General features: G+C 72.5%; 50 protein-coding genes, 1 pseudogene and 1 riboswitch (2 of these 52 running past the window's edge). Of the genes and pseudogenes, 32 read left to right on the top strand and 19 right to left on the bottom strand.

Annotation, left to right across the window (positions count from 1 at the left end; genetic code table 11):
- On the top strand, positions 1 to 60 hold the 3' end of the coding sequence (locus ACF08F_RS04600; RefSeq protein ID WP_392297012.1) for a 2-hydroxyacid dehydrogenase. Its footprint begins 936 nt before the window's first position; 60 of the gene's 996 nt are visible here — the last part of the coding sequence; its start codon lies beyond the left edge, outside the window; the stop codon is at positions 58 to 60.
- Positions 61 to 76: 16 nt separating this feature from the next.
- Here ACF08F_RS04600 and ACF08F_RS04595 read toward each other — a convergent pair whose 3' ends face one another.
- From ACF08F_RS04595 to ACF08F_RS04585, 3 genes are all read right to left on the bottom strand, one after another.
- Positions 77 to 1951 (bottom strand): anthranilate synthase family protein, encoded by a 1875-nt coding sequence (locus tag ACF08F_RS04595; RefSeq protein ID WP_392297011.1) that lies wholly within the window; start codon positions 1949 to 1951, stop codon positions 77 to 79.
- Between the two features lie 108 nt (positions 1952 to 2059).
- Positions 2060 to 2116 carry a trp operon leader peptide gene (locus tag ACF08F_RS04590; RefSeq protein WP_071892416.1) on the bottom strand — a complete coding sequence of 19 codons (57 nt, stop codon included), beginning with the start codon at positions 2114 to 2116 and terminating at the stop codon, positions 2060 to 2062.
- Between the two features lie 110 nt (positions 2117 to 2226).
- Complete coding sequence (locus ACF08F_RS04585) at positions 2227 to 5025, bottom strand: N-acetylmuramoyl-L-alanine amidase (RefSeq protein ID WP_392297010.1); 2799 nt, start codon at positions 5023 to 5025, stop codon at positions 2227 to 2229.
- 160 nt (positions 5026 to 5185) lie between these two features.
- On the opposite strand from ACF08F_RS04585, the gene ACF08F_RS04580 reads away from it, so the two are divergent.
- Together ACF08F_RS04580 and ACF08F_RS04575 are read left to right on the top strand one after the other, a co-directional pair.
- Complete coding sequence (locus ACF08F_RS04580) at positions 5186 to 6532, top strand: class II 3-deoxy-7-phosphoheptulonate synthase (protein WP_392297321.1); 1347 nt, start codon at positions 5186 to 5188, stop codon at positions 6530 to 6532.
- A gap of 134 nt (positions 6533 to 6666) precedes the next feature.
- Positions 6667 to 6933, top strand: coding sequence for a bacterioferritin-associated ferredoxin (locus ACF08F_RS04575; RefSeq protein WP_392297009.1), 267 nt, complete (start codon positions 6667 to 6669; stop codon positions 6931 to 6933).
- A 24-nt stretch (positions 6934 to 6957) separates the two neighbouring features.
- Here ACF08F_RS04575 and bfr read toward each other — a convergent pair whose 3' ends face one another.
- Entirely contained in the window at positions 6958 to 7434 is a 477-nt protein-coding gene (bfr, locus tag ACF08F_RS04570) for a bacterioferritin (RefSeq protein WP_024755581.1), read from the bottom strand.
- Between the two features lie 184 nt (positions 7435 to 7618).
- On the opposite strand from bfr, the gene ACF08F_RS04565 reads away from it, so the two are divergent.
- Positions 7619 to 8269: a sulfite oxidase-like oxidoreductase gene (locus tag ACF08F_RS04565; protein ID WP_392297008.1), complete on the top strand. Its 651-nt coding sequence runs from the start codon at positions 7619 to 7621 to the stop codon at positions 8267 to 8269.
- Between the two features lie 33 nt (positions 8270 to 8302).
- Here the strand turns inward: ACF08F_RS04565 and ACF08F_RS04560 are convergent, their stop codons facing one another.
- The 5 genes from ACF08F_RS04560 to thiO form a co-directional block, all read right to left on the bottom strand.
- On the bottom strand, positions 8303 to 9154 hold the full coding sequence (locus ACF08F_RS04560) for a deoxyribonuclease IV (protein ID WP_392297007.1): 852 nt from the start codon (positions 9152 to 9154) through the stop codon (positions 8303 to 8305).
- A 5-nt stretch (positions 9155 to 9159) separates the two neighbouring features.
- Positions 9160 to 11082: a Stk1 family PASTA domain-containing Ser/Thr kinase gene (gene pknB, locus ACF08F_RS04555; RefSeq protein WP_392297006.1), complete on the bottom strand. Its 1923-nt coding sequence runs from the start codon at positions 11080 to 11082 to the stop codon at positions 9160 to 9162.
- A gap of 90 nt (positions 11083 to 11172) precedes the next feature.
- Entirely contained in the window at positions 11173 to 11967 is a 795-nt protein-coding gene (locus ACF08F_RS04550) for a thiazole synthase (protein ID WP_392297005.1), read from the bottom strand.
- 5 nt (positions 11968 to 11972) lie between these two features.
- Positions 11973 to 12173 carry a sulfur carrier protein ThiS gene (thiS, locus tag ACF08F_RS04545; protein ID WP_392297004.1) on the bottom strand — a complete coding sequence of 67 codons (201 nt, stop codon included), beginning with the start codon at positions 12171 to 12173 and terminating at the stop codon, positions 11973 to 11975.
- Positions 12170 to 13324, bottom strand: a complete 1155-nt coding sequence (gene thiO, locus ACF08F_RS04540) for a glycine oxidase ThiO (RefSeq protein WP_392297003.1) — start codon at positions 13322 to 13324, stop codon at positions 12170 to 12172. The genes thiS and thiO overlap by 4 nt, the downstream gene beginning before the upstream one ends.
- Positions 13322 to 13434: riboswitch (TPP riboswitch) on the bottom strand. It overlaps the preceding gene by 3 nt.
- Positions 13435 to 13538: 104 nt before the next feature.
- Here thiO and ACF08F_RS04535 point away from each other — a divergent pair.
- The 5 genes from ACF08F_RS04535 to ACF08F_RS04515 all read left to right on the top strand — a co-directional run bounded on the left by ACF08F_RS04535 (position 13539) and on the right by ACF08F_RS04515 (position 17901).
- Positions 13539 to 14753: an NAD(P)/FAD-dependent oxidoreductase gene (locus tag ACF08F_RS04535; RefSeq protein WP_392297002.1), complete on the top strand. Its 1215-nt coding sequence runs from the start codon at positions 13539 to 13541 to the stop codon at positions 14751 to 14753.
- A gap of 43 nt (positions 14754 to 14796) precedes the next feature.
- Positions 14797 to 15162, top strand: a complete 366-nt coding sequence (locus ACF08F_RS04530) for an Rv2175c family DNA-binding protein (RefSeq protein ID WP_392297001.1) — start codon at positions 14797 to 14799, stop codon at positions 15160 to 15162.
- A 102-nt stretch (positions 15163 to 15264) separates the two neighbouring features.
- Positions 15265 to 15918 carry a thiamine phosphate synthase gene (thiE, locus tag ACF08F_RS04525; RefSeq protein WP_392297000.1) on the top strand — a complete coding sequence of 218 codons (654 nt, stop codon included), beginning with the start codon at positions 15265 to 15267 and terminating at the stop codon, positions 15916 to 15918.
- 123 nt (positions 15919 to 16041) lie between these two features.
- The gene (metF, locus tag ACF08F_RS04520) at positions 16042 to 16959 is read left to right on the top strand and encodes a methylenetetrahydrofolate reductase [NAD(P)H] (RefSeq protein WP_150271133.1); all 918 of its coding nucleotides are present in this window, start codon (positions 16042 to 16044) and stop codon (positions 16957 to 16959) included.
- A gap of 54 nt (positions 16960 to 17013) precedes the next feature.
- Positions 17014 to 17901 carry a hypothetical protein gene (locus ACF08F_RS04515; protein WP_392296999.1) on the top strand — a complete coding sequence of 296 codons (888 nt, stop codon included), beginning with the start codon at positions 17014 to 17016 and terminating at the stop codon, positions 17899 to 17901.
- Positions 17902 to 17913: 12 nt separating this feature from the next.
- Here the strand turns inward: ACF08F_RS04515 and ACF08F_RS04510 are convergent, their stop codons facing one another.
- From ACF08F_RS04510 to ACF08F_RS04490, 5 genes and pseudogenes are all read right to left on the bottom strand, one after another.
- Positions 17914 to 19347 (bottom strand): phytoene desaturase family protein, encoded by a 1434-nt coding sequence (locus tag ACF08F_RS04510; RefSeq protein WP_392296998.1) that lies wholly within the window; start codon positions 19345 to 19347, stop codon positions 17914 to 17916.
- A 33-nt stretch (positions 19348 to 19380) separates the two neighbouring features.
- Positions 19381 to 20028, bottom strand: a complete 648-nt coding sequence (locus tag ACF08F_RS04505) for a DUF4126 domain-containing protein (protein WP_392296997.1) — start codon at positions 20026 to 20028, stop codon at positions 19381 to 19383.
- Positions 20029 to 20402: 374 nt separating this feature from the next.
- Positions 20403 to 21011, bottom strand: coding sequence for a TetR/AcrR family transcriptional regulator (locus ACF08F_RS04500; RefSeq protein WP_141296187.1), 609 nt, complete (start codon positions 21009 to 21011; stop codon positions 20403 to 20405).
- A 43-nt stretch (positions 21012 to 21054) separates the two neighbouring features.
- On the bottom strand, positions 21055 to 23142 hold the full coding sequence (locus tag ACF08F_RS04495) for a YhgE/Pip family protein (protein WP_392296996.1): 2088 nt from the start codon (positions 23140 to 23142) through the stop codon (positions 21055 to 21057).
- Between the two features lie 310 nt (positions 23143 to 23452).
- Positions 23453 to 24274 (bottom strand): annotated as a pseudogene (locus tag ACF08F_RS04490) (ATP-binding cassette domain-containing protein); the annotation flags it as partial.
- A gap of 163 nt (positions 24275 to 24437) precedes the next feature.
- Here ACF08F_RS04490 and ACF08F_RS04485 point away from each other — a divergent pair.
- The 3 genes from ACF08F_RS04485 (at position 24438) to ACF08F_RS04475 (ending at position 26498) form a co-directional block, all read left to right on the top strand.
- Positions 24438 to 24968, top strand: a complete 531-nt coding sequence (locus ACF08F_RS04485) for an SAV_6107 family HEPN domain-containing protein (RefSeq protein WP_392296995.1) — start codon at positions 24438 to 24440, stop codon at positions 24966 to 24968.
- 67 nt (positions 24969 to 25035) lie between these two features.
- Positions 25036 to 25824, top strand: coding sequence for a methyltransferase (locus tag ACF08F_RS04480; RefSeq protein WP_392296994.1), 789 nt, complete (start codon positions 25036 to 25038; stop codon positions 25822 to 25824).
- Between the two features lie 272 nt (positions 25825 to 26096).
- Positions 26097 to 26498, top strand: coding sequence for a DUF3040 domain-containing protein (locus ACF08F_RS04475; protein ID WP_024755562.1), 402 nt, complete (start codon positions 26097 to 26099; stop codon positions 26496 to 26498).
- A 181-nt stretch (positions 26499 to 26679) separates the two neighbouring features.
- Here ACF08F_RS04475 and ACF08F_RS04470 read toward each other — a convergent pair whose 3' ends face one another.
- From ACF08F_RS04470 to ACF08F_RS04455, 4 genes are all read right to left on the bottom strand, one after another.
- Positions 26680 to 29106: a DUF3488 and DUF4129 domain-containing transglutaminase family protein gene (locus ACF08F_RS04470; protein ID WP_392296993.1), complete on the bottom strand. Its 2427-nt coding sequence runs from the start codon at positions 29104 to 29106 to the stop codon at positions 26680 to 26682.
- On the bottom strand, positions 29103 to 30452 hold the full coding sequence (locus tag ACF08F_RS04465; protein ID WP_392296992.1) for a DUF58 domain-containing protein: 1350 nt from the start codon (positions 30450 to 30452) through the stop codon (positions 29103 to 29105). Before ACF08F_RS04465 ends, ACF08F_RS04470 begins: the two co-directional genes overlap by 4 nt.
- Complete coding sequence (locus ACF08F_RS04460; protein ID WP_392296991.1) at positions 30452 to 31471, bottom strand: AAA family ATPase; 1020 nt, start codon at positions 31469 to 31471, stop codon at positions 30452 to 30454. The genes ACF08F_RS04465 and ACF08F_RS04460 overlap by 1 nt, the downstream gene beginning before the upstream one ends.
- Positions 31472 to 31616: 145 nt before the next feature.
- Positions 31617 to 32219, bottom strand: a complete 603-nt coding sequence (locus ACF08F_RS04455) for a beta-class carbonic anhydrase (protein ID WP_392296990.1) — start codon at positions 32217 to 32219, stop codon at positions 31617 to 31619.
- A gap of 278 nt (positions 32220 to 32497) precedes the next feature.
- Here ACF08F_RS04455 and rsmH point away from each other — a divergent pair, with 278 nt between their 5' ends.
- The 16 genes from rsmH to ACF08F_RS04375 all read left to right on the top strand — a co-directional run bounded on the left by rsmH (position 32498) and on the right by ACF08F_RS04375 (position 50222).
- On the top strand, positions 32498 to 33454 hold the full coding sequence (gene rsmH / locus ACF08F_RS04450) for a 16S rRNA (cytosine(1402)-N(4))-methyltransferase RsmH (protein ID WP_358467929.1): 957 nt from the start codon (positions 32498 to 32500) through the stop codon (positions 33452 to 33454).
- On the top strand, positions 33451 to 34008 hold the full coding sequence (locus ACF08F_RS04445) for a septum formation initiator family protein (protein ID WP_392296989.1): 558 nt from the start codon (positions 33451 to 33453) through the stop codon (positions 34006 to 34008). Before rsmH ends, ACF08F_RS04445 begins: the two co-directional genes overlap by 4 nt.
- A 7-nt stretch (positions 34009 to 34015) precedes the next feature.
- A complete protein-coding gene (locus tag ACF08F_RS04440) occupies positions 34016 to 36010 on the top strand; it encodes a peptidoglycan D,D-transpeptidase FtsI family protein (protein WP_392296988.1) in 1995 nt (664 codons plus the stop codon).
- Positions 36011 to 36026: 16 nt separating this feature from the next.
- Positions 36027 to 37745, top strand: a complete 1719-nt coding sequence (locus ACF08F_RS04435) for a UDP-N-acetylmuramoyl-L-alanyl-D-glutamate--2,6-diaminopimelate ligase (protein ID WP_392296987.1) — start codon at positions 36027 to 36029, stop codon at positions 37743 to 37745.
- Between the two features lie 4 nt (positions 37746 to 37749).
- The gene (murF, locus tag ACF08F_RS04430) at positions 37750 to 39171 is read left to right on the top strand and encodes a UDP-N-acetylmuramoyl-tripeptide--D-alanyl-D-alanine ligase (RefSeq protein ID WP_392296986.1); all 1422 of its coding nucleotides are present in this window, start codon (positions 37750 to 37752) and stop codon (positions 39169 to 39171) included.
- Positions 39168 to 40238: a phospho-N-acetylmuramoyl-pentapeptide-transferase gene (mraY, locus tag ACF08F_RS04425; RefSeq protein ID WP_150271166.1), complete on the top strand. Its 1071-nt coding sequence runs from the start codon at positions 39168 to 39170 to the stop codon at positions 40236 to 40238. Before murF ends, mraY begins: the two co-directional genes overlap by 4 nt.
- A complete protein-coding gene (gene murD / locus ACF08F_RS04420) occupies positions 40220 to 41659 on the top strand; it encodes a UDP-N-acetylmuramoyl-L-alanine--D-glutamate ligase (protein WP_392296985.1) in 1440 nt (479 codons plus the stop codon). The genes mraY and murD overlap by 19 nt, the downstream gene beginning before the upstream one ends.
- A 52-nt stretch (positions 41660 to 41711) precedes the next feature.
- A complete protein-coding gene (ftsW, locus tag ACF08F_RS04415) occupies positions 41712 to 43052 on the top strand; it encodes a putative lipid II flippase FtsW (protein WP_392296984.1) in 1341 nt (446 codons plus the stop codon).
- 6 nt (positions 43053 to 43058) lie between these two features.
- Positions 43059 to 44153, top strand: coding sequence for an undecaprenyldiphospho-muramoylpentapeptide beta-N-acetylglucosaminyltransferase (gene murG, locus ACF08F_RS04410; protein WP_392296983.1), 1095 nt, complete (start codon positions 43059 to 43061; stop codon positions 44151 to 44153).
- 20 nt (positions 44154 to 44173) lie between these two features.
- Entirely contained in the window at positions 44174 to 44977 is an 804-nt protein-coding gene (locus ACF08F_RS04405) for a cell division protein FtsQ/DivIB (protein ID WP_392296982.1), read from the top strand.
- A 282-nt stretch (positions 44978 to 45259) separates the two neighbouring features.
- Positions 45260 to 46474: a cell division protein FtsZ gene (gene ftsZ / locus ACF08F_RS04400; RefSeq protein ID WP_392296981.1), complete on the top strand. Its 1215-nt coding sequence runs from the start codon at positions 45260 to 45262 to the stop codon at positions 46472 to 46474.
- On the top strand, positions 46471 to 47211 hold the full coding sequence (gene pgeF / locus ACF08F_RS04395) for a peptidoglycan editing factor PgeF (protein ID WP_392296980.1): 741 nt from the start codon (positions 46471 to 46473) through the stop codon (positions 47209 to 47211). Before ftsZ ends, pgeF begins: the two co-directional genes overlap by 4 nt.
- Positions 47208 to 47927, top strand: coding sequence for a YggS family pyridoxal phosphate-dependent enzyme (locus ACF08F_RS04390; RefSeq protein WP_392296979.1), 720 nt, complete (start codon positions 47208 to 47210; stop codon positions 47925 to 47927). Before pgeF ends, ACF08F_RS04390 begins: the two co-directional genes overlap by 4 nt.
- Positions 47928 to 48067: 140 nt before the next feature.
- Positions 48068 to 48688, top strand: a complete 621-nt coding sequence (locus ACF08F_RS04385; RefSeq protein WP_359672855.1) for a cell division protein SepF — start codon at positions 48068 to 48070, stop codon at positions 48686 to 48688.
- An 81-nt stretch (positions 48689 to 48769) separates the two neighbouring features.
- A complete protein-coding gene (locus tag ACF08F_RS04380) occupies positions 48770 to 49060 on the top strand; it encodes a YggT family protein (RefSeq protein WP_055644055.1) in 291 nt (96 codons plus the stop codon).
- Positions 49061 to 49121: 61 nt separating this feature from the next.
- Positions 49122 to 50222 (top strand): DivIVA domain-containing protein, encoded by a 1101-nt coding sequence (locus ACF08F_RS04375; RefSeq protein WP_392296978.1) that lies wholly within the window; start codon positions 49122 to 49124, stop codon positions 50220 to 50222.
- An 815-nt stretch (positions 50223 to 51037) separates the two neighbouring features.
- Here ACF08F_RS04375 and ileS read toward each other — a convergent pair.
- On the bottom strand, positions 51038 to 54181 hold the full coding sequence (gene ileS / locus ACF08F_RS04370) for an isoleucine--tRNA ligase (RefSeq protein ID WP_392296977.1): 3144 nt from the start codon (positions 54179 to 54181) through the stop codon (positions 51038 to 51040).
- Positions 54182 to 54751: 570 nt separating this feature from the next.
- Between ileS and ACF08F_RS04365 the strand changes: the two genes are divergently transcribed.
- From ACF08F_RS04365 to ACF08F_RS04350, 4 genes are all read left to right on the top strand, one after another.
- On the top strand, positions 54752 to 55525 hold the full coding sequence (locus tag ACF08F_RS04365; RefSeq protein ID WP_392296976.1) for a TraR/DksA family transcriptional regulator: 774 nt from the start codon (positions 54752 to 54754) through the stop codon (positions 55523 to 55525).
- A gap of 67 nt (positions 55526 to 55592) precedes the next feature.
- Positions 55593 to 56180: a signal peptidase II gene (gene lspA / locus ACF08F_RS04360; protein WP_392296975.1), complete on the top strand. Its 588-nt coding sequence runs from the start codon at positions 55593 to 55595 to the stop codon at positions 56178 to 56180.
- 116 nt (positions 56181 to 56296) lie between these two features.
- Positions 56297 to 57238, top strand: a complete 942-nt coding sequence (locus ACF08F_RS04355; RefSeq protein ID WP_392296974.1) for an RluA family pseudouridine synthase — start codon at positions 56297 to 56299, stop codon at positions 57236 to 57238.
- Positions 57235 to 57524: the 5' portion of a GNAT family N-acetyltransferase gene (locus ACF08F_RS04350; protein ID WP_392296973.1), read on the top strand. 178 nt of this gene lie beyond the right edge of the window; only the first 290 of its 468 coding nucleotides appear in the window; it begins with the start codon at positions 57235 to 57237; the stop codon falls past the right edge of the window. Before ACF08F_RS04355 ends, ACF08F_RS04350 begins: the two co-directional genes overlap by 4 nt.

Below are 57524 nucleotides of genomic sequence, written 5' to 3'. Positions count from 1 at the left end.
AACGTCCTCCACTACCTCGCGGGGCGACGCGACGAGAACGTCCTGGTCCCGAGGGTCTGAGACCGAAAGACAGGCCCTAGACCAGAACTCCCGCGAGCAGCGAGGCCGTCAGGGCCGCCCCGTCCGTCGTGAGCACCGACTCCGGGTGGAACTGGACGCCGGCGAAGCCCGGTCCGCGCAGGGCGTGCACCTCGTCGGTCTCCGGGTCGCGGCTGACCTCGATGCGGTGCAGCGCCAGCTCCGTCGCCGTCCGGTCGTCGCAGCGGGCGGTGAAGCTGTTGTAGAAGCCGACCGTCTGCTCCTGGCCGAAGAGGTCGATCCGCAACTGGGCCCCCTGGAACGGGGTCCGCTTGCGGACGATCTCCAGGCCCAGCTCGGCGGCGATCAGCTCGTGCCCCAGGCACACCCCGAGCAGACCGTGCCGGTGGTCGCGCACCAGCTCGGCCGTCAGAGCGCGCAGGAAGCGCATCTTCGGGTCGGCGGCGTCCGAGGGGTTCCCGGGCCCGGGTCCGAGCACGACCGGTCCCTCGTGGGCGAGGGCCAGCTCGCGCAGCCCCGGCTCGTCGTAGCGGAGCACCGACACCTCAAGGCCGGAGGAGCGCAGGACGTGCGCGAGCATCGCCGTGAAGGTGTCCTCCGCGTCGACGACCAGCGCGTGCCCCGACAGCTCCGCCGACCGGACCTGCATCCGCAGCCAGAACGGCGCGAGATCGGCCCGCCGCGCGTCCAGGGCGGCCCGCACCCGCGGATCGTCGGCCAGCCGCGCCGGCGCCGGAGCCGCGCCGTCCCCCGCCGGCCGTCCCTCCCGCACCCCGAGCGCGGTCAGCACCCCGGCCGCCTTGGCATGGGTCTCGGCCACCTCGCCGGCCGGGTCGGAGTGCCGTACGAGGGTCGCCCCGACGGGCACCCGCAGCCGCCCGTCCGCGTCGATGTCGGCGGTACGGATGAGGATCGGCGAGTCCAGCGTCTGCGCCCCGCTCCCGTCCGTACCGAGCAGGGCGAGCGCGCCCGCGTAGTAGCCGCGCCCGCCGGTCTCGTGACGCTCGATCACCCGGCAGGCGTTCTGCACCGGCGAGCCCGTCACGGTCGCGGCGAACATCGTCTCCCGCAGCACCTCCCGCACGTCCAGCGAGGAGCGACCGCGCAACTCGTACTCGGTGTGCGCGAGATGGGCCATCTCCTTCAGCCGGGGCCCGACCACGACCCCGCCCATGTCGCCCACCGTGCACATCATCTTGAGCTCCTCGTCCACCACCATGGAGAGCTCCTCGGTCTCCTTGCGGTCGGCGAGGAAGGCCAGCAGGTCCTCGGGGGTCGGGGCGGACCCGGCCGGGTAGCGGTACGTGCCGCTGATCGGGTTCATCACGACCGTGCCGCCCGACATCCGCACGTGCACCTCCGGGCTGGCCCCGACGAGCGTCCGCTCGCCGGTGTGGACGACGAACGTCCAGTACGCGCCCCGCTCGCCCGCGAGGAGCCGCCGGAAGAGCGCGAGGGCGTCGGCGCGTCCGAAGCCCGGGATCTCGCCGGTGTAGGTGCGCCGGATGACGAAGTTCGCGCCCTCGCCGGAGCCGATCTCCTCGTCGATGACCCGGCGCACGGTCCCGGCGTACTCCTCGTCCGAGACGTCGAAGGCCCCGCCCTCGACACGCACCTCGTGCGCGGGCAGCCGGGAGAGCGCCTCGTCGAGCGGCAGCTCGTACGTCTCCTCGGCGACGAGCACGGAGAGCGGGGTGCCGTCGTCCCGCACGTCGAAGCCGCGCTCCCGGATCTGCCGGAAGGGCACGAGCGCCAGCGTCGGCAGCGGGCCCACGGGCAGCTCGGCGAGCCGCTCGGCCTCGTGGACCCGGCCGATCAGCACCTCCACGGTGTCGTGGTCACGACCGGGGGTGCGCCTGCGCAGCAGGGCGAAGGGCGGGCAGGAGTCGTCCAGGAGACGGGAGAGGTCCATGGGGAGTCGTCGTTCCTTCCGGGGGGAGTACGGAGAGGAGGAACGGCCCGGGTACGAGAAAAGGCCGCCCCTCGGGCGGCCTTCGCGTGTCGTTCGGTGTACGCGCGATCAGTGGGCCGCCGGATGAGCGGTCCACCACCAGTTCTGGATCTGCGGCGCGAACATGCGAGCACTGTAACCCAGCGGGAAGCCGCCGGGCCACGGAAACGGGGCCCGGTCCGCACCGTGGACGATGCGAGCCGGACCCCGGGGTCCCGCGGAAGCGAGCTACCCGATCAGAAGATCAGGTTGTAGATCTGCCAGCCGGGGCCGGCGTTCACGCGCGGGGCGTACGGCGCGGTGAGGCTGCCCGTGCCCTTGTACGACCAGAGCGTGCCGGAGCCGTCTCGGGCTATCAGGTCGCCCTTGCCGTCGGTGCTCAGGTCGCTCGGACCGACGATGCTGTTGTACGCGCCCCAGCCGCCGCCGACCCGGTAGCGCGTGGCGAACGGGGTGGTGGCGTTGCCGGTGCCCTTGTAGGACCAGAGGACACCGGCGGTGTCGCGGCCGATGAGGTCGGCCTTGCCGTCGCCGTCCAGATCGCCGGTGGAGACGATCGCGTTGTAGGTCTGCCAGCCGCCGCCGACCCGGAGCCGGGTCGCGAACGGGGTGGCCGGGACGCCGGTGCCCTTGTACAGCCACAGGACACCCGACTTCTCACGGGCGATCAGGTCGGGCCTGCCGTCGTTGGTCACGTCCCGGACGGCGATGATCTTGTCGTAGACGCCCCAGCCGCCACCGGTCCGCAGCCGCGCCTTGAACGGAGCGGCGGGGTTGCCGCTGCCCTGGTAGTACCAGAGCACACCGGAGGTGTCCCGGGCCACGGCGTCCCCGGTGCCGTCGGCACGGAGGGCGGTCATGGGCGTGATCGCGTTGTAGACCTGCCACCCGGACCCGACCCGGTACCGGTTCAGGAACGGCGCGGACGCGTTGCCGGTGCCCTGGTACTGCCAGAGGACACCGGAGGCGTCACGGGCGAGGACGTTGTAGCGGTTGGTCGCGTTGACCGCGGGGGCCGCGGCGGACTCGACGACGTCCGAGGCCTTCACGTACGCCATGCGGTGGTTGAAGCGGATCGGGATGTACGTGTCGGTGCCGACGACGTTCGTCTGGGCGCTGCCGAAGTAGTCGTCGCCCTTGACCACCGGGCCGGCCTTCACGTACGCGCCGCCGCTGCCGAAGGAGTACAGCGACAGATAGTCGGGGTTGTCCGTGGGGGCCGTGACGCCGTTGGTGCCGGGGTACGCGGCCTTCTCGGGGAAGGCGCGGCCGTAGATCAGCGGGGTCTTGCCGGCCGCGGCCTTCAGGACCCGCTGCGAGCTGTCCTTGACGACGGACGTGTACTGGCCGCCCGGGTTGTGGAACCAGGCCTTCTTGCCGCCGTACCAGATCTGCGTCCAGTTGGTCCGGACATCCGACACGACGTAGGTGCCGCCGGCGCGGACCTTGTTGCCCCAGTTCGGGCCGTCGCTCCACAGGACGTTCGGGATGTACTCGTCCTTGATCGGCGTCGTGGTCGACGGCGTCTCGTAGAGGTAGCCGAAGTTGGCCGGCTGCGCCGGGACGGTGCTGCCGCCGTAGGTGATTTTCGGCTGGTTCGCCGAGGTGTAGGGCGGGACGACCCGGACCAGCTGGCCGGCCTGGAGCAGACCGCCTGCGCCGCCGGCACCGGTCGGGGCGCCGAGGAGGGCCATGTAGTGGTTCCAGTCCCAGAACGGACCGGCGTCCCAGTGCATCCCCGAGACCTTGGCGTTGATGTGGCCCGGGACCTCGTCGTGACCGATGACGTGCTCACGGTCCAGCGGGATGCCGTACTGGCCCGCGAGGTACTTCACCAGCTTGGCGGAGGACTCGTACTGGGGCTCGGTGTACCACTTGCCATCCTTGATGGCGTAGCCCTCGTGCTCCACGCCGACGGCGTGCATGTTGTCGGTCCAGTTGCCCGCGTGCCACGCGATGTTCTTGTTCTCGACCATCTGGGTGACCAGACCGTCGCTCGCGCGGACCAGGTAGTGGGCGCTGCCCTTGGCCGTCGCGCTCTGGAAGGTCGCGATGGTGCCCTCGTAGCTGCCCTCGGTGTCGTGGATCACGATCCGGCGGATGTCCAGCTGGGTGCCCTTGGCGCGGTTGGCGAGCGTGTAGTTCCGCTGCCCGGTGCTCGGGACCTCGGCCGGGCGGAAGTCGCACACCAGGCCGGTCGGCGGGCACTCGGGGGTCGGGGTCGCCGTGGTGCTCGCGAAGCTCGCGGCCAGCGGCACGTTCGTCGGCTCGACGGGCTCGACCCCGGGGTCGGCCGGCAGGGTGACCGGCTGGCCCTCGGTGGTGAGCGCGCGCTCGCCCGTCTTGATCGACTCGAAGACGCGCTCCGCGAAGAGGTCGGCGCCCTTCCGGTCGGGGGACTGGCTGTAGCGGGCCACGGCCGGGTACCAGTCGGCCGGGTCCTCGGAGAGCTCCGCGCCCGCCTGCTTCTGGTACTCGGCGAGCAGCGCGGCACCGGCCCGGATCGAAGCGGCGGTGTCGTTCTTCACGGCCTCGGCGGAGCTGTCGATCAGCCCGGCGGCCTTGTCCAGGGTGTGCAGCCGCGGGTCGTCGGTGTCGACGGTCTCCTTCGGCAGCGCCGCCAGGGCCTTGGCCTCGTCGAAGGTCTTCTCGATCTCGGCCTTGCCGCTCGCGTTCAGGTGCGCGAGGCGCTCCTTGTCGTCGTGCTGCTCGACGTCCTCGGCGTCGACGTCCGTCAGACCCATGACGTTGTACGCGCCGGTCGTGCTCGGCAGCCCGTCGTGCGACTCCCATCGCGTCTGGCGGTACGAGACCGCCATCAGCACGCTCTGCGGCACGTCGAACTCGCGCGCCGCGTTTGCGAACTGCGACTGGAGGGAAGTGTCACCAGCAGCCGGCTTGGCGTCGTCCGTCGCGCCGAGGAGGCCCGGCGACGCGACCGCGAGGGTGCCGAGCGTGGCTGTGGCGACGACCGCGGCCGCCGCTCCGTACATGAGACGTTTCTTCTTGCGGTCCCTGCGGTGCCTCTGGGTCACGCCCACCCCTGTGATTCGACTGTCAACTAGTGAAACGGGCCAGAGGGTAACACCACCCGAAGGCGTGAAGACCATCGACAGACATTTCGGACGGCCGTCTCAGCCATTGGGCAGAGGGCCGAGATGGGGCGAAGGACCCCGTAATGTAGTGGGCGTGACCGTGAACGCTGATACCCACGCCGTCGCCAAGGCGACCTGGCGAGACCTGCCCGCGGCGCAGCAGCCCGAGTACCCCGATGCCGAGGCTCTGCGCGATGTGATCGCGGACCTCGAGTCCTATCCTCCGCTCGTCTTCGCCGGCGAGTGTGACCAGCTGCGCGCCCGGATGGGAGCCGTCGCCCGTGGCGAGGCGTTCCTGCTCCAGGGCGGCGACTGCGCCGAGGCTTTCGACGCGGTGTCCGCCGACCACATCCGGGCCAAGCTCAAGACGCTGCTCCAGATGAGTGCCGTCCTCACCTACGCGGCCTCCGTGCCGGTGGTGAAGGTCGGCCGTATCGCCGGCCAGTACTCCAAGCCCCGTTCCAAGGGGACCGAGACGCGTGACGGCGTGACCCTGCCGACGTACCGGGGCGACTCGGTCAACGGCTTCGACTTCAACGAGAAGGCCCGTATCCCGGACCCCGAGCGCCTGAAGCGGATGTACAACGCCTCCGCCTCCACGCTCAACCTGGTGCGCGCCTTCACCACCGGTGGCTACGCGGACCTGCGCCAGGTGCACGCCTGGAACCAGGACTTCGTGAAGTCGTCCCCCTCGGGCCAGCGCTACGAGCAGCTGGCGCGGGAGATCGACAACGCGCTGAACTTCATGAAGGCCTGTGGCACCGACCCGGCGGAGTTCAAGGCCGTGGAGTTCTACGCCTCCCACGAGGCGCTGCTCCTGGACTACGAGGGTGCCCTGACCCGTACGGACTCGCGTACCGGCAAGCTGTACGACACCTCGGGCCACATGGTCTGGGTCGGTGAGCGCACCCGCCAGCTGGACCACGCGCACATCGAGTTCTGCTCGCAGATCGCCAACCCGATCGGCATCAAGCTCGGCCCGACCACCACGGTGGACGAGGCACTGACGTACATCGACCGTCTCGACCCGGACCGCGAGCCGGGCCGGCTGACCTTCATCGTCCGCATGGGCGCCGACAAGGTCCGCGACAAGCTCCCCGAGCTCGTCGAGAAGGTCACCGCCTCGGGCGCGGTCGTCGCCTGGGTCACCGACCCGATGCACGGCAACACCTTCGAAGCCGCCTCCGGCCACAAGACGCGCCGTTTCGACGACGTCCTCGACGAGGTCAAGGGCTTCTTCGAGGTCCACAAGGAGCTCGGCACCCACCCGGGCGGCATCCACGTCGAGCTCACCGGTGACGACGTCACCGAGTGCGTGGGCGGCGGCGACGAGATCTTCGTCGACGACCTCCACCAGCGCTACGAGACCGCCTGCGACCCCCGCCTCAACCGCAGCCAGTCCCTCGACCTGGCCTTCCTCGTGGCGGAGATGTACCGCGACCAGTGACGTGATCAGTCGGTAGGTATCTACGACGATGGGGCGCGGATCCATGTGATCCGCGCCCCATCGTCGTAGCCAGGGCTTTTGAGGCTCCGGCCCGCCGGGTAAGGTTAGGTTAGCCTTATCGATCTCGGCGGGAGGTGAACCGCGTGTACGTCTGCTCATGCTTCGGTGTCACGGAGAAGCAGGTCAAGGAGCACGCCGACGCGGGCGCCTGCACGCCGCGCCAGATCGCCTCGGCCTGCAAGGCCGGAACGGACTGCGGTTCCTGTGTCCGTCGCATCCAGGCCATCCTCGGGCGCGGCAACTGCCCCCGCCGCGAGCTCGTGGACCAGGGCATGCCTGCCCTGGCCGCGGAGACCTCCTACGCGGAGACCTCCTACACGGAGCTCGACGAAGCCGCCTGAGCCGAAGCCGCCTGAGCGGGTCTGCTAGCTCGGCTGCTCGATCAGGGTCGAGATGTAGAGCGCCTCGCCCAGGGACTCGATCAGCTCCAGCTGCGTGTCCAGGTAGTCGATGTGGTGCTCCTCGTCGGCGAGGATCTCCTCGAAGAGGTTGGCGGAGGTGATGTCGCCCTTCGCGCGCATGACCTCGATCCCGCGCTTGAGGCGGTCGATCGCCTCCACCTCGACCTGGCGGTCGGCCTGGAACATCTCGGTGATCGTCTGTCCGACCCGGACGTGGAAGAGCCGCTGGTAGTTCGGCAGACCGTCGAGCATCAGGATGCGCTCGGTGATCTTGTCCGCGTGCTTCATCTCATCGATGGACTCTTCGCGGGTGTACTTGGCGAGCTTCGTCCACCCCTTGTTGTCCTGGATGCGATAGTGCAGCCAGTACTGGTTGATGGCCGTCAGCTCGCCGGTCAGCTGCTCGTTGAGAAACTCGAGGACCTCGGGGTCGCCCTGCATCGCAGAGGCTCCTTCCACTTCCACGTTGCGTGTCTGTGCCGTCACTGGGCAGGATGGCCGCATCCTCGCACCCCGAATGGGGGGCGTCCAGTAAGTGCAGGCTTAGTGGGAGTTGCCCGAATCCCGGTCGGGTGGGAGGTCGGCTGGTCATGACCACCCCTCGCCGTCTGTCACCATGGATGACATGGGTCAGCCGGAGAGCGGAGAACGCCGGGAAGGGGAAGCGGGGGAGCCGGATCGTTCGCCGGACCTTCCGCCGGGTCAGCGGCTGCAGCGCGGCTGGCCGGTCACCCACTACGGGCCCGTCCCCAAGTTCAAGCCGGACCGGTGGGAGTTCCGCGTCTTCGGCGCGACGGCGGACGGCGACAAGCGGTGCTGGAACCACGAGGAGTTCTCGGCCCTGCCGTTCTCCACGGTCGTGGCCGATCTGCACTGCGTCACGAAATTCAGCATGCTCGGGGCCGAATGGGGTGGGGTGCCCGCCCGGACCATCCTCGAACTGGCTCCGCCCGCGCCGCAGGTCACGCATGTGATGGTCTGGGCCGAGTACGGCTACAGCGCCAACATGCGGCTCGCCGACTTCGCCGCCGACGGCACGATCTTCGCCACCCACAAGGGCGGCGAGCTGCTCACCGCCGAGCACGGCTTCCCGCTGCGGCTCGTCGTTCCCCATCTGTACGCCTGGAAGGGGCCCAAGTGGGTCCGGGGCGTGGAGTACATGGCCGCCGACCGCCGGGGCTTCTGGGAGGAGCGCGGTTACCACAACCTCGGTGACCCGTGGACGGAGCAGCGGTACTCGTACCAGGAGGAGCCGGGGGACGGCCCGGAGCTGTAGCGGGGGTGTTCCCCGACGGGTCTGCCCGCCGGGTCAGCCCCGCAGCTTCTTCAGGAGCTCCACGTCCGCCACGTGCCCCTCCGTGCCGCCCGGGGTCTCGATGATCAGCGGCACCCCGTCCGTCGCCGGGTGGCGCAGCAGCGCGCGGAAGGCGTCCTCGCCGATGTGGCCGGCGCCGATGTTGGCGTGGCGGTCCTTGTGGGCGCCGACGACGTCCTTCGAGTCGTTGGCGTGGATCAGCTTCAGCCGGCCCTCCCCGACGGTCGCGACCAGCTCGTCGAGCGTCCGCACCGCGCCGCCCGGCTCCGCGAGGTCGTGACCCGCGGCGAAGATGTGGCAGGTGTCGAGGCAGATGCCGAGCTTCGGGTGGCGGTCGAGCGCGTCGAAGTACGGGCCGAAGTCCTCCGCGCGCGAGCAGAGCGAGAAGCCCTGGCCGGCCGTGGACTCCAGGAGGAGGTACGGGTCGTCCGCGTGGGTCAGCTCGTCGAGCAGCGGCAGCATCCGCTCCCGCACCTGGGCGAGGGCCACCTCGCGCGGGCGGCCCGCGGTCGCCGAGCCGGTGTGCACCACCACGCCCTTCGCGCCGATCTCGCGGCCCCGGCGCAGCGAGTGCCGCAGCGACTCGACCGACTTCTCCACGGTGGCCTCGGTGTGGGAGCCGAAGTTGATCAGGTACGGGGCGTGGACCCAGGCCGAGATCGACTCGGCCTCGCACTCGGCCCGGAAGCGCTCGTCCTGGGCGGGGTTGCCGACCGGGGTGGCCCAGCCGCGCGGGTTGGCGACGAAGACCTGCACGGTCTCGGCGCCGAGCACGCGGGCGTAGGCGAGGCCGGTCGTGGCGAGGCCACCGGCCACGGGGACGTGGCCGCCGACGGGGTTGCGCATGAGCTCTAGAGTCCCTTGATCGTGATGGTGACGGTGGAGCCCTCGGGCGCGGTCTCGCCGCCCTCCACGGACTGGCTCGCGACCGTGTCGCCCAGGTAGGGGAAGGACTTCTTGACCTCCACCTCGAAGCCCGCGTCCTCCAGGATCGTCCGGGCGTCCTCGGTGCTCTCCTCCGTGACGTCCGGGACCTCGACCAGCTTCGGGCCCTTGGAGACGGTGAGGGTGATCGTGTCGCCCTCGGCGGCCCGGCTGCCCTCGGCGAGGGACTGGGCGGCGACCGTGCCGGCGTCCTCCGGCGAGTGGATCCGCTCCGGCGCGACCCGCACGGTGAGGCCGGCCTCCTGGAGCGTGGCCGTCGCGTCGGTGACGGTCTCGGCGGTGACGTCGGGCACGTCGACCGGGGAGCCCTTGCTGACCACCAGGGCGACGGCCGAATCGGGGCGGCGCTCGGTGCCGGGCTCGGGGTCGGAGCCGATCACGGCGCCCTGGGCGACCGAGTCGCTGAACTCGTTCGTGATGACCCCGGGAGCCAGGCCCTCCTCCGCCAGGAGGCGCTTGGCCTCCGCGAGGGGCTTGTTCCTGAGGTTGGGCACCTTCACGATCTCCGGGCCGCGCGAGAGCGTGAGGACGACCGTGGCGTTGCCCCGGACGCGCTCGCCGGGCGCGGGGTCGACGGCCATGACCGTGCCGCGCTCGTACACGTCGCTGAAGGCACGTTTCGTCGTGCCGACGTCCAGGCCGGTGTCCTTGATCCGCTGGGTCGCGGCTGCCTCGGTCTGGCCGAGGACGGCCGGGACGCGGGTGAACTGGCCGGAGTTGATGTACCAGACGCCGGCGCCGAGACCGAGCGCGAGCAGGACGCCGAGGACGATCAGGAGCGGGCCGCGAGGGGCGCGGGAGACGGCGGTGGCGCGCCTGCGGGGCGCGGCCGGGGGAGCCTCCGGGGCCGGCAGCCGGTTCGTGTGCTGCACCTGCTGGACGTCGGACTCGGCCGGCACGGCGCGGGCGATCACGCTCGTCCGGTCCTCGGCGGTGTCCCGGGCCTCGGAGCGCGCCTGCGGAGGCTCGGCGTCCAGCTGCTCGTCGCCGAGCGCGGCGCGGGCCTCGCGGAGGAGGGCGAGCAGCGCGACGGCGTCGTCCGGGCGGAGGTCGGCGTTGCGGGCGGTGGCGGCCGCGACCAGCCCGTCCAGCTCCGGGGCGAGCCCGGGGGTGGTGGCGGACGGGGCGGGCACGTCCGTGTGGAGGTGCTGGTAGAGGACCTGGGCGGGGGTGTCGCCCGCGTGGGGCTTGGCGCCGGTCAGCATCTCGTACAGCACGACACCGCAGGCGTACACGTCGGCGCGGGTGTCGGCCGTGCCGTGCTCGATCTGCTCCGGCGCCAGGTACGAGACCGTGCCGAGGACCGAGCCGGTGGTGGCGGTCGCCGAGCCCACGGCCCGTACGAGACCGAAATCGGCCACCTTGACCCGGCCGTCGTCCCCTATCAGGACGTTCTCCGGCTTCATGTCCCGGTGCACGAACCCGGCCCGGTGCGCGGCGCCGAGCGCGGCGAGGACCGGCTCCAGGATGTCCAGCGCGGCGCGGGGCGTGAGGGCGCCGCGCTCGCGCAGGACGTCGCGGAGGGTGCAGCCGGCGACGTACTCCATCGCCAGGTAGACGTACGCGCCCTCGGCGCCCTGGTCGAAGACGCCCACGACGTTCGGGTGGGCGAGCCGGGCGACGGACTTCGCCTCGCGGATGAACCGCTCGACGAAGGCGGCGTCCGTCGCGAGGGCGGGGTGCATCACCTTGAGCGCGAGGACGCGGTCGAGGCGGGTGTCGACGGCCCGGTAGACCGTGGCCATCCCGCCGACGGCGATGCGCGCGTCGACGCGGTAGCGGCCGTCGAGCAGCCGCCCGACGAGGGGGTCCTGAAGGGTCGTGTCCACGGCGACGAGTCTACGAGCCGTGGACACGGCCCCCGCGCGGATGTCCCGGTCTTGCAGCGCACCTGTGACGAGCGCCGCAGCCGGACCGGCTCAGAAGGCCGGGCGCTCCGGGTCCAGGTGGGGGCGGCCCTCCACCGGGGACGAGGCCTCCGCGAAGTGGCGGCGGGGGATGCGGCCCGCCCGGTGCGCGAGCCGGCCCGCCTCCACCGCGTGCCGCATCGCCGACGCCATGAGCACCGGCTCCTGCGCCCGCGTCACCGCCGAGGCCAGCATCACCGCCGCGCACCCCAGCTCCATCGCGAGCGCCGCGTCCGAGGCGGTGCCCGCCCCGGCGTCCAGGATCACCGGTACCCCCGCCCGCTCCGCGATCAGCTGGAAGTTGTGCGGGTTGCGGATGCCGAGCCCCGAGCCGATCGGGGAGCCGAGCGGCATGATCGCCGCGCACCCCACGTCCTCCAGCTTCCGGGCGAGGACCGGGTCGTCGTTGGTGTAGGGGAGGACGGTGAAGCCGTCGTCCACGAGCGTCTCGGCCGCGGCGAGGAGCTCCTCGCCGTCCGGCAGCAGCGTCCGCTCGTCGGCGACGACCTCCAGCTTGATCCAGTCGGTGCCGAGCGCCTCCCGGGCGAGCCGGGCGGTCAGGACCGCCTCGCCCGCCGTGAAACAGCCCGCCGTGTTGGGCAGGACCCGGATGCCGAGCCGCTCCAGGACGGAGAGCACCGAGCCCTGGACCGTCGGGTCGAGCCGCCGCATCGCGACGGTGGTCAGCTCGGTGCCGCTGGCGACCAGCGAGCGCTCCAGGACGTCGAGGCTCGGCGCGCCGCCGGTGCCCATGATCAGGCGGGACGAGAACTCCGTACCGCCGAGGACGAACACGTCGTCGGACATCGCGCTCAGCCTCCCTGCACCGCGGTCAGCACCTCGACGCGGTCGCCCTCGCCGAGGAGCGTCACCGCCCATTCGCTGCGCGGCACGACCGCCTCGTTGACGGCCGCGGCCACCCCGGTCGGGGCCGTGCTCAGGGTCGCGACGAGGGCGTCGAGGGAGACGGGGCCGGTGAGCTCGCGCGCCTCTCCGTTCACGGACACGTTCATGCGGGCTGCTCCAGACGGATCGGCGAGAAACGGCGGGGGGTGAAGGGGCGCGCCTCCTCGGGGAGGGTGCCCGTGGTGAGCAGCTCCGCCATGACGTCGCCAGTGAGCGGGGTGAGCAGCACCCCGTTGCGGTAGTGGCCGGTGGCCAGGTGCAGGCCGGGCAGGGTGGTGGGGCCGAGCAGCGGCGCGTTGTCCGGGGACGCGGGGCGCAGTCCGGCCAGCGTCTCGGTGAGCGGGAGCTCGGTGATGCCGGGGACGAGCTCGTGGGCGTCCCGCAGCAGCTCGTACACCCCGCCGGCCGTGACCGTGGTGTCCCAGCCGAGCTCCTCGCTGGTGGCGCCGACGACGAGCTCGCCGTTCTCGCGCGGTACGAGGTAGACGTGGCTGCCGCGGACGACGGCCCGGACGGTGCGGGAGAGGAAGGGGGCGTACGCGGCCGGGATCCGCAGCCGCAGGACCTGGCCCTTCACCGGGCGGACCGGGGGCAGCACCTCGTCCGGCACGCCCGCGAGCCGCCCGCTGAGGCTGCCCGCGGCGAGGACGACCTGCTCGGCCGTCAGCTCCTCACCGTCGGCGAGGAGGACCCCGCGGGCCCGGTCGCGCACGACCGTCAGGCGCTCCGCGAGGACGCGGTGGAAGACCACCCCGGCCCGCTCGCAGGCGAGGAGCAGCGCGGCGGCCAGTCGGCGCGGGTCGACCTGGTGGTCGCCGTCCACGCGCAGCCCGCCGCGCACACCCGGGGCCAGCATCGGTTCGAGGCGGCGGCAGTCGCGCCCGCTCAGCCACTCCGACGAGAGGCCGCAGCGCGTCTGGAGGGCGTGGAGTTCGCGTAGATGGGCCCGGTCGTCGGCGTCGAGGGCGACGGCCAGGGTCCCGCAGGCGCGGTAGCCCACGTCGTGGCCGGTGGACTCCTCCAGCTCGGCGACGAACGCGGGATAGCGCGCGGCGGAGGCGAGGTTGAGCCCGAGCAGGGTCTCCTCGCCGTAGTGGAGTTCGGTGACGGCGGCGAGCATCCCGGCCGCGACCCGCGCGGCGCCGCCGCCCGGGTCCGGGTCGACCACGGCGGTGCGCAGTCCGCGCCGCGCGGCCCGCCAGGCCGTGACCAGGCCGATGATGCCGCCCCCGACCACGAGGACATCGGAAGAACGCATGGGCGTCCAGCCCCTCCCTTCGCCGGCATGACCCGGATCAGGTTCGTACGGTCGGAGGCCGCCCAGCCTCCCTCTCAGCCCGGTGCGTCCGGGCTCCCGCGAGTGCTTTACGTCCGTCAGACTAGCCTCCGCCCGCGGCCGGCCACAGACCCCTCCCCGGCCGCTCCCCGGCCCCACACTTCCTGACGGTCCGTCAGATGCGTAAGGTGGTCGGGTGAGCGAGCAGAAGCAGGCCCAGCAGCAGGTCGTGATCGTCGGCGCCGGGATGGCGGGGGTGCAGACCGCCGTCGCCCTGCGCGAACAGGGCTTCACCGGCCCCGTCACCCTCATCGGGGCCGAGCCCCACCAGCCCTACGACCGGCCCCCGCTCTCCAAGGCGATCCTCCTCGGCAAGGCAGAGGACTCCGCCTTCGACGTCGACTTCGAGGCCCTCGACGTCGAACTCCGCCTCGGCCTCGACGTCACCGGGCTGCGCGCCGCCGACCACGAGCTCGACACCGAGGCCGGACCCGTCCCGTACGACGTCCTGGTCGTCGCCACCGGCGCCCACCCGATCACCCTGCCCGGCGCCGAGGGCGTCCCCGGGGTCCACCTGCTGCGCACCCTCGACGACGCCGTGCGCCTCGGCCCCGTCCTGGAGCGCCGCCACTCCGTCGTGGTCGTCGGCGCGGGCTGGATCGGCGCCGAGTTCGCCACCGCCGCGCGCGAGGCGGGCTGCGCCGTCACCGTCGTCGAGGCGGCGGACCGCCCCCTCGCCGGAGCCCTGCCCGCCGAGGTCGCCGCCCCCATGGCCGGCTGGTACGGGGCGAACGGCGCCGAACTCCTCACCCACGCGCGCGTGGACACGGTCGAACCCGGCCGGGTCGTCCTCGCCGACGGCCGCGAGCTGCCCGCCGACGCCGTCGTCGTCGGCATCGGAGCCCGCCCCGCCACCGGCTGGCTCGCCGGCTCCGGCATCGCCCTCGACCCGAGCGGCGCCGTCACCGCCGACGAGCGGCTCCGCACGTCCCTGCCCGACGTGTACGCCGTCGGCGACTGCGCCTCCTACCCCTCCGCCCGCTACGGCGAGCGCCTCCTCGTCCACCACTGGGACAACGCCCTCCAGGGCCCGCGCACGGTCGCCGCGACGATCACCGGCGCCGACACCGGCCCGTACGACCCCGTGCCGTACTTCTGGTCCGAGCAGTTCGGCCGCTTCGTCCAGTACGCCGGACACCACGCGGACGCCGACGAGCTGCTGTGGCGCGGCGACCCGGCGGACGACACCTGGACCGTGCTCTGGCTGCGCGCCCGGGTCCCGGTCGCCCTCCTGGCCGTCGGCCGCCCCCGCGACCTGGCCCAGGGCCGCAAGCTCATCGAGACCGCCACCACCGTCGACCCGGCGCGCGCGGCGGACCCGTCCGTCCCCCTGAAGGCGGCGGTCGGGTAGGGCCCGACTACCGGGTGTCAGTCCGGGATGGCAGGCTTGTCCTGTGACCGAGATTGACGTAAAGATCGATGCGCTCGTCCCCGCCTGGCTCTACGTGCCCGACATCGCGGAGGCGCTCGATGTCGACGTGCTGCGTGTGCGACAGCTGATCAAGGACGGCCAGCTCATCGCCGTGCGACGCGGAGAGAACAGGTCCCTGCAGGTTCCCGCCGCCTTCATCCAGGGCGACAAGATCGTCAAGGGCCTCACCGGACTCCTCACGGTCCTCCGGGACGACGGCTTCACCGACGAGGAGATGCTGGAGTGGCTCTTCACTCCGGACGAGAGCCTGCCGGGCACGCCCGCGCAGGCGCTCAACGAGAACCGCGGCACGGAGGTGAAGCGCCGCGCTCAGGCGCTCGCCATCTGACGCCCGCACGCACCGAAGACACCATCAGCCGGGTGTCGCGGCGACCGGCCCCCACGGGCCGGCCGCCGCGGCACCGGCTACACCGACGGGGGGAACCCACCCATGCCCACGCCTCGTGAGCAGCTCGCCGACGCCCGGCTCTACCTGTGCACCGACGCCCGGAAGCGCCAGGGCGACCTGCCCGACTTCCTCGACGCCGTGCTCTCCTCCGGCGTGGACATCGTGCAGCTCCGCGACAAGGGCATGGAGGCCGGCGAGGAGCTGGAGCACCTCGCCGTCTTCGCCGAGGCCGCCCGCCGACACGGCAGGCTCCTCGCGGTCAACGACCGGGCGGACGTCGCCCACGCCATCGGCTCCGACGTCCTCCACCTGGGCCAGGGCGACCTGCCCGTGCCCGCCGCCCGCGCGATCCTCGGCGAGCGGGTCCTGATCGGCCGCTCCTGCCACGCCGAGTCCGAGGCCGCCGCGGCCGCCGTCGAGCCGGGCGTGGACTACTTCTGCACCGGGCCCTGCTGGCCCACCCCCACCAAGCCCGGGCGGTACGCGCCGGGGCTCGACCTCGTGCGGTACACGGCGGGTCTGGCTCAGAACCGCCCCTGGTTCGCCATCGGCGGCATCGACGAGACCAACCTCGACGAGGTCCTGGACGCGGGCGCCCGGCGGATCGTCGTCGTCCGGGCGATCACCGAGGCAGCGGACCCGGCGGCCGCCACCGCGGCCCTCGCCAAGCGTGTCCGGGAGCGCGCCGCGGACTGAGCGGCTCCGCGCGCGACGACCCTCCGGGGCGCCCGGAAGGGCGTCCCGGAAGAATGTCCGAAAAATTGTCCACAACGCGGACAGCGTCTACGCGGGTCCTCGACACCCGTCTAACCTGCCCGTATGGCCCTAGGTACCGCTTCCGTCCGCTCGGACCGCGCACGCACGGTTCGCGAGATCCTCGCGTCCGGCGGCACGTCGTACTCCTTCGAGTTCTACGCGCCGCGGACCGCGAAGGGCGAGCAGGTCCTCTGGAACGCGATGCGCCGGGTCGAGGCAGTCGGCCCCAGCTTCGTCTCCGTGACCTACGGCGCCGGCGGCACCACCCGGGGCGGCACGGTCAAGGCCACCCAGAAGATCGCCTCCGACACCACGCTCACCCCCGTCGCGCACCTCACCGCCGTCGACCACTCGGTGGCCGAACTGCGCAACGTCCTCGGCCAGTACGCCGACGCCGGCATCCGCAACATGCTCGCGCTGCGCGGCGACCCGGCCGGCGACCCGCTGGGGGAGTGGGTCGAGCACCCGGAGGGCGTGCTGTACGCCGCCGACCTGGTCCGCCTCATCAAGGAGTCGGGCGACTTCTGCGTCGGTGTCGCGGCCTTCCCCGAGATGCACCCCCGCTCCACCGACTGGGACACGGACATCCGGCACTTCGTGGACAAGTGCCGCGCCGGCGCCGACTACGCGATCACCCAGATGTTCTTCGATCCGGAGAACTATCTGCGGCTGCGCGACAGCGTCGCCAAGGCGGGCTGCGAGACCCCGATCATCCCCGAGGTCATGCCCGTTGTGAACGTCAAGACCCTCGACCGGCTGCCGCAGCTGAGCAACGCGGCCTTCCCGGCGCATGTGAAAGACCGCATCCTCGCGGTCAAGGACGATCCGGCCGCTGTACGCTCCATCGGTATCGAGTTCGCGACGGAGTTCTGCGCGCGTCTGCTCTCCGAGGGTGTCCCCGGACTGCACTTCATCACGCTGAACAGCTCCACCGCGACGCTCGAGATCTACGAGAATCTCGGACTGCACCAGCAGTCGTGACCGGTCGTACCCGCCCCGACCCGCGGCGGTGACCGTGGAGAGGGGCGGCGGGGCATGGGGTGGACGGTCCTCTACATCGCGTTCGGCGTGGTCGCACTGTGGCTGCTGGGGGAGGTGCTCCTCCAGTACAAGGCACGCCTGCGCTGGCGCGTGCTCGCCTTCACCGGCTTCCTCGGTGTGGTCCTGGGCGTCCTGCTGCCCTCGGTCGGAGTCATCGTCGCCGGCGCGGTCGCCTTCGCCGTCGGCCAGACCTATGTGACCCTCTCCTTCCGCCGCGGCTTCTCCACCGGCTGGGCGATCGGCGGGAACCCGGGCGCGAGCCGCCGCCGCAAGGCGGGCGCCCCGGCGCAGGCCGGTCCGACGCTGGAGGTCACCGAGCTCTCGTACGACACGAACGACGCCTACGCCACGGCGGACGGCCGGCCTCACGAGGACCCCGCCGCCGAGACCACCGCGGTCTACGAGCCGCAGCCGATGCCCGACGAGACCGGCCAGTACGGGATCTACGACATCGCCGGCCACCAGGGCACGGGCCACACCGGGCACCACGACACCGGCCACCAGGACACGGGTCACCACGACACCGGTCAGGGCGCGGGCTACGGCACCGGGTACGAGCAGCAGCCCCAGCAGCCCGCCTACGACCCGTACGCCCCGGCCTACGACCAGCAGCAGCCGGCCTACGACTACGGCGCGCCCGCCGCGCAGCAGCAGTACGCCGCCTACTCCGACCCGTACATCGGGCCGGGCACGGACGGCCAGCAGTACACCTCGTACTACGGCGACCCCTACGCCCCCTCGTACACCTATGACACCCCGCCCGGTGGCGTCTGGGTCCCGCAGCAGCGCGACACCGAACAGCCCCCGCAGCAGGCGCCGCAGGGGCAGAGCCCGTACGGCTACGAGCAGCACCCGGACGAGCAGCAGCAGTACCGCTACTGACCGGGCGCGCCCTCAGCGCGAGCCGCGGAAGTCCACGCCCTCCACGATCAGGCCCGCCACCAGCGCGCCCGACATGCCCGCGTGGGCGAGCCCGCCGCCCGGGTGGGACCAGCCGCCCGCGAACCAGAGCCCCGGCAGCGGCGAGCGGTTGGCGGCCGGGAGCAGCCGGCCGCGGCCGCCGCCGAGGGCCGGGCCCGGCACCACGGCCGACCCGGTGTCCCGCCGCACGTCCTCCGGGGTGCGGACGTGCCGCCACAGCAGCCGCTCCCGCAGGCCGGGGACGGCGAGACCGGCCGCGTCGACCATCCGGTCGGCGAAGGCGTCCCAGTCCTCTCCCGAAGCCGCGCGGACCGTCGCCGTGACCGTCACGGCCTCGTGGGAGTCGTCGGGCCGCAGCGCCGGGTCGTCCGGCCGCAGCACCGTCACGGTCGGACGCTCGCCGGCCCCGTGCACGACCGTGCGGTGGACCGCCGCCGTCTCCCGGGGGCCGCGCAGGGCCAGACACACCGTCACCCGGCTCGTCCCGATCTCCTGGTGGCGGGGCCGGTCGTCCTGCCGCTCCCAGCCGATGACCTGGTCGCCGTAGAGCACCGGGACCGGCGCGCCGGAGACCACGTGGTCGGCCTCGACCGTCTCGCCCCCGGCGAGCCCGACGCCGGCCGCCCGGCCGTCCTTCTCCAGGACCTCCTCCACGGGCGCCTCGAAGACGAACTCCACCCGCCGCTTCCGGCAGCGCTCGTACACCGCGTCGGCCAGGGCCCGCAGGCCCCCGCCCACGTACCAACTGCCGAAGGTCTGCTCCATGTACGGCAGGACGGCCGCGGCGGCCGGGGCGGTCGCCGGGTCGAAGCCGTACGACCACGCGTACGCGTCGAGCAGGGCGGCGAGCCGGGGATCGCCCAGCTCCCGCGCGCCCACCTGGGCGAGCGTCGTCGTCGGCCGGCGCAGCAGCCCCGCCTTGAGCGCCGGGTACGGCTCGCGGGCCAGCGGCGCGGGGTCGGCCGGCTGCGGCTCCTCCAGGAGCGGGCGCCGGGTCCGGTCCCAGGCCTCGCGGGCCCGCACCAGGAACTCGCCCCAGCGCTCGCCCGCGCCCGCGCCGAACGCGGCGTCCAGGGCGGAGACCGTGCCGGCCCGGGAGGCGTTTGGCAGGTCGACGCGCGTGCCGTCCGCGAAGACATGACGGCTCGCCGGGTCGACCTGGGTCAGGGCGACGCACTCCTCCAGGGGCTCCTTGCCCGTCTTCACGAACAGGTCCCGGTAGACGGCGGGCAGGTGCAGCAGCCCCGGGCCGGTGTCGAAGGCGAAGCCCTCGCGGGCGAAGCGGCCGACCGCTCCGCCGTACGTCGCCGTCCGCTCGTAGACCGTCACCCGGTGGCCCGCCACGGCCAGTCGGGCCGCCGTCGCCATGGCGCCGAGTCCCGCGCCGATCACCACAATCCGTGCCATGTCAGCGACCCTATCCGGCGGGCCGGACACCGCTCAGAAGTGGTCGGACTCGTCCGGTGGGGGAGGTGTCCGCGCCGCGCGTCTGCCCGCGTACGCCAGCTGCTTCTCCTCACGGCGCTGGGACCGGCGCCGCAGGAAGCGCCGGATCTTCTGGGCGAGGAAGAACAGTATGGCCAGGCCCAGGGCGAGCAGGACGGCCGCGATGACCGACGCCGCCACCGGGTTGAAGATGGCGAAGGTGACGATCGCGGCCACCCCGAGGTCCTCCGCCAGGCTCAGCGCGATGTTGGAGAAGGGCTCGGGCGTGGTGTTGACCGCCATCCTCGTCCCGGCCTTGACGAAGTGGCTCAGGAGGGCGGTCGTGCCGCCGACCGCGCCCGCCGCGAGCTGGGGCAGCGATCCGTCCTGGCCGGCGAGGAGCGCGGCGATCACGGCCCCCGCGATCGGCCGGATCACCGTGTGGACGGAGTCCCAGGCCGAGTCGACGTACGGAATCTTGTCCGCCACCGCCTCGCACAGGAACAGCACGCCCGCGACGACGAGGACATCGGTGCGCTGCAAGGACTCGGGCACCTCGTCGGTCAGCCCGGTCGCGCCGAAGACGCCGAGCAGCAGGACCACCGCGTACGCGTTGATCCCGCTCGCCCAGCCGCTGGTGAACACCAGGGGGAGTACCGACACGCCCGCGATGGTAACCAGGACTGAGTATCCGTACCTAGAGGGCGAGATGAGTAGGTGCGCGGATGGGCCGGGACCGGTCCGGACGGAAGAGTGGTGACCACGGAAGGGGCGCGGCGCCGGCACCGCCGGCACGGGGCTGCGGAACGGGGCCGCGCACCTACCGACTCCGGGGTACGGGGGATGTGCCTCGGGGGTGCACGGGGGTGCACGGGGGTGCACGCGAAGAAGAAGGCCGGTGCGGTGAGGCTCGGGGGGATCGAGCCTCACCGCACCGGCCTTTCGCGTCCCTGCCGGTCGGCCGTACGGTCCGGCAGGCCGTACACCCGGCAGGCTGTACAGCCCCGTAGGCCGTACAGCCCGGTCGGCCGTACGGCCTATCGGCCGCCGACCCGGCCGTGCAGCAGGCGCGAGAGCGCCGCGTGCACGTCGTCGAGCGAACGCTCGCTCTGGAAGGCCTGCCAGTCGAGCGCCGCCACGAGCACCATCCCGACCAGCGCCGCCGCCGTCAGCTGGACGTCGATGTCCTCGCTCAGCTCCCCGGCGGCGACCCCCTCCCGCAGGACCCCCTCGACCACCGCGACGGCCTCCTGGCGGACCACCAGGAGGGTCGAGTTCCAGGCCCGGTTGGTGCGCCAGAGCTCGGCCACGTAGAGCTGGGTGAAGGCCGGGTAGCGGTCGATGAAGACGAGCCCCGCCCGGATCATCGCGTCCAGGGCGTCGATCCGGCTGCCGCCCCGCTCGTCCGTCTCCTCCGCCGCGGCCCGCAGCGAGGCGGTGAGGAGCGAGACCCCGTGCCGCAGCAGCTCCTCGAAGAGCTCGGTCTTGCTCTTGAAGTTGTAGTAGACCGTGCCCTTGGCCACCCCGGCCCGCTCGGCGATCTCGTCCACCGTCGTCGCGGAGAATCCCTGCTCCGCGATGAGGGTGACGGCCGCCTCGTAGAGCTTCGCGCGCGTGGCCTGGCGTCGGGTGCTGCTGCTGTCCATGGGGTCGATTCTCACAGGTGTCGCGGGTGTCACCGGCCCTGTCTCACAGGGTCAGCTCGGGGTGGAGTCGGTCGAGCGTCCAGACCTGCCGCTTGCGGGCGGAGACGGCGGTCAGGGCCAGGGCGCCCAGGGTGAAGGCGGTCAGCACCGCGCAGGCCTGCCAGACCGGTTCGATCCCGCCGCCCGTGATCAGCCGGCGCAGCGCCTCGACCACGTACGTCATCGGCAGGAAGGGGTGGATCGCGTTGAAGAAGCCCGGGCTGGTCTGGACGGGGTAGGTGCCGCCCGCCGAGGTCAGCTGGAGCATCAGCACCGCGAGCACGAGGATCCGGCCGGCCGCGCCGAAGCGGGCGTTGAGCCACTGGATGATCGCGGCGAAGCAGCAGGTGACCAGGGCGAGGAAGCCGATGGTGCCGGCGGCCCTGGCCATCTGGAGGCCGAGGCCCCAGTGCAGGACGGACATGAGGGCCCCGACCTGGAGGATGCCGATCGCCGCCACCGGGAGCCAGCCCGCGAGCGCGATCCGCCAGGCCGATCCGCCGGCCGCGAGGGCGCGCCGGTTCAGCGGCTGGATGATCATGTACGCGACCATCGCGCCGACCCAGAGGGAGAGCGGGATGAAGTACGGGGCGAAGCCGGTGCCGTAGTTCGGCGCCTTGTGCAGGGACTGGGAGGCCAGCTGCACGGGGTCGGCCATGACCTCCGTACGCCGGTCGCGGTCCTGCTCGTCGTAGTCGGGGATCTGCTTGACCCCGTCGTGCAGGCCGACGGCCAGCGCGCCGGAGCCGTCGGCCAGCTTGAACAGGCCGCCGTCGAGCTCGCCCGCGCCCTTCTTCAGCTTGCCGATGCCGGTGTCGAGGCCGGCCGCGCCGCTCTTGGCGCCGCTGATGCCGGTGTGGAGCCTGTCCGCGCCATCGGCGACCTTCTTGGCGCCCGCGTTGAGCTCGTTGATCTTCCTGATGGCGTCCTCGACGTCCTCGTCGAGGTGAGGGGCGCGGACGGCCAGTTCGTCGGCCTGCTTCTTGAGCTTGACGAGCCGCGCGTCCAGGGTCTTGAGGTCGCCGGTGCTGTTCTTGGTCAGGGCGTGCACGTCGTCGGCGATGGTCGCCACGTCGTTCGCGGAGACCGTGGCCTTCTTGAGCACCCCGCACACCCTGGCGTCGGGCTCCGGGTTCTTCTCGCACTCGTCGCGGTGGAGGGTGGCGAGTCCGTCGTTCGCCGCGTGCGCGCCGGCGCGGACGATCGGGGCGCGCCGGACGAGGTCGTCGAGGTTGTTGCGGACGGCCGTGATGGAGTCCGAGGCGAGGCGGGCGCTGTCGCGGATCGACGTGCCGTTGTTCGCCAGGTACGGGCGGACCTTGTCGGCGGTGCCGTTGACCTTGTCGGCGAGCTTCTGCGTGCCGTTCGCGACCTTGCGGGAACCGTTCTCCAGGTCCCGGGCGCCCTTGTCGAGCTTCTTCAGCCCGGCGGCCAGGTCACCGCTGCCCGCCTTGGCGTCCTTGAGGCCGGCGGCCAGGTCCTTGGAGCCCTTCTTCGCCTTGTCGACACCGTCCTTGAGGTCGTCCGCGCCCTTGGCCGCCTTCGCGGTGGCCTCGTGGATGTCGGAGAAGGAGATGAAGATCTTGTCGAGGAAGGTGCGCGAGGACTTGGTGGAGGCCGCCGTGCGCACCTCGGAGAAGACCGTGCGGGAGATCTGGCCGACGATGTAGTTGTTGGCGTCGTTCGTCCGGACCCGCAGGGCGCCGGTCTCGGGGGAGTCGCCGGAGCTGGAGGCGATCCGCGAGCTGAAGTCGCCCGGCATGGTGAGGGACAGGTAGTACGTGCCGTCCTCGACGCCCTTGCGGGCCTCGGCGTCGCTCACCCGGTGCCACGCGAAGGTGTTGCTCTCCAGGAGCCCCTCGGCGATGTCGTCACCGGCGTTGATCTGCTTGCCGTCGGCGGTGGCGCCCCGGTCCTCGTTGACGAGGGCGACGGGGATCTTGTCGAGCCTGCTGTACGGGTCCCAGAACGAGTACAGGTACAGGGCGCCGTAGAGCAGCGGCAGCAGCAGGATCGCGACGAGCGCGGCGCGCGGCAGCTTTCCCCTGCCGAAGCGCTTCAGCTCAAGAGCGGCCAGTTTCGGCGAGCGCATCGGCCGCCCCCTCCTCGGTGTCGTCCTGGGTGGTCCCGTCCGCGGCGGTGACCGCGGCGGCTTCGGTCTTGCGGGGCTCGGTCGCGCCGGGCTCGGGCTCCGTGGTCTCGGCGGCCGGCGCGGGCTCGGGCGCCGGGGCCTCGGCGGGCTTCTCCGGCTTCGTGGCCTTCCCCGGCTCGGTGGCCTTCTCCAGGCGCTCGGCCTTCGTGGGCTCGGTGGCCTTCGCCTTCTCCGGCTTCGCGGGCTTCTCCTGGACCGGGTCCGGGGTCCTCTCCACGGCCGGGGCCTTCGACGGCTCCGTGGCCTTGCCCGGACCCCTGGCCTTCGTCGGCTCCGTGGCCTTGCCCGGGCCCTTGGCCTTCGTCGGCTCGGGGGCCTTGGCCGGTTCCTTCGCTTCCTTCGGTTCCGTCCGCTCCGGCGTCCCGGTGACCGTCGTGATCCGCTGGGCGTCCGCCGGGGCCTCGGCGCAGACGGCGAGGACGGTCGTACCGGCCTCGGCCACCGAGCGCAGCAGCGCCCAGACCTCGGCCCGGTCGGCGTCCGAGAGCTTCAGGTCCGTGTCGTCCAGGGCGAGCAGCCGGGGCCGGCCGATGAGGGCCAGCGCGATCGAGAGCCGCAGGGCCTCCAGCCGCTCCAGGTCGCGTACGGAGGTCCGCTCGCCCTTCGGCAGGGCGGCGAGGTCGAGTCCGGAGGCCGCGACGGCCTCGTCGATCCGGGCCCGGGCCTCCGCGGCCCGCTCGGCGGGGCGCCGCAGGAAGGCCCGTACGGAACCGTCGAAGCGGCGCTGGAGCAGCGCCCGCTCCCGCAGGTGCTCGGCGACGGTGAAGGCGGGATCCAGCTCGCTGACCCCGGGCACCTGCCCGAGCGCGCTGATCCGGCGCACCGCGCCCAGCTTGCGGGGCAGCCGCACCCCGCCGACCTCGGCGTGCCCCTCCGTGGCCTTCATGCGGCCCGTGAGGGCGAGCAGGAGGCACGTGCGGCCGGAGCCGGACGGGCCCTCGATCGCCACCAGTGCGCCCGGCTCGGCCCGGAAGGAGACCTCCCGGAAGGCCCAGCCGCGCGGTCCCTTCAGTCCGAAGCCGTCCGCGACGACGGCGGCGCCGTGCGGCTGCTCCTCTGCCTCCGCTCCCACGGGCCCACCCCCACTTCCCCATTTTTGAACTGACTGGTCAGTCCAAAAGTTACCCCGGGGTAGTCGATCACGCAAAATCCCAGGTCAGCCGCATTGTCAGTGGGGCCCGGCACGATGGACACATACGGCCACGGAGCCGTCACGCGACGACAGGAGGCACGTCATGGCCAGTCCTTCCGCAGCAGCCGCGCCCGGCCCCCGACCCGGCGGCCCCACCGCTCCCGCACGCTCCGGACCCGCCTCCGACGTCCACCCCGTCCCGCGCCGCGCCACCGCCCCGCCCGCCGCCCTCGACCTGCTCGCCAAGGCCCGCGCCGGACTCGACGAGGCCGCCGCGCTGGACCGGCCCCACGAGCGGTACGCCACCGCCCACCTCGCCGCCCTGCGGGCCGCGGCCGCCGTCCTCGCCGCCCGGGCCAGGCCCGAGGCTTCGCCCCGCGACCGCCGGCGCATAAGGAGTGCCTGGGAGCTGCTGCCCCGGCTCGCCCCCGAGCTGACCGAGTGGAGCGCCCTCTTCGCCTCCGGCGCCCAGCGCAGGGCCCGCGCCGAGGCCGGGATCACGAGCGCGGCGACCCGCCGCGAGGCCGACGACCTGCTCCGGGACGCCGCCCTGTTCCTGCGGCTGGTCGAGCGGCTGCTCGCCCTGCAGCCGACGCTGCCCCGCCAGCCAGGGGCCGGAGAGGCCGACGGATGATCCGAAACGCAGGCCCGAGGCCATAGGGTGGGGAGCGTCCGTACCCGTCACCGAGGAGTCAACAGCCGTGCCGGACCCTTCCCCTGTCTTCGGTCGAGAGACGTCCTCGCGACCGTCGCGCGCCTCCCTGCGTACCGCCGTCGTCTGGGACGTCCTCAAGGACGCCCTCGACCGCCGGGTCAAGGCCACCGGGAAGGACAGCCTCGACGTCCTCGACACGGGCGGCGGCTCCGGGAACTTCGCCGTGCCGGTGGCCCGCCTCGGGCACCGCGTCACGGTCGTCGACCCCAGCCCCAACGCCCTCTTCGCGCTGGAGCGCCGGGCCGCCGAGGCCGGGGTCGCGGACCGGGTCACCGGCGTCCAGGGAGACATCCACGGCCTCTTCGACGTGGTCGAGCGCGAGGCGTACGACACCGTGCTCTGCCACGGCGTCCTGGAGTACGTCGACGACCCCGCCGAGGGCGTGCGGAACGCGGTCGCCGCGCTCCGTCCCGGGGGCAGCCTCAGCCTGCTCGCCGCCGGGCTCGGCGGCGCCGTGCTGGCCCGCGCGCTCGCCGGACACTTCACCGAGGCGCGGCACGCGCTGACCGACCCGGACGGCCGCTGGGGCGCGGGAGACCCCGTGCCCCGCCGCTTCTCCGCCGAGCAGCTCGCCGAGCTCACGGCGGAGGCCGGTCTCGAGATCGGCGCCGTGCACGGCGTCCGGGTCTTCGCCGACCTGGTTCCCGGCGTCCTCGTGGACACCGAGCCGGGCGCCGCCGAGGCCCTCCTGAAGCTGGAGGCGGCCGCCGCGGAGCTGCCTTCCTTCCACGCCATCGCCACCCAGCTGCACGTTCTCGGCGAGAAGCGCGCCTGACGGCCACCGGCACCCGTTCGGCGGTGCGGGCCCCGGGCGTCGATGGAGTACGCCACAGCCCGCCCGATGTGGCGTTCCGCCCCGTATGATCGGGGGACACCATCCGGCATGACGGAGATGGCGCTGGGGAATCAACGCCTCAGCAACCGATCCGCATGGCGGCCCGGATTGGCTATTCGGCATTGTGGGCGGGTTTCACGGGGGCGATTCCCTGCCTATCCTGAAAGGGCCGCAAACCGGTCGCCCCCGCGACCGACGACTAGGAGGACTCCGTGCCGCTCTCGGAGCACGAGCAGCGAATGCTCGAGCAGATGGAGCGAGCGCTGTACGCCGAAGATCCCAAGTTCGCGACAGCGCTCGAGGGAAGCGGGCTGCGTACGTACACCCGCCGACGGGTTTACCAGGCAGTCGCCGGCTTCCTGGTGGGTATCGCGCTCCTCATGGCCGGAATGGTCGCACAGCAGATCTGGATCAGCGTGGTGGGTTTCCTCGTCATGCTGGGCTGCGCGGTCCTGGCGGTCACCGGATGGCGCAAGGCGCCCAAGCCGGGCGAACAGCAGGCCAGGGGTGGGACGGCGGCCGGCGGTCGCCAGACCCGGCAGCGACGCTCCACCATGAATCGGATCGAGGAGCGGTGGCAGCGCCGCCGCGACGAACAGGGCGGCGGCCACTGACGGCCCCCTGAGCGGTAGCCCCGCACCCCTTACACGACCGAGCCCCGCAGGGCCCGCGCCATGAGGCGCGATGTCCTGCGGGGCTTCGTCGTCCGCACCGGAGCCGTCGCCCGGTGCGCCTGCCGTGTGGACCCCGGGCCGACCGCCGCCCCATCGGGAGCGGCGGTCGGCCCGGGGGCTGTCAGCCCGCCTCGCGGGGGGTGCGGCGGAAGAGCGCGGCCGTACGCGAGACCAGCGTGTGGCGGCGTACCGACCACGCCGTCGCCACCGCCGACCGGCGTTCCGAGGCCGCCCAGCGGAGACGCGCGGCCGAGCGCGGCGCCAGCACCGCGCGCAGCCGCGCACGGCGGTCGGCGCTCGCGTGGAAACCGGCCCTGATCCGGGCGGCGTCCTCGGCGAGACCCGCGGCCGGCACGGGCCGGGGCGCGTAGAGCACCTCCTCCACGGCGCGGGCCACGCGGTGCACCGCGTCCGCCGATTCGCCCTTCAGTTCACCCAGTCGGACCAGGGACGCCGCCGTCTTCCTCGGCGTCATCGACTCGTCCGGCTCGACCCCGTAGTCCCAGGCCGTGTCGGTGACCTCCTGCCAGACCGCGAGGGTCCGCGCCGCCAGGTCCTCCGCGCCGCGCCCGCCGCCCGGACCGAGCCGCCGGGCCCGCACCCGGCTCCGCCAGAGCACCGGCAGGAACGGCAGCGCCAGCACCACCAGCACCCCGACCGTCACCAGGACCGCCGTCAGCGGGTTCGGGCCGGAGCCGTCCGCCTCCGCACCGGCCACCGCCGCGTCCGGACCGCAGTCGCCGAGCCTGCGCATCTGCGGCGTGCAGCTCTCCGAGGCGCTCGGCGCGGCGGACGGCTGCGCCGAGGCGCTCTGCTCGGGCTGCGCGGGACCGGTGGCGTTGCCCGAGGGCGTGTCCTGCCGGGTGTACGACGGCGTGGAGCCCCGCGACGGCGTCGGCTCGAACCGCATCCAGCCCGCCCCGTCGAAGTACAGCTCCGGCCAGGCGTGCGCGTCCCGGATGCCCACCGAGACCGAGCCGTCGGTCTGCGTCGTGCCCGGCATGAAGCCGACGGCCACCCGCGCGGGGATGCCGAGCGAGCGGGCCATCGCCGCCATGGAGAAGGAGAAGTGGACGCAGAAGCCCTCCTTGTCCTTCAGGAAGCGGGAGATCGCCTGCACCCCGGTCCCGGAGCTCACCTCGACGTCGTAGCGGAAGCCGCCCTCGTCGGCGAACCAGTTCTGGAGCTTCACCGCCTTCTCGTAGTCGTTGCGCGCTCCCCTGGTGACCTCCCGGGCCGTCGCCTTCACATCGGCGGGCAGGGACGCGGGGACCTTCGTGTACTCGGTGCGCAGCTTCTCCGGAGCCGTCCCGGCCGCGGCCAGCTGTCCGGCCGTGGGCTGTATCTCCAGGCTGGAGACCTGGTAACGGACGCCGCTCGTGGTCTGCTTGTCGTCGCCGACGAGCATCCGGCCCGCCGGCTCGTAGCGCCACTTCCCGCTGATGTCGACCCGGCCCGCCGGGTACGGCATGGGAAGCCACCGCTGCCGGTACGCCTCGGAGGCCACGAGATTGGTGGTCACCTCGGTGACCTTGACGTTCTGACCGAGCCCCTCGGGCCACGGCAGCTGCTTCGGCACGTCCTCGATCGGCCGGACCGAGGACTTCCAGGAGGCGCCGTCGAACTGGTCGAGGGCGACGAGCCGCAGGTACAGGCCGCTGGTGTCGCGGGCGTTGGTCCGGTAGCGCAGGACCTCCCGGTCCTCCGCCTGGCGGAGATTGTCCTGGAGGGAGACCAGCGGGTTCACGGCGGAGATCGTGCCGCCGGGGCCGGAGCCCGCGCCGCTCTCCCCGCCGCCCCGGCCGAACAGGCCGCCGGAGAGACCCGGCAGCGCCAGCGGCACCACCATGGCGACGCCCATCGCGACCGCGCCGATCCGGCGCCCGGTGCGGGCCGGCGCGAAGGCGGGACCGCCGTTCGCGACCGTCGATCCCGGCCGGCCGGACCGCTGGGCTCCGCCGAAGACCCGCCCCCACTGGGAGAGCCGGTCGCGGCCCTCCGCGAGGAGCAGCAGGAGATAGCCGGAGGCCGCGAGGAGGAACCAGAGCCAGCCGGCGCCGCCGCCGGAGAGACCCGCGGCCACCGAGTACAGCGCGAGCAGCGGCAGACCGGCCGGGGCCGCCCTGCGGAAGGTGACCGCGAGCGTGTCCACCATCAGCCCGATCGCGACCACACCGCCGACGAGCATCAGCCGGATGCCCTCGGTGTCCGGCGCCGGGACCGCGTACCGGCCGACGTCCTCGGCCCCCGCCTGGAACAGGTCGACGGCGTACGAGACGGCCTGCGGGCCCGGGATCAGCCAGAGGACGGCCTGCTCCCGGGCGAAGAACACCGTGAGCGCGAGGAGCACGACGGCCAGCTGCGCGAGGAGCGTCAGCGGCCGGGCCAGCGGCACCCGCCGGGCCAGCGTGCCCACACCGCTCACCAGGGCGAGGACGAGGGCCGCCGTGAAGATCCAGGTCGCCGGCTTCACCAGCGGGAGCAGTGCCCCGGCCGCCATCAGCGTGGCGCCCCAGGAGGCGAGGGTCAGCCGTGTGCGGCCGCTCATGACCAACCTCCGTAGCTGTCGGCGCCGGATTCCGTACGGGCTCCCGCCGCCTGCTGCCACAGGTCGGCGATCCGCGCCCCGGGCGGCACGGCCAGCGCCGTCCAGCCCGCCTCGCGCAGCTGCCGTACCCGCTTCTCGACCCGCCCGCCGACCGCGCCGCCGGTCAGCCAGGTGCCCGAGTCCAGGACGAAGGCGACGGCCGCGCCGGTCCGCCCGCGCATCCGGGCGGCGAGGGCCGCCTGCTCCTCGTCGAGGTCGCCGAGGAAGGCGATGAGCAGCCCCTCGTTCCCGCCGCGCAGCACGTCGGAGGCGCGGGAGAGCCCGGCCCCTTCGGAGTGGTCGACGATCGCGAGCGTGTCCATCATCAGACCGGCCGTGTCGGCCGAGTCCTGCGCCGAGCCGGCGAAACCGTCGGAGCCCTCGCCGGGCACGGCGCTGCCGCTGTCGGTGAGCAGCCGGACCGCGTAGCCGCGCTCCAGCATGTGCACCAGGGAGGAGGCGGCACCGGAGACCGCCCACTCGAAGGCGGAGTCGGGGCCCGTGCCCTGGTAGGCGACCCGGCGGGTGTCGAGGAGCACGGTGCAGCGGGCCCGCTGCGGCTGCTCCTCGCGGCGGACCATCAGCTCGCCGTAGCGGGCGGTGGAGCGCCAGTGGACCCGGCGCAGGTCGTCGCCGTGCCGGTAGGTGCGCGGGATGACGTCGTCGTCGCCGGCGAGCGCGAGGGAGCGCTGGTGCCCCTCGCCGTACCCCGCGGCCTCGCCGGCGAGCTTCACCGGGGGCAGCGGTTCCGTGCGCGGGACGACGGTGAGGGTGTCGTACGCGCTGAAGGACCGGGTCAGCTCGCACATCCCGAAGGGGTCGTTGAGCCGGAGCTGGAGCGGTCCCAGCGGGAAGCGTCCGCGCAGGTCGGAGCGGACCCGGTAGGAGACCTCGCGCCGGCCGCCCGCCTCGACCCGGTCGAGGACGAAGCGCGGGCGGGGCCCCAGCATGTACGGCACGTGGTCCTGGAGCATGAGCAGCCCGGTGGGGAGCTTGGAGACGTTCTCCATCCGGAGCTGGACCCGGGCCTCGGCGCCCGCCTCCACCCGCTGCGGGGTGAGGCGGCGGGAGGCGGCGACCCGGTAGCGCGTGCGGTGCAGCACGAGGACGCAGATCAGCGGCAGGGCGGCGAGGAGCAGCCCGACGCGCAGCAGATCGGCCTGGCCGAGCACGTACGCGCAGACGGCGGCGGCCACCCCGGCGGCGAGGAAGGACCGGCCGCGCGTGGTGAGACCGCCGAGGGCGGCCCGCAGACCGCCCCGCTCGTCGTCGCCCCGCTGCCCGTCCGGTACGGCAGCGCCCCCCATCACAGCCGCCGGGCGCCGGGCTGCTGCTGGCCGTAGAGAGGTCCGGCGGGCGGGGCCGCGGCCGGGACGGGGGTGCGCTGGAGGATGTCCTGGACGACCTGCTCGGCGGTGCGCCGGTTCAGCTGGGCCTGCGCCGTCGGCAGCAGCCGGTGGGCGAGGACGGGCCCGGCGAGGGCCTGGAGGTCGTCCGGCAGGACGTACTCGCGGCCGCTGAGCGCGGCGGAGGCCTTGGCGGCCCGCAGCAGGTGGAGCGTGGCCCGGGGCGAGGCGCCGAGCCGCAGGTCGGGGTGGGTGCGGGTGGCGGCGACGATGTCGACCGCGTACCGGCGGACGGCGTCGGCGACGTGCACCGCGCGCACGGCCTCGATCAGCTTGATGATGTCGTGGGCGTGGGCGACCGGCTGGAGGTCGTCCAGCGGGGACACCGAGCCGTGCACGTCGAGCATCTGGAGCTCGGCCTCGGGGCTCGGGTAGCCCATGGAGACCCGGGCCATGAAGCGGTCGCGCTGGGCCTCGGGCAGCGGGTAGGTGCCCTCCATCTCCACCGGGTTCTGGGTGGCGACGACCATGAACGGGCTGGGCAGCTCGTACGTCTGGCCGTCGACGGTGACCTGCCGCTCCTCCATGGACTCCAGGAGCGCGGACTGGGTCTTCGGCGAGGCGCGGTTGATCTCGTCGCCGATCACGATCTGCGCGAAGATCGCGCCCGGCTTGAACTCGAACTCCCGTCGCTGCTGGTCGAAGATCGACACGCCCGTGATGTCCGAGGGCAGCAGGTCCGGGGTGAACTGGACGCGGCGCACCGAGCAGTCGATGGACCGGGCCAGGGTCTTGGCGAGCATGGTCTTGCCGACGCCGGGGACATCCTCGATGAGGAGGTGCCCCTCGGCGAGCAGCACGGTCAGAGAAAGCCGTACGACCTCGGGCTTGCCCTCGATCACACTCTCCACCGACCCGCGGACACGCTCCGCGGTCGTGGTCAGATCAGTGAGGCTCGCTCGATCGTCATAGGTCGTCACCCGGCCCTCCTCGGCCTTCCGGAACACGGACACCTGCCCCCGGGGACATGTTTCGGGGGGTGTCACCCGAGCATTCTTGTTGGCAGGGCCGTGTCGTGTCACTCGCCTGTGGACAAGTGCGAGGGAAATGCCGGGGTTTGGTCCGTTACGCCGGGTCGATCTCGCGGAGCAGGCCCGTCGTCACGTCGAAGACGAAGCCCCGGACGTCGCCCGTGTGCAGGAGGAACGGGGAGGTCCGCACCCGCTGCATCGACTGGCGGACGTCCTGGTCCACGTCACGGAAGGCCTCGACCGCCCAGGCCGGCCGCTGTCCGACCTCCATCTCCAGCTCGTGCCGGAACTCCTCGGTGAGGGACTCCAGGCCGCAGCCGGTGTGGTGGATCAGCACCACGCTGCGGGTGCCGAGCGCACGCTGGCTGATGGTGAGGGAGCGGATCACGTCGTCCGTGACGACGCCGCCCGCGTTGCGGATGGTGTGGCAGTCGCCGAGTTCGAGGCCCAGGGCGGCGTGCAGGTCGAGACGGGCGTCCATGCAGGCGACCACGGCGACGCCCAGCACGGGCCGCGCGTCCATTCCGGGGTCGGTGAACGCGGCGGCGTACCGCTCGTTCGCCTCTACGAGGCGCTCGGTGACGGTGGAGTCGGCGGCTATGACGTCGGCGGTGGAGCGTGCGGAGGTCGACATGGTTCCGACGGTAATGGTCACAGACGCGCACGGCCTGCTGTGAGAGGGGACAAAGAACCGCATCGAGCGTTGTTGTGAGCTAAGCCACAGGTGCCGGAAGTGTGGCCCCGAACGGGTGAGGCGCCCGGAATGTCCCAGGCCTCCGCCGGCTCCGGGCGACGCGCCAGCCGGTTGATTGACCGGCGGGTCACGTGGACTAAAGTGACGCGAAGTTCACGGAGACATCGAGCGATTTCCGCGGTTTCTCCCCCGTGTGTGCGGCGGTACTTACGGCTCGGCCTCCTCCCGCTCGCCGGTCGGACCCGGCGGTAGTGCCCCCGCGCCGGATCTGAGAGGGCGCATTGAGCAACGACCGCCACGTCCCGGTGATGCTCCAGCGGTGCCTGGACATGCTGGCCCCCGCACTGGAGCGCCCCGGCGCGGTCGTCGTCGACTGCACCCTGGGCCTCGGCGGGCACAGCGAGGCCCTGCTCCAGCGGTTCCCCGAGGTGCGGCTCGTCGCCCTCGACCGGGACAAGGAGGCGCTGCGCCTCTCCGGCGAGCGCCTCGCCCCCTACGGGGAGCGGGCCACGCTCGTCCACGCCGTTTACGACGAGCTGCCCGAGGTCCTCGACCGGCTCGGCATCCCCAAGGTGGACGGCGTCCTCTTCGACCTCGGCGTCTCCTCGATGCAGCTGGACGAGGCCGACCGCGGCTTCGCCTACGCGCAGGACGCCCCGCTCGACATGCGCATGGACCAGTCGACCGGCATCAGTGCGGCCGAGGTCCTCAACACCTACCCGGCCGGCGAACTGGTCCGCATCCTGCGCGCCTACGGCGAGGAGAAGCAGGCCAAGCGGATCGTCTCCGCGATCGTGCGCGAGCGCGAGAAGGAGCCCTTCACCAACAGCGCCCGGCTCGTCGAACTCATCCGCGACTCCCTGCCCCAGGCGGCCAAGCGCACCGGCGGCAACCCGGCAAAGCGGACCTTCCAGGCCCTGCGCATCGAGGTCAACCGCGAGCTCGAAGCCGTCGAGAACGCGATCCCGGCGGCCGTGAAGGCCCTCGCCGTCGGCGGCCGCGTCGCCGTCCTCTCGTACCAGTCGCTGGAGGACCGCATCGTGAAGCAGGTCTTCGCCGCAGGCGCCGCGACCACCGCGCCGCCCGGACTCCCCGTGGTCCCGGAGAAGTACCAGCCGCGCCTCCAGCTGCTCACCCGCGGCGCCGAGCTCCCCACCGAGGAAGAGGTCGCCGAGAACCGGCGCGCCGCGCCCGCCCGCCTCCGCGGCGCGCAGCGCATCCGGGAGGACGTGCTGTGAGCACGGCGAAGGGGCCCCTCAAAGGGCGGGCCGCGCGGCTCGGCCGGCTCATGCCGTCCGGGCCCAGCTCGGCCGCCCGCACCCCCTTCGTCCTGCTCGTCTTCGTCCTCCTCGGCGGCGGGCTCATCGCCCTGCTCCTGCTGAACTCGGCCCTCAACCAGGGTTCCTTCAAGCTGCGCGAGCTCAAGGACAGGACCACCGAGCTCACCGACGAGGAGCAGGCGCTCCAGCGGGACGTGGACGACTACGCCGCCCCCGACGCCCTGGAGCGGCGCGCCCGGGAGCTGGGCATGGTCCCGGGCGGCAGCCCCGCCTTCCTCGGCCCGGACGGCAAGGTGCTCGGCGAGCCCTCGGTCGCCGTCGCCCCGAAGCCGACCCCGACCCCGAGCACGAAGCCGGCGCCGCCCGCGACCACGGCCTCCCCGACGCCGACGCCGCCGTCGAGCACCGGCACCCCGAACACCGCCGGCGCCGCCGCCACGGGCACGGACCGGCCCACCGGCCCCGCGCGGACGGCGCCGACCGCACCCCGACACACACCCTCCGGCAGGTGACCGAGCAGTGCCCTCCAAGGAGCCACCCCGCCGCCGCGTCCCCGGACCCGCCCGGCCCGCCCGCCCCCGGCCCGCCTCCGCCGGAGCACGCCCCTCGCGTCCCGCCGCCTCGCGCCCCGCGCCACGACCGGCCGCGAAGCGCCCCGCGCCCCGGCCCCCGGCCCGGCAGCCCCGCACCATCCGACTCGGCAGCCCCCGGCCCCGGCTCCGGCTGATCTCCCTCGGCCTGACCCTCGTCATGCTGGTCTTCGTGGTCCGGCTGCTCCAGGTCCAGGCCGTCGACGCCAGCGCGTACGCGGCCAAGGCCGACAAGTACCGCTTCCAGGACCACACGCTCTCCGCCGAGCGGGGCGAGATCACCGACCGCAACGGCATCGCGCTCGCCGCCAGCGTCGACGCGTACGACATCACCGCCGACCCCAAGCTCTTCACGCCCGAGGAGTCCAAGGTCCCCGACGCGCCCGAGCAGGCCGCGGCGCTCCTCGCCCCGATCCTGGGCAAGGAGCCCGCCGAGCTCGCGAAGAAGCTCCGCACCCCCAAGTCCCGCTACACCCTGCTCGCGCGCAAGCAGACCCCGCAGGTCTGGAACCAGATCAAGGACCTCAGGAGGGTCTACGGGGAGAAGTCCCGCGCCGCCGGCGGCACCGGCGTCAACCTCCTCGGCGGCATCCTCAGCGAGCCCAGCACCAAGCGCGTGTACCCGAACGGCGAACTCGCCGCCGGGATACTGGGTTACGTCAACGCCGAGGGCAAGGGCGCCGGCGGCGTCGAGTCCATGCTCGACCCGGAGCTCGCCGGCAAGGACGGCAAGGTCCGCTTCACCGAGTCCGGCGGCCGCCAGGTGCCCACCGCGGGCTCGCAGGGCACGCCCGCCGTCCCCGGCTCCGACATCGAGCTCACCATCGACCGGGACATCCAGTGGGCCGCCCAGCAGGCCATCACCGAGCAGGTGAGGAAGTCCAAGGCCGACCGGGGCTACGTCGTCGTGCAGAACACGCGGACGGGCGAGGTCCTCGCCATGGCCAACGCGCCCGGTTTCGACCCCAACGACCTCTCCGCCGCCAACGCGGCCTCCATGGGCAACGCCGCCCTCCAGGACGCCTACGAGCCCGGCTCCACCAGCAAGGTCATGTCCATGGCCGCCGTCCTGGAGGAGGGCAAGGCGACCCCCCAGACCCATGTCACCGTCCCCAACCGGCTCCACCGCGGCGACCGGCTCTTCAAGGACGACGTCGACCACAGGACCTGGTACCTGACGCTCAACGGCGTCCTCGCCAAGTCCAGCAACATCGGCACGATCCTCGCCACCGGCCAGCTCGGCGCCACCCAGCCCGAGTCCAACCGGATCCTCCACTCCTACCTGCGCAAGTTCGGCATCGGCAGCCCCACCGGCCTCGGCTTCCCGGGGGAGACCCCGGGCATCCTCGCCGAGCCCGGGGACTGGTCGACCTCACAGCAGTACACGATCCCCTTCGGCCAGGGCCTCTCCGTGAACGCCATGCAGGCCGCCTCCGTCTACTCGACCATCGCCAACAAGGGCGTACGCATCGAACCGACCCTCGTCCGCGGCACCAAGGGCCCCGACGGCCGCTTCACCCCGGCCCCCGCGCCCGAGGAGTCCCGCGTCGTCAGCGAGAAGACCGCCGGCACCCTCGCCAAGATGCTGGAGTCCGTCGTCGACGACCGGGAGGGCACCGGCACCAGGGCCGCGATCCCCGGCTACCGCGTCGCCGGCAAGACCGGCACCGCCAACCGGGTCGACCCCGAGCTCGGCCGCTACAAGGGCTACACCGCGTCCTTCGCCGGGTTCGCCCCCGCCGACGACCCGCAGGTCACCGTCTACTGCGCCATCCAGAACCCCACCAAGGGCAGCTACTTCGGGGGCCAGATCTGCGGTCCCATCTACAAGAAGGTCATGGAGTTCGCCCTCAAGACCCTCCACGTCGCCCCCACGGGCGCCGAGCCCGCCCGCCTGCCGGTCGACTTCGACCCCACCCCGTGACCATCCGGGAGCACCAGTGACCACGATCACCCCCCATTCCGGGAACCGGAAATCGAACTCCGGCGACGCCCCGGGCTCTTTTGGCCCCGCACAGGGTGCGCCCGGTACGCTCACCGCCGTGCCACACGCTGATCAGTACCGAACCACCCCGCCCCGGCCGGAGCAGGCCCGCCCGACACCCCTGGGCGACCTGGCCGCACAGCTGGGCGTCGACATCCCCGGCGCCCCCGGTCCCGTGGACATCACGGGCATCACGCACGACTCACGGGCCGTGCGCCCCGGGGACGTGTACGCGGCCCTGCCCGGCGCCCGCGCGCACGGCGCCGACTTCGTCGCCCAGGCCGCCGGACTCGGGGCCGCCGCCGTCCTCACCGACCAGGGGGGCGCCGAGCGCGCCGCCGCGACCGGCCTGCCGGTCCTCGTCGTCGAGAACCCGCGCGGCCGGATGGGCGAGCTCGCCGCCGAGATCTACGGGCGGCCGGGCGCCGACCTCCTCCAGATCGGCATCACCGGCACCTCCGGCAAGACCACCACGGCCTACCTCGTCGAGGGCGGCCTGCGCGGCGCCGGCCGGAGCACCGGCCTCGTCGGCACCGTCGAGATGCGCATCGGCGACGAGCGCATCAAGTCGGAGCGCACGACCCCCGAGGCCACCGACCTCCAGGCCCTCTTCGCCGTCATGCGCGAGCGGGGCGTCGAGGCGGTCGCCATGGAGGTCTCCAGCCACGCCCTCGTGCTCGGCCGGGTCGACGGCTGCGTCTTCGACGTCGCCGTCTTCAACAACCTCAGCCCGGAGCACATGGAGTTCCACTCCGACATGGAGGACTACTTCCAGGCGAAGGCCGGGCTCTTCACGCCCGAGCGCAGCAGGCTCGGCGTCGTGAACCTCGACGACGCCTACGGCCGCAGGCTCGTGAAGGAGGCGACCGTCCCGGTCGTCACCTTCTCCGCCGAGGGCCGCGCCGAGGCCGACTGGCGCGCCGAGGACCTCGTCCTCGGCTCCCACGACTCGACGTTCACCGCCGTCGGCCCGAAGGGCGAGCGGATCCCCGCCACCGCCCCGCTGCCCGGCCCGTTCAACGTCGCCAACACCCTCGCCGCCCTCGCCACCCTCGCCACCGCGGGCCTGGAGGCGCAGGACGCCGCCGACGGCATCGCCGCCGTCCCCGGCGTCCCCGGCCGCCTGGAGCGGGTCGACGCCGGCCAGCCGTACCTCGCGGTCGTCGACTACGCCCACAAGACGGACGCCGTCGAATCGGTCCTGCGCTCCCTGCGCGAGGTCACCGAGGGCAGGCTGCACGTGGTCATCGGCTGCGGCGGCGACCGGGACACCACCAAGCGCGGCCCGATGGGCGCCGCCACGGCCCGGCTCGCCGACACCGCCGTCCTGACCTCCGACAACCCCCGCTCCGAGGATCCCCTCGTGATCCTCTCCGCCATGCTCGCGGGCGCCGCCGGGGTCCCCGAGGAGGGGCGCGGCGAGGTCCTCGTCCTCGCCGACCGCGCCGCCGCCATCGCCGCCGCCGTGGCCCGCGCGCAGCCGGGCGACACCGTCCTGGTCGCGGGCAAGGGCCACGAGCAGGGCCAGGAGGTCGCCGGGGCCGTACGCCCCTTCGACGACCGCGAGGTCCTGCGCGCGGCGATCCTCGAGCGGGCCGCGCTCCTCGAACAGAACGGCCGGGCCGCCCTGGTGGGCGGCAAGGAAACAGACAGCCACCAGAACAGTCAGGGATGAAGCAGTGATCGCCCTCTCCCTCGCCGAGATCGCCGAAATCGTCGGCGGGCAGACGCACGACATACCGGATCCGGCCGCCCGGGTGACCGGGTCCGTCGTCATCGACTCCCGTGAGGTGCGGCCCGGCAGCCTCTTCGTCGCCTTCGCCGGCGAGCACGTCGACGGCCACGACTACGCGGAGCGCGCCGTGCAGGCGGGAGCGACGGCCGTACTCGCCGCCCGCCCCGTCGGCGTCCCCGCGGTCGTCGTGGACGACGTCCAGGCCGCGCTGGGGGCCCTAGCCCGCGCGGTCGTGCGGCGGCTCGGCACCGACGTCGTCGCCCTCACCGGCTCCGCCGGCAAGACCTCGACGAAGGACCTGATCGCCCAGGTCCTCGACCGGCACGCGCCCACCGTGTGGACGCCCGGCTCCCTCAACAACGAGATCGGCCTGCCGCTCACCGCGCTGAAGGCCACCGACGACACCCGGCACCTGGTCCTGGAGATGGGTGCCCGGGGCATCGGCCACATCCGCTACCTCACCGGCCTCACCCCACCCCGTATCGGCCTCGTCCTCAACGTGGGCACCGCCCACATCGGCGAGTTCGGCGGCCGGGAGCAGATCGCCGTGGCCAAGGGCGAGCTCGTCGAGTCCCTGCCCTCCGCCGAGGAGGGCGGTGTCGCCGTCCTCAACGCCGACGACCCGCTCGTCCGCGCGATGGAGAGCCGCACCAAGGCCCGCGTGGTCCTCTTCGGCGAAGCGGACGAAGCGGCCGTACGGGCCGAGAACGTCCTCCTCACAGAGAACGGACAGCCTTCTTTCAGGCTTCACACACCCACCGGGTGCAGCGACGTGACCTTGCGCCTGTACGGTGAGCACCACGTGTCGAACGCGCTCGCCGCGGCCGCCGTCGCGCACGAGCTGGGCATGCCTGTCGAAGAGATCGCCACCGCGCTCTCCGAGGCCGGCACCCTGTCGCGCTGGCGCATGGAGGTCACCGAGCGTCCGGACGGCGTGACGATCGTCAACGACGCCTACAACGCCAATCCCGAGTCCATGCGAGCCGCCCTGCGCGCGCTCGCGTCCATGGGCCGGGCCGCACAGGCCCGAGGGGCTCGTACGTGGGCGGTGCTCGGCAAGATGGCCGAGCTCGGTGACGCATCGCTCGTCGAGCACGACGCGGTCGGACGGCTCGCCGTCCGGCTCAACGTCAGCAAGCTCGTCGCGGTCGGGGACAGGGAAGCGTCCTGGCTGCAACTGGGCGCATATAACGAGGGTTCGTGGGGTGAGGAGTCGGTGCACGTGTCCGACGCGCAGGCGGCTGTCGACCTGTTGCGCAGTGAGCTGCGCCCGGGGGACGTCGTCCTTGTGAAGGCTTCCAGGTCGGTCGGTCTCGAACGGGTCGCGCTGGCCCTCCTCGACACCGAGGGCGAGGCCGGACGATGAGGCAGATCCTCTTCGCGGGGGCCATCGGGCTCTTCCTGACCCTGATCGGCACCCCGCTGCTCATCAAGCTGCTCGCCCGCAAGGGGTACGGGCAGTTCATCCGCGACGACGGCCCGCGCGGCCACGCCGGGAAGAAGGGCACGCCCACCATGGGCGGCATCTCCTTCATCCTGGCCACGCTCATCGCGTACGCCCTGGCCAAGGTCATCACCGGTGAGGACCCGACGTACTCGGGCGTCCTGGTGCTGTTCCTCATGGCCGGCATGGGCCTGGTCGGCTTCCTCGACGACTACATCAAGATCGTCAAGCAGCGTTCGCTGGGCCTGCGGGCCAAGGCGAAGATGGCCGGCCAGCTGATCGTCGGCATCGCCTTCGCGGTGCTCGCGCTCCAGTTCTCCGACTCGCGCGGTCTCACCCCGGCCTCCGAGAAGCTCTCGTTCATCACGGACTTCGGCTGGACCATCGGCCCGGTGCTCTTCGTGATCTGGGCGCTCTTCATGATTCTCGCCATGTCCAACGGCGTGAACCTGACGGACGGTCTGGACGGCCTGGCCACCGGTGCCTCGGTGATGGTCTTCGGCGCGTACACCTTCATCGGGCTCTGGCAGTTCCAGGAGTCCTGTGCGAACGCCATGACCCTGACCAACCCCAACGCCTGCTTCGAGGTGCGCGACCCGCTGGACCTCGCGGTCGTCGCCTCCGCCCTGATGGGTGCCTGCTTCGGCTTCCTGTGGTGGAACACCTCGCCCGCCAAGATCTTCATGGGTGACACCGGCTCGCTGGCCCTCGGCGGCGCGCTGGCCGGTCTCGCCATCTGCTCCCGTACGGAGCTCCTGCTGGCCCTGCTCGGCGGCCTGTTCGTGCTGATCACGATGTCCGTGGTCATCCAGGTCGGCTCGTTCAAGATGACCGGCAAGCGCGTCTTCCGGATGGCCCCCCTCCAGCACCACTTCGAACTCAAGGGGTGGTCCGAGGTCCTGGTCGTCGTCCGGTTCTGGATCATCCAGGGCATGTGCGTGATCGTGGGCCTGGGCCTCTTCTACGCGGGATGGGCAGCAGAGAAGTGACAGAACAGCTCGACTGGAACGGCAAGAAGGTCACCGTCGCGGGGCTCGGGGTGTCCGGCATCCCGGCCGCCCGCGTCCTGCACGGCCTCGGCGCGCTCGTGACCGTCGTCAACGACGGCGACGACGAGCGCTCCCGGGCCCAGGCGGCCGACCTGGAGGCGGAGGGCATCACCGTCCGCCTCGGCGACGGGGCCACCCTGCCGACCGGCACCGAGCTGATCGTCACCACCCCCGGCTGGCGGCCCGACAAGCCGCTCTTCACGGCCGCCGCCGAGGCGGGCGTGGAGATCTGGGGCGACGTCGAGCTGGCCTGGCGCCTCCGCGGCCCCGGGGCCGCCCCCTGGCTCGCGGTCACCGGCACCAACGGCAAGACCACGACCGTGCGGATGCTCGCCTCGATCCTGGAGGCGGCCGGCCTGCGGACCGCCGCCGTCGGCAACATCGGGGTCTCGCTCCTCGACGCCGTCCTCGGCGAGGAGACATACGACGTCCTCGCCGTCGAGCTCTCCAGCTACCAGCTCCACTGGGCCCCCTCGGTGCGCGCCCACTCGGCCGCCGTGCTCAACCTGGCGCCCGACCACCTCGACTGGCACGGCTCGATGGAGGCGTACGCCGCCGACAAGGGCCGGATCTACGAGGGCAACCAGGTCGCCTGCGTCTACAACGTCGCCGACAAGGCCACCGAGGACCTGGTCCGTGAGGCCGACGTCGAGGAGGGCTGCCGCGCCATCGGCTTCACCCTCGGCACCCCCGGCCCGTCGCAACTGGGCGTCGTCGAGGGCATCCTCGTGGACCGCGCCTTCGTCGAGAACCGGCAGAAGAACGCCCAGGAGCTCGCCGAGGTCGCCGACGTCCAGCCCCCGGCCCCGCACAACATCGCCAACGCCCTCGCGGCCGCCGCCCTCGCCCGCGCCTTCGGCGTCGACGCGAAGGCCGTACGCGACGGACTGAAGGCCTTCCGGCCGGACCCGCACCGCATCGAACTGGTCGAGGAGGTCCAGGGAGTCACGTACGTCGACGACTCCAAGGCCACCAACACCCACGCCGCCGAAGCCTCGTTGGCGGCCTACGACCCGATCGTCTGGATCGCCGGCGGACTCGCCAAGGGCGCCGTCTTCGACGAGCTCGTGGAGAAGTCGGCGAAGCGCCTGCGAGGGGCCGTCCTGATCGGCGCCGACCGCGCGCTGATCCGCGAAGCCCTGGCGCGACACGCCCCGGAGGTACCGGTGGTGGACCTCGACCGGACCGACACTGGGGCGATGTCCGAGGCGGTCCGGGAAGCGGCCCGGCTGGCCCGCCCGGGGGACACGGTGCTCCTCGCCCCGGCCTGCGCCTCGATGGACATGTTCACCAACTACAACAAGCGCGGCGAGGCCTTCGCGGACGCGGTCCGCGCCCTCGCCGCCACCGGGGACGCCTGACCCCGGTGGGAGGGTCCGGCCGGACCGGGCACGACCAGAGGGGGCAGCGACCATGCCGAGCAAGATCGCGGGGACACGCCGGCCTTCCGCCGTACGCGGCGGAGGGCGGGCCCCGGCGACCCCGCGGCGACCTCGCGGCGGGGGAGTGCGACGGCTCCACGAGCGGGCGCTGAAGGCCTGGGACCGGCCCCTCACGGCGTACTACGTGATCATCGGCGCCGCCCTGCTCATCACCATGCTCGGCCTGGTGATGGTCTTCTCCGCCTCGATGATCACGGCCCTCCGCTACGACCTCGTGCCCTCCTACTTCTTCCGGAAGCAGTTCTTCGCCGCGCTCCTGGGCACCGGACTGCTCATGGCCGCCTCCCGGATGCCGGTGAAGCTGCACCGGGCGCTGGCCTACCCGATCCTGGTCGGCGCGGTCTTCCTGATGGTGCTCGTGCAGATCCCCGGGATAGGGCACTCGGTCAACGGCAACCAGAACTGGATCTCGCTCGGCGGCCCCTTCCAGCTCCAGCCCAGCGAGTTCGGCAAGCTGGCGCTGATCCTCTGGGGGGCCGACCTGCTCGCCCGCAAGCAGGACATGCGGCTGCTGACCCAGTGGAAGCACATGCTGGTCCCGCTGGTCCCGGTGGCCTTCATGCTGCTCGGTCTGATCATGCTCGGCGGCGACATGGGCACCTCGATCATCCTCGCCGCGATCCTCTTCGGCCTGCTGTGGACGGCCGGCGCGCCCACCCGGCTCTTCGTCGGAGTGCTCTCCGTCGCCGGCGCGATCGGCGTGCTGCTGATCAAGACGAGTGACAACAGGATGAAGCGCTTCGACTGCATCGGCGCGACCGACCCCGGCGGCGAGGGAGCCCCCTGCCTCCAGGCCGCGCACGGAATCTATGCTCTGGCCTCGGGCGGATGGTTCGGTTCCGGACTCGGTGCGAGTGTGGAGAAATGGGGCCAACTCCCCGAAGCGCACACCGACTTCATCTTCGCGGTCACCGGTGAGGAACTGGGTCTCGCGGGGACGCTGTCGGTACTCGCCCTGTTCGCGGCTCTAGGCTATGCGGGTATCCGCGTGGCCGGACGCACGGAGGACCCCTTCGTGAGGTACGCCGCGGGAGGCGTGACCACCTGGATCACGGCGCAGGCCGTGATCAACATCGGTGCGGTGCTCGGCTTGCTGCCGATCGCCGGAGTCCCGCTCCCGCTGTTCTCGTACGGGGGGTCGGCCCTGCTGCCGACCATGTTCGCCGTCGGGCTCCTCATCGCCTTCGCGCGACAGGATCCCGCCGCGAAAGCGGCCCTGGCCATGCGCCGCCCCGGCTGGGGCAAGCGGGCCGGGGTGAGATGGAAGTCGATGCGACGGCGCGTCAAGAAGCGCCCGTCCGGAGAGCGGTGAATTTCGGTGCATGTCGTACTCGCCGGCGGGGGGACCGCCGGCCACATCGAGCCCGCGCTGGCCCTCGCGGACGCCCTGCGCAGGCAGGACCCCAGCGTGGGGATCACAGCGCTGGGCACGGAAAAGGGTCTGGAGACCCGGCTCGTGCCCGAGCGGGGCTACGAGTTGGCGCTCATCCCCGCCGTACCGCTGCCCCGTAAGCCCACCCCCGAGCTGATCACCGTCCCCGGACGGCTCCGCGGCACCATCAAGGCCGCCGAGCAGATCCTGGAGCGCACCAAGGCCGACTGCGTCGTCGGCTTCGGCGGCTACGTGGCGCTGCCGGGCTATCTCGCGGCCAAGCGGCTCGGGGTGCCGATCGTGGTCCACGAGGCCAACGCACGGCCCGGGCTGGCCAACAAGATCGGTTCGCGGTACGCGGCCGGGGTCGCCGTCGCGACCCCGGACAGCAAGCTGCGCAACGCCCGCTACATCGGCATCCCGCTGCGGTACACCATCGCGACCCTAGACCGGGCGCGGGTGCGCCCCGAGGCGCGCGCGGCCTTCGGGCTCGACCCGAACCTGCCGACGCTGCTCGTCTCGGGCGGCTCGCAGGGCGCCCGGCGGCTCAACGAGGTCGTCCAGCAGGTCGCCCCGGTGCTCCAGCGGTCCGGCATCCAGATCCTGCACGCGGTCGGCCCGAAGAACGAACTGCCGCGCGTCGACAACATGCCCGGTATGCCGCCGTACGTGCCGGTACCGTACGTGGACCGGATGGATCTCGCGTACGCCGCCGCCGACATGATGCTCTGCCGCGCGGGCGCGATGACCGTCGCCGAGCTCTCCGCCGTCGGGCTGCCGGCCGCGTACGTCCCGCTGCCCATCGGCAACGGCGAACAGCGGCTCAACGCCCAGCCGGTGGTCAAGGCGGGCGGCGGACTCCTCGTCGACGACGCGGAGCTGACGCCGCAGTGGGTGCAGGGCAACGTCCTGCCCGTACTGGCCGATCCGCACCGGTTGTACGAGATGTCCCGCGCCGCCGCCGAGTTCGGCCGCAGGGACGCCGACGACCTGCTCGTCGGCATGGTGTACGAGGCGATCGCCGCCCGCCGGCAGGCGTAGCGGCGGCGAAGGGCGGAAGCGTGGCAGCCGGATCGACGACCGCCGAGAAGAGCGGCGCGAAGAAGCCGAAGGGGTCGTCGGAGCGGTCGTCCCGCACCAGCACCCGGAATCCTCGATTCCGGGTGCCCGCCGCCCGGGTGCTCCTCGTCGCGCTCGGACTCGTCGCGCTCACCGCCGGAGTGATCTGGGCGCTCTACGGATCGACCTGGTTCCGTGTGGAACGTGTGAAGACTTCCGGCACCGCGGTCCTGACCCCGGGCGAGGTCGAGGCGGTCGCCGCCGTCCCGACGGGCGCGCCGCTCGTCTCGGTCGACACCGACGAGATCGAGGCGCGGCTCCGGCAGGCGTTCCCGCGCATCGAGTCGGTCGAGGTCGCCCGGTCGTGGCCGCACGGAATCGGTCTGAAAGTGACGGAACGGAAGCCCGTTCTCCTGCTGGAAAAGGGCACGAAGTTCATCGAAGTGGACGCGGCCGGCGTCCGGTTCGCCACCGTCGGCACCGCCGTCCGGGGCGTCCCCCGGCTCGTCCTCGACGTGGCCTCCTCGCCCAGCCTGCGCCGCTTCGACGCGGACCGGCTGCTGGGCGAGGCGGTCCGCGTCAGGGGTGAACTCCCGGAGCAGATCGCCCGGAACACTCGTGTCGTCCGCGTCACCTCGTACGACTCCGTCACTCTGGAACTGACCGGCGGGCGCAGCGTCTTCTGGGGGAGCGCCGAGCACGGTCCGGTGAAGGCCAAGGTGCTGACCGCTCTCATGAAGGCCTCGCCCAAAGCGGGGCACTTCGATGTAAGTGCCCCCACGGCACCCGCTTCGTCCGACAGTTGACGGCCATCGGCCCTGGCCAGCACCCTGGTTGGCCAGCGCTCCGGGTGATCACATAGGGTGAAAAGAAAAACGGGAGGTTCGGCGTGTTCGTTGAACGTGCGCCGCTTGTCGACTTAGTGTCCTGTTCGGAAGAGTCCAGCGAACAGCGACACTAGTAACCCTAAACTTCAACGTTAGGGTTCGGGTCGGCGTTCCGGACCGCCCCAATCGGCATCCGTCGTCTGCAGCGCGACCAACCACCGCGTAGCGGCGACACGTAACTCGAGGCGAGAGGCCTTCGACGTGGCAGCACCGCAGAACTACCTCGCAGTCATCAAGGTCATCGGTGTCGGCGGCGGTGGTGTCAATGCCATCAACCGAATGATCGAGGTCGGCCTCAAGGGCGTCGAGTTCATCGCGATCAACACCGACGCGCAAGCGCTGTTGATGAGCGACGCCGACGTCAAGCTCGACGTCGGCCGCGAACTCACCCGTGGCCTGGGCGCCGGGGCCAACCCGGCCGTCGGTCGCAAGGCGGCAGAGGACCACCGTGAGGAGATCGAGGAGGTCCTCAAGGGGGCCGACATGGTCTTCGTCACCGCCGGCGAGGGCGGCGGCACCGGCACCGGCGGCGCGCCCGTCGTCGCCAACATCGCCCGCTCGCTCGGCGCCCTGACGATCGGCGTGGTCACCCGCCCCTTCACCTTCGAGGGCCGGCGTCGCGCCAACCAGGCGGAGGACGGCATCGCCGAGCTCCGCGAAGAGGTCGACACCCTCATCGTCATCCCGAACGACCGACTGCTCTCGATCTCGGACCGCCAGGTCTCCGTGCTCGACGCCTTCAAGTCGGCCGACCAGGTGCTGCTGAGCGGCGTCCAGGGCATCACCGACCTCATCACCACCCCGGGTCTGATCAACCTCGACTTCGCCGACGTCAAGTCGGTCATGTCCGAGGCCGGATCCGCCCTCATGGGCATCGGTTCCGCCCGTGGCGACGACCGCGCGGTGGCCGCCGCGGAGATGGCGATCTCCTCGCCGCTCCTGGAGGCCTCCATCGACGGCGCCCGCGGCGTGCTGCTCTCCATCTCCGGCGGCAGCGACCTCGGCCTCTTCGAGATCAACGAGGCCGCGCAGCTGGTCAGCGAGGCGGCCCACCCCGAGGCCAACATCATCTTCGGTGCGGTCATCGACGACGCCCTCGGCGACGAGGTCCGGGTCACGGTCATCGCGGCCGGCTTCGACGGCGGCCAGCCGCCGGCCCGCCGGGACAACATCATCGGCTCGGTCTCGGCCAAGCGCGAGGAGCCGGCTCCGGCGCCCCGCGTCAGCGAGCCCTCCCGCCCGCTGGGCGGACTCGGCACGGTGGCCCCCCGCGAGGAGCCGGCCCCCGTCCCGGTCGAGCCCGTCCCGGTCGTCAACGAGACCCCGCTGACGCCGGCCCCGCCGGTCGTCCCGCCGGCCCGTCCGTACGCGGACTCCCAGGCCGAAGAGCTGGACGTCCCGGACTTCCTGAAGTGATAGGGCAGTACTCCGACGCGAACGGCGCGCACTTCGCCTTCACCGACAGGTGGGGCGGGGTGAGCGCCGTTCCGTACGAGGAGCTCAACCTCGGCGGCGCGGTCGGGGACGACCCCGAGTCCGTACGGACCAACCGGGCGCTGGCCGCCGGCGCCCTCGGGCTCGACCCGGCGCGGGTCGTCTGGATGAACCAGGTGCACGGCGCCGACGTCGCCGAGGTCACGGGCCCCTGGAGCGGCGAGGCCGTCCCGGCGGTCGACGGTCTCGTGACCGCGACCCGCGGACTCGCCCTCGCCGTCCTCACCGCGGACTGCGTGCCCGTCCTGCTCGCCGATCCCGTCGCCGGGGTCGTGTCCGCCGCCCACGCCGGGCGGCCCGGGATGGTCGCGGGGGTCGTCCCCGCCGCCGTCGAGGCCATGATCCGCCTCGGCGCCGACCCCGCCCGGATCGTCGCCCGCACCGGCCCCGCCGTCTGCGGGCGGTGCTACGAGGTGCCGGAGACCATGCGTGCCGAGGTCGCCGAGACCGAGCCCGCCGCCTGGGCCGAGACGAGCTGGGGCACCCCCGCCGTCGACGTCACCGCCGGGGTGCACGCCCAGCTCGAACGGCTCGGGGTGACCGACCGGCGGGCCAGTGAGGTCTGCACCCGGGAATCCGGTGACCACTACTCGTACCGCCGCGACCGCACCACCGGGCGACTCGCGGGATATGTCTGGTTGACCCAGGAAGAGACATGACGGACCGGAAGTCGCAACTCGCCGAGAATCTGGCCCACGTGGAGGAGCGGATCGCCGCCGCCTGCGCCGCCGCCGGACGCCCGCGGGAGGAGGTGACCCTGATCGTGGTCACCAAGACCTACCCCGCGAGCGATGTGCGGCTGCTGCACGGACTGGGCGTGCGGCACGTCGCCGAGAACCGGGACCAGGACGCCGCCCCCAAGGCCGCCGCGTGTGCCGACCTTGATCTGACCTGGCACTTCGTGGGCCAGTTGCAGACCAACAAGGTCCGGTCCGTGGTGGGTTATGCCGATGTGGTGCAGTCCGTCGACCGATTGAAGCTCGTTTCCTCTCTGTCCGCGGCCGCGGAGAAGGAGGGGCGGGAGCTCGGCTGTCTGCTCCAGGTCGCGCTCGACGCCGAGTCCGGGGAACGCGGCGCCCGGGGCGGCGTGTCGCCGGAGGGCGTCGAGGAGTTGGCGCACGCGGTGGACGGCGCTCCCGGGCTGCGGCTCGACGGCCTGATGACCGTCGCGCCGCTCTCCGGTCCGTACGCGGGCAGACAACGCGCCGCCTTCGACCGGTTGATGGATTTGTCGACTGCCCTGCGCGCGACCCGTCCTGCTGCGAACATGGTGTCAGCAGGGATGAGTGCGGACCTCGAGGAGGCCGTCGCTGCCGGGGCGACACACGTACGCGTCGGTACGGCGGTACTCGGCGTCCGCCCGAAGCTCGGGTAACGTCGCGAAGCAAGTCGGACCACAGCAGAAAATATGGTCATTCCGCAGAACGGCGGGGTGGCCCGTGGATCGCGGGCACTTCGTGGCGCTGCGACATGGGGCCTGTACGGCGATCCACCACAGAGCGGAGGACTCAGAGAATGGCCGGCGCGATGCGCAAGATGGCGGTCTACCTCGGCCTCGTGGAGGACGATGGGTACGACGGCCGGGGCTTCGACCCCGACGACGACTTCGAACCCGAGCTGGAGCCGGAGCCCGAGCGCGAGCGGCGCCACACCCCTCCGCGACAGATCGAGCGCGAGGAACCGGTGCGTGTGGTGCAGCCCCCGGCACCCCGGGAACCGATCGCTCATTCTGTCCCGGTACTCGCCGAAAGCGGACGTCCGGCCCGAATTGCCCCCGTGGCATCCATCACACCCGAACGCCCGAGCCTGGAGAAGAACGCACCGGTGATCATGCCCAAGGTCGTGTCCGAGCGGGAGCCCTACCGCATCACCACGCTGCACCCCCGGACCTACAACGAGGCCCGTACCATCGGGGAACACTTCCGTGAGGGCACCCCCGTGATCATGAACCTCACGGAGATGGACGACACGGACGCGAAGCGACTTGTCGACTTTGCCGCCGGACTCGTCTTCGGGCTCCATGGCAGCATTGAGCGCGTGACGCAGAAGGTGTTCCTGTTGTCGCCTGCTAACGTCGATGTCACGGCGGAGGACAAGGCCCGGATCGCAGAGGGCGGATTCTTCAACCAGAGCTGAGAACGGAACCGGACGGACCGGCCGCGACGACGCGGCCGGAACAAGTGAGAGCACGTAAGCCAGGGGAGAGGGAAACGCGGGATGGGCGTCGCACTACAGGTGGTCTACATCGTGCTGATGTGCTTCCTCGTCCTCCTGATCGTCCGGCTGGTCATGGACTACGTCTTCCAGTTCGCGCGTTCATGGCAACCCGGTAAGGCGATGGTGGTCGTTCTGGAGGCCACCTACACTGTCACCGATCCACCGCTCAAGCTTCTGCGGCGGCTCATCCCGCCGCTGCGTCTCGGGGGCGTGGCACTCGACCTGTCCTTCTTCGTTCTGATGATCATCGTCTACATCCTGATCTCCCTCGTGAGCAGGTTCGCCGGGTGAAGGTGAAAGTGGACGATACGGTCTTGCCGACTGCCGACGACTACGTAGAGGTGAAGAAGAGATGGCGCTGACCCCCGAGGACGTGCGGAACAAGCAGTTCACGACCGTCCGCCTCCGAGAAGGCTATGACGAGGACGAGGTCGATGCCTTCCTCGACGAGGTCGAGGCCGAGCTGACCCGCCTGCTCCGCGAGAACGAGGACCTGCGCGCCAAGCTGGCCGCCGCGACGCGTGCCGCCGCGCAGAACCAGCAGCAGCAGGGCATGCGCAAGCCCCCGGAGCCGCAGGATCGTCCCGTCGGTCCCGGCGCCCCCGTGCCCGCGGCCATATCCGGACCGCCGGTCCAGCAGCAGCCGCCGCAGATGGGCCCGCCGCAGCTGCCTTCCGGTGCCCCCCAGCTTCCCGCCGGCCCCATGCAGGGCGGCCCCATGCAGGGCGGGCCCATGGGCCCCGGCCCGATGCAGGGTGGCCCCATGCAGGGTGGACCGATGGGTCCCGGCCCGATGCAGGGCGGCCCCATGGGTCACCCGCAGCAGCAGATGCAGCAGCAGCCTCCGCAGGCCCCGGGCGGCGACAGCGCCGCGCGTGTCCTCTCGCTGGCCCAGCAGACCGCCGACCAGGCGATCGCCGAGGCCCGCTCCGAGGCCAACAAGATCGTCGGCGAGGCGCGCTCCCGCGCCGAGGGCCTGGAGCGGGACGCCCGCGCCAAGGCGGACGCTCTTGAGCGGGACGCGCAGGAGAAGCACCGCGTCGCGATGGGCTCCCTGGAGTCCGCCCGCGCCACGCTGGAGCGCAAGGTCGAGGACCTGCGCGGCTTCGAGCGCGAGTACCGCACGCGCCTGAAGTCGTACCTGGAGTCGCAGCTGCGTCAGCTGGAGACCCAGGCCGACGACTCGCTGGCTCCGCCGCGGACCCCGGCGACGGCCTCGCTGCCGCCGGCGCCCTCGATGGCCTCGGCCGGCGCGAGCGCCCCGTCCTACGGCGGCAACGGCGGCATGGGCGGCGCGCCGTCCATGGGCGGTGCGCCCTCGTACGGCGGTCAGCAGCAGATGTCCCCGGCCATGACCCAGCCGATGGCTCCGGTCCGGCCGCAGGCTCCCCAGCCGATGCAGCAGGCGCCGGCGCCGATGCGGGGCTTCCTGATCGACGAGGACGACAACTGACGGCGGGCGGTCGCGCGATGAGCGCGTAGCCGTCGGCAGGCTGCAAGGGCCGGGCCCCGGGTAACACCGGGGCCCGGCCCTTCGCCGTACCCGGCAGGGGCACCCCGCGGCGCGGCCGACACGGGCGGGGCGGCAGACGGGCACGGGCCCGCACGCGGGGAGGGCGGGCTGCGGGTGCGGCCGGCGGTGGGCGCCTGCGGCGGGCGATCCCCCACCCCGCCCCTTCCCGAAACCGGGGCACTGCCCCGGACCCCGACCAAGACACGGGGCTTCGCCCCGGGCCCCGGGCAGGTGGGGCCAGGCCCCCGGACCTCGTGCGGGACACGGGGCGCTGCCCCGGAGCCCGAGCAGGTTCTCGGGCTCCGCCCCGGCCCCCGGCCCCGGACCTCGGGCCCGGCCCCCGGCCCCGGACCTCGGGCCCGGCCCCCGGCCCCGGACCTCGGGCCCGGCCCCCGGCCCCGGCCCCCGGCCCCCGGCCCCGGCCCCCGGCCCCGGCCCCCGGCCCCGGCCCCCGGCCCCGGACCTCGGGTCCCGGCCCCCGGCCCCGGACCCCGGCCCCGGCCCCCGGCCCCGGACCTCGGTCTCCGGCCCCCGGCCCTCGGACCTCGGGCGGGACATGGGGCTCCGCCCCGGACCTCTGGCGCTGCGCCAGACCCTGGGCGCTGCCCCGGACCCCGGGCAGGTGGGGCTCGGCCCCGCCCTCTGGGCGCGCCGCGACACCCCCACCCGCCCCCGGCAAGGTTTCGGGAAGGGGCGGGGTGGGGGAACGCAAAGGCCCGGCCCCCTTTCGGGGGCCGGGCCTTTTGGGGTGGGTGTTACGCCTTGCGGAGGCGGAACGTCAGGGCGAGGGAGTCGTCCGTGAACGGGGTGCCGTACGTGGCGTCCGCCTCGCCTTCGGCGTGGTCCGTCGCGAGGACCTCGTCCGCGATGAGCCCGGCGTGGGCCGCCAGCGCCTCCGTCGTCTCCGGGGAGGTCGACGTCCAGCGCAGGGCGATCCGGTCCGCCACGTCCAGGCCGCTGTTCTTGCGGGCCTCCTGGATCAGGCGGATCGCGTCGCGGGCGAGACCGGCGCGGCGCAGCTCCGGGGTGATCTCCAGGTCGAGCGCGACGGTCGCGCCCGCGTCGGAGGCCACCGACCAGCCCTCGCGGGGGGTCTCCGTGATGATGATCTCCTCGGGGGTGACGGTGATGTCCTCACCGTTCACCGAGAGCGTCGCCTCGCCCGAGCGGAGGGCCAGCGACAGCGCCGCCGCGTCCGCCGCCGCGACCGCCTTCGCCACGTCCTGGACGCCCTTGCCGAAGCGCTTGCCCAGGGCCCGGAAGTTGGCCTTCGCCGTCGTGTCGACGAGCGAGCCGCCGACCTCGGAGAGGGAGGCCAGGGAGGAGACGTTGAGCTCCTCCGTGATCTGGGCCTGGAGGTCCGCGGAGAGGGCCGCGAAGCCCGTCGCCGCCACCAGGGCCCGGGACAGCGGCTGGCGGGTCTTGACGCCCGACTCCGCGCGCGTGGCCCGGCCCAGCTCCACCAGACGGCGTACCAGCAGCATCTGCTCGGAGAGGGTCCGGTCGATCAGGGCGGCGTCCGCCTCCGGCCAGGTGGCGAGGTGGACCGACTCGGGGGCGTCCGGGCTCACCGGCACCACCAGGTCCTGCCAGACCCGCTCCGTGATGAACGGGGTCAGCGGGGCCATCAGGCGCGTGACCGTCTCGATCACGTCGTGGAGGGTCCGCAGGGCCGCCTTGTCGCCCTGCCAGAAGCGGCGGCGCGAGCGGCGCACGTACCAGTTGGAGAGGTCGTCGACGAAGGCCGAGACCAGCTTGCCGGTGCGCTGGGTGTCGTAGGACTCCATCGCCTCGGTCGTCTCGGCGACCAGGGTGTTCAGCTCGGAGAGGAGCCAGCGGTCGAGGACCGTGCGGTCGGCCGGGGCCGGGTCCGCGGCGCTCGGCGCCCAGCCGGACGTACGGGCGTACAGAGCCTGGAAGGCGACCGTGTTCCAGTACGTCAGGAGCGTCTTGCGGACGACCTCCTGGATCGTGCCGTGGCCCACCCGGCGCGCCGCCCACGGCGAGCCGCCGGCCGCCATGAACCAGCGGACCGCGTCGGCGCCGTGCTGGTCCATGAGCGGGATCGGCTGGAGGATGTTGCCCAGGTGCTTGGACATCTTCCGGCCGTCCTCGGCGAGGATGTGGCCCAGGCAGACCACGTTCTCGTAGGACGACTTGTCGAAGACCAGCGTGCCGACCGCCATCAGCGTGTAGAACCAGCCGCGGGTCTGGTCGATGGCCTCGGAGATGAACTGCGCCGGGTAGCGGGACTCGAAGAGTTCCTTGTTCCGGTACGGGTAGCCGTACTGCGCGAACGGCATCGAGCCCGAGTCGTACCAGGCGTCGATGACCTCCGGCACCCGGGTGGCCTCCAGCGAGCAGCCCTCCGTGGGGCAGCCGAAGGTCACCGCGTCGATGTACGGGCGGTGCGGGTCGAGCTCCGACTGGTCGGTGCCCGTCAGCTCGGTGAGCTCGGCGCGGGAGCCGACACAGGTGAGGTGGTCGTCCTCGCAGCGCCAGATCGGCAGCGGGGTGCCCCAGTAGCGGTTCCGGGAGAGCGCCCAGTCGACGTTGTTGGTCAGCCAGTCGCCGAAGCGGCCGTGCTTGACCGAGTCCGGGAACCAGTTCGTCCGCTCGTTCTCCGCGAGCATGCGGTCCTTGACCGCCGTCGTGCGGATGTACCAGGACGGCTGCGCGTAGTAGAGCAGCGCCGTGTGGCAGCGCCAGCAGTGCGGGTAGCTGTGCTCGTACGCGATGTGGCGGAAGAGCAGGCCGCGCGCGTCCAGGTCGGCGGTGAGCGCCTCGTCGGCCTTCTTGAAGAAGACGCCGCCGACCAGCGGCACGTCCTCCTCGAAGGTGCCGTCGGGGCGGACCGGGTTCACGACCGGCAGGCCGTACGCCTTGCAGACCTTGAGGTCGTCCTCACCGAAGGCGGGGGACTGGTGGACCAGACCCGTACCGTCCTCGGTCGTCACGTACTCGGCGTTGACCACGTAGTGGGCCTCGGCCGGGAAGTCGACCAGCTCGAAGGGGCGCTGGTAGGTCCAGCGCTCCATCTCGGCGCCCGTGAAGGACTCGCCGGTGGTCACCCAGCCCTCGCCGAGCGCCTTCTCCAGGAGAGGCTGCGCGACGACGACCCGCTCGTCGCCGTCGGTCGCGACGACGTAGGTCACCTCGGGGTGGGCGGCGACCGCCGTGTTGGACACCAGGGTCCACGGGGTCGTCGTCCAGACCAGGAGCGCCGCCTTGCCCGCGAGGGGGCCGGACGTGAGCGGGAAGCGGACGTAGACCGACGGGTCGACGACCGTCTCGTAGCCCTGGGCCAGCTCGTGGTCGGAGAGACCGGTGCCGCAGCGCGGGCACCAGGGGGCGACCCGGTGGTCCTGGACCAGCAGGTCCTTGTCGAAGATCTGCTTCAGCGACCACCAGACCGACTCGATGTACGAGGGGTCCATGGTCCGGTACGCGTCGTCCAGGTCGACCCAGTAGCCCATGCGGGTCGTCAGCTCGGCGAAGGCGTCCGTGTGGCGGGTCACCGACTCGCGGCACTTGTCGTTGAACTCGGCGATGCCGTAGGCCTCGATGTCCTTCTTGCCGGAGAAGCCGAGCTCCTTCTCGACGGCGAGCTCGACCGGCAGGCCGTGGCAGTCCCAGCCGGCCTTGCGGGCCACGTGGTAGCCGCGCATGGTCCGGAAGCGGGGGAAGACGTCCTTGAAGACGCGGGCCTCGATGTGGTGCGCGCCGGGCATGCCGTTCGCGGTGGGCGGGCCCTCGTAGAACACCCACTCGGGGCGTCCCTCGGACTGCTCCAGGGTCTTCGCGAAGACCTTGTTGTCGCGCCAGAAGTCGAGCACGTCGTGCTCCAGCGCGGGCAGGTCGACCTGGGCGGGCACCTGGCGGTACTGCGGCGGTGTCATCGAGATTCCTCCGGCGGACTGTCGTCGTTCCGTCGGAGGGACGAGAGCGCTGCTCCCGCGGTACCACCCTCCTTGGCCCCGGGCAGCCACGCGCGCCCTGAGCCCCCTCATTGGGGTCGCGACGCCGGGTCTAGTCGCCGCGCTCTCGCACGGCTTTCTTCCGACGGCTCCGGGGTGATGCTTCACATCGGGCTCGCCCCCGGGCTCTCACCGTCCCCGGGTCGCTCATGGCTGCGTACGACGCTACTCGTCCCCATCCAAGCCTTTCGCTGTGCCCAGTGTACGGGCCGCGACGGGGGGTGGCCGACCCGTTTTCCCGCACCCCTGAAGGGCACCCGTACCGCCACCCGAATGGCCATACGAAGCGGGGCGGAGTTCCCCTGCGGCCATGTGGGGGAGGGGTGGGGCGGATTACCGGGCGGGGAGCTGGGCACAACGGAGGCAGGCCCGCCCCGTGGGGAGCGGGGGCGGGTGGGAACGGCGGCGTGCCCCGTTGCCGCGGGCCCTGGGCCGATTTATCGTCCCAGCACGATTCGCGAGCAAGATCACAAAATGTGAAGGGGCCGCGACATGGTGGCGAAGAAGACCGCCGCGAAGAAGTCCGCGACCGCCGATTCCACCGGTGCGACGGCCGTGGACGGCAAGGACGTGGCCGGGAAGAGGTCGACCGCCGCCCGGAAGGCGGTCGGCGGCAAGGCCGCGGCGAAGAAGACGGGTACGGCGGCCCCTGCCCGGAAGACGGCGGAGACGGCGGCCGGGGCCGCGGAGGCCGCCGAGGAGACCCCCGCCGCGCACGCCCCGGCCAGGAAGGCCGCGGCGAGGAGGACGGCCGCCAGGAAGGCGACCGCCGCGAAGAAGCAGACAGGAGCCAGGACGGTGGCAGCGAAGAAGACCGCGGGTGGCGTGACGACGGCCGAGGACGAGGCCGCGGTGCCCTCGGCCCGTACCGGGGAGCTCGCGGTCCGCCCCGGCGAGGACCCCTGGACGCCGGAGGAGGTCGAGGAGGCCCGCAGCTCGCTCCAGGCGGAGGTCCTGCGGCTGCGCAGCGAGCTCGTCCACTCGCGGGAGGAGCTCACCGGCCTCATGCGGGACTCGGGCGACGGCGCGGGCGACGACCAGGCCGACACCGGCACCAAGAACATCACCCGCGAGCACGAGCTCGCGCTCGCCGCGAACGCCCGGGAGATGCTGGAGCAGACCGAGCACGCCCTGGAACGGCTCGACGCGGGCACCTACGGCCTTTGCGAGGTGTGTGGGAAGCCCATCGGCAAGGCGCGGATGCAGGCCTTCCCCCGGGCCACCCTCTGCGTGGAGGACAAGCAGCGCCAGGAGCGGCGCGGCTGACGGTCTCGTACGCCTGTGCCGTACCCTCGGGGCACGGTCAGGCATCGAGGTCGAGGGACTCACTCACGTGGCAGAGGCGGAGCGCATCATCGGTACGCCGGATTCAGCAGGGGCCGACGAGTCGGCGGCCTCCGACGACGGCACGGCCGCTCCCGAGGAGCAGCCCAGGGGCAGGCGCAGGATCGTCGCGCTGCTCGTGGTGGCCGTGCTGGCCTACCTGCTCGACCTGGGCAGCAAGATGCTGGTGGTCGCCAAGCTGGAGGGCCGCGAGGCCATCCCGCTGATCGGGGACCTGCTGCGCCTCGACGCGATCCGGAACCCGGGCGCGGCCTTCGGCATGGGCGAGGCCTTCACGATCGTCTTCACCTGCATCGCCGCGGTCGTGATCATCGTGATCTTCCGGCTGGCGCGGAAGCTCTACAGCCTGCCCTGGGCCATCGCCCTCGGTCTGCTGCTCGGCGGGGCGCTCGGCAACCTCACGGACCGGATCTTCCGCTCGCCGGGCGTCTTCGAGGGCGCGGTCGTGGACTTCATCGCCCCCGCGCACTTCGCCGTCTTCAACCTCGCCGACTCGGCGATCGTCTGCGGCGGCATCCTCATCGTGATCCTGTCCTTCCGGGGCGTGGACCCGGACGGGACCGTCCACAAGGACTGACGGGGACCGGGCGGGACCGCCCACAGGGCCGGGCGGGGTCGTCCGCCGGGCCCGGTGGGGCCCGGCCGGGAGCCCGGCCCGTACGGATCACCTCCCGCGCAAGGCATACTCGACGGGTGAGTACGAGTCCCGAGATCCGCACGCTGCCCGTTCCCGATGGCCTGGAGGGCGAGCGCGTCGACGCCGCCATCGCCCGGATGTTCGGGTTCTCCCGCACGAAGGCGGCCGAGCTGGCCGCCGCAGGCAAGGTCCAGGTCGACGGCTCCGTCGTCGGCAAGTCCGAGCGGGTCAGCGGCGGCGCGTGGCTCGAGGTCGAGATGCCCGGGGCGCCCGCGCCCGTGCAGATCGTCGCCGAGCCCGTCGAGGGCATGGAGATCGTCCACGACGACGACGACATCGTCGTGATCATGAAGCCGGTCGGCGTCGCCGCGCACCCCAGCCCCGGCTGGACCGGCACCACGGTCATCGGCGGCCTCGCCGCCGCCGGCTACCGCATCTCCACCTCCGGCGCCGCCGAGCGCCAGGGCATCGTGCACCGCCTCGACGTCGGCACCTCCGGCCTGATGGTGGTCGCCAAGTCCGAGTACGCGTACACCTCGCTCAAGCGCCAGTTCAAGGAGCGCACGGTCGACAAGCGCTACAACGCGCTGGTCCAGGGCCACCCCGACCCGATGAGCGGCACCATCGACGCACCGATCGGCCGGCACCCGAACCACGACTACAAGTGGGCCGTCACCGCCGAGGGCAAGCCCTCCGTCACGCACTACGACCTCATCGAGGCGTACCGCTCGGCCTCGCTGCTCGACATCAAGCTGGAGACGGGCCGCACCCACCAGATCCGGGTGCACATGTCCGCCCACCGCCACCCCTGCGTCGGTGACCTCACCTACGGCGCCGACCCGACGCTCGCCAAGCGCCTCGGCCTGACGCGGCAGTGGCTGCACGCCGTCCGCCTCGGCTTCGAGCACCCCGGCGACGGCTCGTGGGTCGAGTTCTCCAGCACCTACCCCGAGGACCTCCAGAAGGCCCTGGACCGGATCGCCTCGGAGAGCCGGTGACCACCGCGTACAGCGTCCGCGAGGCGCTCGGCCCCGAGGACCGCGAGGCCTGCTTCGCGGTCCGCCGTGAGGTCTTCGTGGTGGAGCAGGGCGTTCCGCAGGAGCTGGAGTACGACACGTACGACGCGACCGCCGTGCACGTGCTCGCGGTGCGCGAGGACGGGCTGCCGCTGGGGACCGGCCGCCTGCTCTTCGGGGCGGACGCGGTCGGCAGGACCGGCGCCGACACCTCGGTGGGCTCGCTCGGCCGCCTCGCGGTCTCCGAGGCCGCGCGCGGCCTCGGCGT

This window comes from Streptomyces sp. NPDC015130 (assembly GCF_043080005.1).
Lineage (GTDB): Bacteria > Actinomycetota > Actinomycetes > Streptomycetales > Streptomycetaceae > Streptomyces.
Note: the sequence above shows the minus strand (reverse complement) of the source record. Positions and strands in the feature narration are given on the sequence as shown.

Excerpts from the sequence above, each read along its gene's own strand:
- ACF08F_RS04595 (WP_392297011.1), bottom strand. The coding sequence starts at position 1,951 with ATGGACCTCTCCCGTCTCCTGGACGACTCCTGCCCGCCCTTCGCCCTG.
- bfr (WP_024755581.1), bottom strand. The coding sequence starts at position 7,434 with ATGCAGGGCGACCCCGAGGTCCTCGAGTTTCTCAACGAGCAGCTGACC.
- ACF08F_RS04565 (WP_392297008.1), top strand. The coding sequence starts at position 7,619 with ATGGGTCAGCCGGAGAGCGGAGAACGCCGGGAAGGGGAAGCGGGGGAG.
- ACF08F_RS04560 (WP_392297007.1), bottom strand. The coding sequence starts at position 9,154 with ATGCGCAACCCCGTCGGCGGCCACGTCCCCGTGGCCGGTGGCCTCGCC.
- ACF08F_RS04550 (WP_392297005.1), bottom strand. The coding sequence starts at position 11,967 with ATGTCCGACGACGTGTTCGTCCTCGGCGGTACGGAGTTCTCGTCCCGC.
- thiS (WP_392297004.1), bottom strand. The coding sequence starts at position 12,173 with ATGAACGTGTCCGTGAACGGAGAGGCGCGCGAGCTCACCGGCCCCGTC.
- thiO (WP_392297003.1), bottom strand. The coding sequence starts at position 13,324 with ATGCGTTCTTCCGATGTCCTCGTGGTCGGGGGCGGCATCATCGGCCTG.
- thiE (WP_392297000.1), top strand. The coding sequence starts at position 15,265 with ATGCCCACGCCTCGTGAGCAGCTCGCCGACGCCCGGCTCTACCTGTGC.
- metF (WP_150271133.1), top strand. The coding sequence starts at position 16,042 with ATGGCCCTAGGTACCGCTTCCGTCCGCTCGGACCGCGCACGCACGGTT.
- ACF08F_RS04515 (WP_392296999.1), top strand. The coding sequence starts at position 17,014 with ATGGGGTGGACGGTCCTCTACATCGCGTTCGGCGTGGTCGCACTGTGG.
- ACF08F_RS04510 (WP_392296998.1), bottom strand. The coding sequence starts at position 19,347 with ATGGCACGGATTGTGGTGATCGGCGCGGGACTCGGCGCCATGGCGACG.
- ACF08F_RS04500 (WP_141296187.1), bottom strand. The coding sequence starts at position 21,011 with ATGGACAGCAGCAGCACCCGACGCCAGGCCACGCGCGCGAAGCTCTAC.
- ACF08F_RS04495 (WP_392296996.1), bottom strand. The coding sequence starts at position 23,142 with ATGCGCTCGCCGAAACTGGCCGCTCTTGAGCTGAAGCGCTTCGGCAGG.
- ACF08F_RS04485 (WP_392296995.1), top strand. The coding sequence starts at position 24,438 with ATGGCCAGTCCTTCCGCAGCAGCCGCGCCCGGCCCCCGACCCGGCGGC.
- ACF08F_RS04470 (WP_392296993.1), bottom strand. The coding sequence starts at position 29,106 with ATGAGCGGCCGCACACGGCTGACCCTCGCCTCCTGGGGCGCCACGCTG.
- ACF08F_RS04465 (WP_392296992.1), bottom strand. The coding sequence starts at position 30,452 with ATGGGGGGCGCTGCCGTACCGGACGGGCAGCGGGGCGACGACGAGCGG.
- ACF08F_RS04455 (WP_392296990.1), bottom strand. The coding sequence starts at position 32,219 with ATGCGGTTCTTTGTCCCCTCTCACAGCAGGCCGTGCGCGTCTGTGACC.
- mraY (WP_150271166.1), top strand. The coding sequence starts at position 39,168 with ATGAGGCAGATCCTCTTCGCGGGGGCCATCGGGCTCTTCCTGACCCTG.
- murD (WP_392296985.1), top strand. The coding sequence starts at position 40,220 with ATGGGCAGCAGAGAAGTGACAGAACAGCTCGACTGGAACGGCAAGAAG.
- ftsW (WP_392296984.1), top strand. The coding sequence starts at position 41,712 with ATGCCGAGCAAGATCGCGGGGACACGCCGGCCTTCCGCCGTACGCGGC.
- ACF08F_RS04390 (WP_392296979.1), top strand. The coding sequence starts at position 47,208 with ATGACGGACCGGAAGTCGCAACTCGCCGAGAATCTGGCCCACGTGGAG.
- ACF08F_RS04385 (WP_359672855.1), top strand. The coding sequence starts at position 48,068 with ATGGCCGGCGCGATGCGCAAGATGGCGGTCTACCTCGGCCTCGTGGAG.
- ACF08F_RS04380 (WP_055644055.1), top strand. The coding sequence starts at position 48,770 with ATGGGCGTCGCACTACAGGTGGTCTACATCGTGCTGATGTGCTTCCTC.
- ACF08F_RS04375 (WP_392296978.1), top strand. The coding sequence starts at position 49,122 with ATGGCGCTGACCCCCGAGGACGTGCGGAACAAGCAGTTCACGACCGTC.
- ileS (WP_392296977.1), bottom strand. The coding sequence starts at position 54,181 with ATGACACCGCCGCAGTACCGCCAGGTGCCCGCCCAGGTCGACCTGCCC.
- ACF08F_RS04365 (WP_392296976.1), top strand. The coding sequence starts at position 54,752 with ATGGTGGCGAAGAAGACCGCCGCGAAGAAGTCCGCGACCGCCGATTCC.